This window comes from Marinobacterium sp. BA1 (assembly GCF_041155135.1).
Lineage (GTDB): Bacteria > Pseudomonadota > Gammaproteobacteria > Pseudomonadales > Balneatricaceae > Marinobacterium > Marinobacterium iners.
The window spans coordinates 749,363-806,157 of record NZ_BAAFHC010000001.1 but is presented as its reverse complement, the minus strand read 5'-3'; the positions used below and the strand labels follow the sequence as shown (position 1 = coordinate 806,157).

At 55.9% G+C, this 56,795-nt stretch carries 57 protein-coding genes and 1 pseudogene (2 of these 58 running past the window's edge); 16 read left to right on the top strand and 42 right to left on the bottom strand.

What is annotated here, in order from left to right; translation table 11 throughout:
- From ACAM29_RS03940 to ACAM29_RS03910, 7 genes are all read right to left on the bottom strand, one after another.
- On the bottom strand, positions 1-269 hold the start of the coding sequence (locus ACAM29_RS03940; RefSeq protein ID WP_369623254.1) for a tRNA-(ms[2]io[6]A)-hydroxylase. Its footprint begins 361 nt before the window's first position; the window shows 269 of its 630 coding nt (coding positions 1-269); it begins with the start codon at positions 267-269; its stop codon lies beyond the left edge, outside the window.
- Between the two features lie 74 nt (positions 270-343).
- Positions 344-1,090: a phosphate/phosphite/phosphonate ABC transporter substrate-binding protein gene (locus tag ACAM29_RS03935; protein ID WP_369623253.1), complete on the bottom strand. Its 747-nt coding sequence runs from the start codon at positions 1,088-1,090 to the stop codon at positions 344-346.
- Positions 1,091-1,102: 12 nt separating this feature from the next.
- Positions 1,103-1,564, bottom strand: a complete 462-nt coding sequence (locus ACAM29_RS03930; protein WP_091823048.1) for a PAS domain-containing protein — start codon at positions 1,562-1,564, stop codon at positions 1,103-1,105.
- 77 nt (positions 1,565-1,641) lie between these two features.
- On the bottom strand, positions 1,642-2,004 hold the full coding sequence (locus tag ACAM29_RS03925; RefSeq protein ID WP_091823051.1) for a roadblock/LC7 domain-containing protein: 363 nt from the start codon (positions 2,002-2,004) through the stop codon (positions 1,642-1,644).
- A gap of 64 nt (positions 2,005-2,068) precedes the next feature.
- The gene (locus tag ACAM29_RS03920; protein WP_242529955.1) at positions 2,069-2,701 is read right to left on the bottom strand and encodes a hypothetical protein; all 633 of its coding nucleotides are present in this window, start codon (positions 2,699-2,701) and stop codon (positions 2,069-2,071) included.
- Positions 2,702-2,745: 44 nt separating this feature from the next.
- Positions 2,746-4,017, bottom strand: a complete 1,272-nt coding sequence (locus ACAM29_RS03915; protein ID WP_091823054.1) for a hypothetical protein — start codon at positions 4,015-4,017, stop codon at positions 2,746-2,748.
- Between the two features lie 22 nt (positions 4,018-4,039).
- Positions 4,040-4,510, bottom strand: a complete 471-nt coding sequence (locus ACAM29_RS03910) for a hypothetical protein (protein WP_139253876.1) — start codon at positions 4,508-4,510, stop codon at positions 4,040-4,042.
- A gap of 404 nt (positions 4,511-4,914) precedes the next feature.
- Between ACAM29_RS03910 and ACAM29_RS03905 the strand changes: the two genes are divergently transcribed.
- From ACAM29_RS03905 to ACAM29_RS03895, 3 genes are all read left to right on the top strand, one after another.
- Positions 4,915-5,145 carry a hypothetical protein gene (locus ACAM29_RS03905; RefSeq protein WP_091823061.1) on the top strand — a complete coding sequence of 77 codons (231 nt, stop codon included), beginning with the start codon at positions 4,915-4,917 and terminating at the stop codon, positions 5,143-5,145.
- Positions 5,146-5,398: 253 nt separating this feature from the next.
- A complete protein-coding gene (acnB, locus tag ACAM29_RS03900) occupies positions 5,399-7,996 on the top strand; it encodes a bifunctional aconitate hydratase 2/2-methylisocitrate dehydratase (RefSeq protein ID WP_091823800.1) in 2,598 nt (865 codons plus the stop codon).
- Between the two features lie 165 nt (positions 7,997-8,161).
- Complete coding sequence (locus ACAM29_RS03895; protein WP_091823064.1) at positions 8,162-8,584, top strand: DUF2185 domain-containing protein; 423 nt, start codon at positions 8,162-8,164, stop codon at positions 8,582-8,584.
- Here ACAM29_RS03895 and amrA read toward each other — a convergent pair whose 3' ends face one another.
- Both amrA and amrB read right to left on the bottom strand, forming a co-directional pair.
- Entirely contained in the window at positions 8,585-9,184 is a 600-nt protein-coding gene (amrA, locus tag ACAM29_RS03890; protein ID WP_369623252.1) for an AmmeMemoRadiSam system protein A, read from the bottom strand.
- Positions 9,171-9,971, bottom strand: coding sequence for an AmmeMemoRadiSam system protein B (gene amrB, locus ACAM29_RS03885; RefSeq protein ID WP_369623251.1), 801 nt, complete (start codon positions 9,969-9,971; stop codon positions 9,171-9,173). The genes amrA and amrB overlap by 14 nt, the downstream gene beginning before the upstream one ends.
- A gap of 64 nt (positions 9,972-10,035) precedes the next feature.
- Between amrB and amrS the strand changes: the two genes are divergently transcribed.
- On the top strand, positions 10,036-11,124 hold the full coding sequence (gene amrS, locus ACAM29_RS03880) for an AmmeMemoRadiSam system radical SAM enzyme (RefSeq protein ID WP_369623250.1): 1,089 nt from the start codon (positions 10,036-10,038) through the stop codon (positions 11,122-11,124).
- Here amrS and ACAM29_RS03875 read toward each other — a convergent pair.
- From ACAM29_RS03875 to leuC, 15 genes are all read right to left on the bottom strand, one after another.
- Entirely contained in the window at positions 11,092-12,063 is a 972-nt protein-coding gene (locus tag ACAM29_RS03875) for a tRNA-dihydrouridine synthase (protein ID WP_091823074.1), read from the bottom strand. The two genes, amrS and ACAM29_RS03875, sit on opposite strands and share 33 nt — an antisense overlap.
- Positions 12,064-12,117: 54 nt before the next feature.
- The gene (locus ACAM29_RS03870) at positions 12,118-13,341 is read right to left on the bottom strand and encodes an O-succinylhomoserine sulfhydrylase (protein ID WP_369623249.1); all 1,224 of its coding nucleotides are present in this window, start codon (positions 13,339-13,341) and stop codon (positions 12,118-12,120) included.
- A 9-nt stretch (positions 13,342-13,350) separates the two neighbouring features.
- Complete coding sequence (gene purF, locus ACAM29_RS03865) at positions 13,351-14,874, bottom strand: amidophosphoribosyltransferase (RefSeq protein WP_091823079.1); 1,524 nt, start codon at positions 14,872-14,874, stop codon at positions 13,351-13,353.
- Positions 14,875-14,924: 50 nt separating this feature from the next.
- Entirely contained in the window at positions 14,925-15,419 is a 495-nt protein-coding gene (locus ACAM29_RS03860) for a CvpA family protein (protein ID WP_091823082.1), read from the bottom strand.
- Between the two features lie 67 nt (positions 15,420-15,486).
- The gene (locus ACAM29_RS03855; protein ID WP_354406081.1) at positions 15,487-16,038 is read right to left on the bottom strand and encodes an SPOR domain-containing protein; all 552 of its coding nucleotides are present in this window, start codon (positions 16,036-16,038) and stop codon (positions 15,487-15,489) included.
- A 5-nt stretch (positions 16,039-16,043) separates the two neighbouring features.
- Positions 16,044-17,330 (bottom strand): bifunctional tetrahydrofolate synthase/dihydrofolate synthase, encoded by a 1,287-nt coding sequence (folC, locus tag ACAM29_RS03850; RefSeq protein WP_369623248.1) that lies wholly within the window; start codon positions 17,328-17,330, stop codon positions 16,044-16,046.
- A complete protein-coding gene (accD, locus tag ACAM29_RS03845; RefSeq protein ID WP_242529958.1) occupies positions 17,296-18,216 on the bottom strand; it encodes an acetyl-CoA carboxylase, carboxyltransferase subunit beta in 921 nt (306 codons plus the stop codon). The genes folC and accD overlap by 35 nt, the downstream gene beginning before the upstream one ends.
- Positions 18,217-18,307: 91 nt before the next feature.
- Positions 18,308-18,928 carry a phosphoribosylanthranilate isomerase gene (locus ACAM29_RS03840; protein ID WP_369623247.1) on the bottom strand — a complete coding sequence of 207 codons (621 nt, stop codon included), beginning with the start codon at positions 18,926-18,928 and terminating at the stop codon, positions 18,308-18,310.
- Between the two features lie 63 nt (positions 18,929-18,991).
- Complete coding sequence (truA, locus tag ACAM29_RS03835) at positions 18,992-19,822, bottom strand: tRNA pseudouridine(38-40) synthase TruA (protein ID WP_091823093.1); 831 nt, start codon at positions 19,820-19,822, stop codon at positions 18,992-18,994.
- 12 nt (positions 19,823-19,834) lie between these two features.
- Positions 19,835-22,576 (bottom strand): FimV/HubP family polar landmark protein, encoded by a 2,742-nt coding sequence (locus ACAM29_RS03830; RefSeq protein ID WP_369623246.1) that lies wholly within the window; start codon positions 22,574-22,576, stop codon positions 19,835-19,837.
- A gap of 133 nt (positions 22,577-22,709) precedes the next feature.
- Positions 22,710-23,714 (bottom strand): Asd/ArgC dimerization domain-containing protein, encoded by a 1,005-nt coding sequence (locus ACAM29_RS03825; RefSeq protein ID WP_369623245.1) that lies wholly within the window; start codon positions 23,712-23,714, stop codon positions 22,710-22,712.
- 123 nt (positions 23,715-23,837) lie between these two features.
- Positions 23,838-24,953, bottom strand: coding sequence for an aspartate-semialdehyde dehydrogenase (gene asd, locus ACAM29_RS03820; protein ID WP_369623244.1), 1,116 nt, complete (start codon positions 24,951-24,953; stop codon positions 23,838-23,840).
- A gap of 102 nt (positions 24,954-25,055) precedes the next feature.
- Positions 25,056-26,138, bottom strand: coding sequence for a 3-isopropylmalate dehydrogenase (leuB, locus tag ACAM29_RS03815; RefSeq protein ID WP_369623243.1), 1,083 nt, complete (start codon positions 26,136-26,138; stop codon positions 25,056-25,058).
- 30 nt (positions 26,139-26,168) lie between these two features.
- Complete coding sequence (gene leuD / locus ACAM29_RS03810) at positions 26,169-26,816, bottom strand: 3-isopropylmalate dehydratase small subunit (RefSeq protein ID WP_369623242.1); 648 nt, start codon at positions 26,814-26,816, stop codon at positions 26,169-26,171.
- A 14-nt stretch (positions 26,817-26,830) separates the two neighbouring features.
- Positions 26,831-28,249, bottom strand: coding sequence for a 3-isopropylmalate dehydratase large subunit (leuC, locus tag ACAM29_RS03805; protein ID WP_369623241.1), 1,419 nt, complete (start codon positions 28,247-28,249; stop codon positions 26,831-26,833).
- A gap of 152 nt (positions 28,250-28,401) precedes the next feature.
- On the opposite strand from leuC, the gene ACAM29_RS03800 reads away from it, so the two are divergent.
- The 3 genes from ACAM29_RS03800 to ACAM29_RS03790 are packed head-to-tail and all read left to right on the top strand — an operon-like array spanning position 28,402 to position 31,280.
- A complete protein-coding gene (locus ACAM29_RS03800; protein ID WP_091823115.1) occupies positions 28,402-29,271 on the top strand; it encodes a LysR family transcriptional regulator in 870 nt (289 codons plus the stop codon).
- 58 nt (positions 29,272-29,329) lie between these two features.
- Entirely contained in the window at positions 29,330-30,229 is a 900-nt protein-coding gene (locus ACAM29_RS03795; protein ID WP_369623240.1) for a poly(R)-hydroxyalkanoic acid synthase subunit PhaE, read from the top strand.
- Positions 30,210-31,280 carry an alpha/beta fold hydrolase gene (locus tag ACAM29_RS03790; protein ID WP_369623239.1) on the top strand — a complete coding sequence of 357 codons (1,071 nt, stop codon included), beginning with the start codon at positions 30,210-30,212 and terminating at the stop codon, positions 31,278-31,280. The genes ACAM29_RS03795 and ACAM29_RS03790 overlap by 20 nt, the downstream gene beginning before the upstream one ends.
- Before the next feature lie 53 nt (positions 31,281-31,333).
- Here ACAM29_RS03790 and phaR read toward each other — a convergent pair whose 3' ends face one another.
- The 7 genes from phaR to prmB all read right to left on the bottom strand — a co-directional run bounded on the left by phaR (position 31,334) and on the right by prmB (position 37,103).
- Positions 31,334-31,909, bottom strand: a complete 576-nt coding sequence (gene phaR, locus ACAM29_RS03785; RefSeq protein WP_369623238.1) for a polyhydroxyalkanoate synthesis repressor PhaR — start codon at positions 31,907-31,909, stop codon at positions 31,334-31,336.
- A 13-nt stretch (positions 31,910-31,922) separates the two neighbouring features.
- Positions 31,923-32,177 (bottom strand): DUF6489 family protein, encoded by a 255-nt coding sequence (locus ACAM29_RS03780; RefSeq protein WP_369623237.1) that lies wholly within the window; start codon positions 32,175-32,177, stop codon positions 31,923-31,925.
- A gap of 66 nt (positions 32,178-32,243) precedes the next feature.
- A complete protein-coding gene (locus ACAM29_RS03775) occupies positions 32,244-33,398 on the bottom strand; it encodes an MFS transporter (protein ID WP_369623236.1) in 1,155 nt (384 codons plus the stop codon).
- Positions 33,399-33,461: 63 nt separating this feature from the next.
- On the bottom strand, positions 33,462-34,319 hold the full coding sequence (gene speE, locus ACAM29_RS03770) for a polyamine aminopropyltransferase (protein ID WP_369623235.1): 858 nt from the start codon (positions 34,317-34,319) through the stop codon (positions 33,462-33,464).
- Positions 34,297-34,794 carry an adenosylmethionine decarboxylase gene (speD, locus tag ACAM29_RS03765; RefSeq protein WP_175527570.1) on the bottom strand — a complete coding sequence of 166 codons (498 nt, stop codon included), beginning with the start codon at positions 34,792-34,794 and terminating at the stop codon, positions 34,297-34,299. Before speD ends, speE begins: the two co-directional genes overlap by 23 nt.
- Positions 34,795-35,076: 282 nt before the next feature.
- Positions 35,077-36,168, bottom strand: coding sequence for a chorismate synthase (gene aroC, locus ACAM29_RS03760; protein ID WP_206834379.1), 1,092 nt, complete (start codon positions 36,166-36,168; stop codon positions 35,077-35,079).
- Between the two features lie 17 nt (positions 36,169-36,185).
- On the bottom strand, positions 36,186-37,103 hold the full coding sequence (prmB, locus tag ACAM29_RS03755; RefSeq protein WP_369623234.1) for a 50S ribosomal protein L3 N(5)-glutamine methyltransferase: 918 nt from the start codon (positions 37,101-37,103) through the stop codon (positions 36,186-36,188).
- A 70-nt stretch (positions 37,104-37,173) separates the two neighbouring features.
- Here prmB and ACAM29_RS03750 point away from each other — a divergent pair, with 70 nt between their 5' ends.
- The 3 genes from ACAM29_RS03750 (at position 37,174) to folE (ending at position 39,574) form a co-directional block, all read left to right on the top strand.
- Positions 37,174-37,749: a Smr/MutS family protein gene (locus tag ACAM29_RS03750; protein ID WP_369623233.1), complete on the top strand. Its 576-nt coding sequence runs from the start codon at positions 37,174-37,176 to the stop codon at positions 37,747-37,749.
- Between the two features lie 100 nt (positions 37,750-37,849).
- Positions 37,850-38,935, top strand: a complete 1,086-nt coding sequence (locus ACAM29_RS03745) for a PilT/PilU family type 4a pilus ATPase (RefSeq protein ID WP_369623232.1) — start codon at positions 37,850-37,852, stop codon at positions 38,933-38,935.
- Positions 38,936-39,034: 99 nt separating this feature from the next.
- A complete protein-coding gene (gene folE / locus ACAM29_RS03740; RefSeq protein ID WP_369623231.1) occupies positions 39,035-39,574 on the top strand; it encodes a GTP cyclohydrolase I FolE in 540 nt (179 codons plus the stop codon).
- Between the two features lie 28 nt (positions 39,575-39,602).
- Here the strand turns inward: folE and ACAM29_RS03735 are convergent, their stop codons facing one another.
- The 7 genes and pseudogenes from ACAM29_RS03735 to dinG form a co-directional block, all read right to left on the bottom strand.
- Positions 39,603-40,460 (bottom strand): DUF4892 domain-containing protein, encoded by an 858-nt coding sequence (locus ACAM29_RS03735; RefSeq protein ID WP_369623230.1) that lies wholly within the window; start codon positions 40,458-40,460, stop codon positions 39,603-39,605.
- Between the two features lie 31 nt (positions 40,461-40,491).
- Positions 40,492-41,340, bottom strand: coding sequence for an alpha/beta fold hydrolase (locus ACAM29_RS03730; RefSeq protein ID WP_369623229.1), 849 nt, complete (start codon positions 41,338-41,340; stop codon positions 40,492-40,494).
- Positions 41,327-41,812 carry a histidine phosphatase family protein gene (locus ACAM29_RS03725; RefSeq protein ID WP_091823147.1) on the bottom strand — a complete coding sequence of 162 codons (486 nt, stop codon included), beginning with the start codon at positions 41,810-41,812 and terminating at the stop codon, positions 41,327-41,329. The genes ACAM29_RS03730 and ACAM29_RS03725 overlap by 14 nt, the downstream gene beginning before the upstream one ends.
- Positions 41,809-42,840, bottom strand: coding sequence for an NAD(P)H-dependent glycerol-3-phosphate dehydrogenase (locus ACAM29_RS03720; RefSeq protein WP_091823150.1), 1,032 nt, complete (start codon positions 42,838-42,840; stop codon positions 41,809-41,811). Before ACAM29_RS03720 ends, ACAM29_RS03725 begins: the two co-directional genes overlap by 4 nt.
- Before the next feature lie 45 nt (positions 42,841-42,885).
- A complete protein-coding gene (locus ACAM29_RS03715) occupies positions 42,886-43,098 on the bottom strand; it encodes a hypothetical protein (RefSeq protein WP_091823153.1) in 213 nt (70 codons plus the stop codon).
- Between the two features lie 287 nt (positions 43,099-43,385).
- Positions 43,386-44,708: pseudogene (gene rhlB, locus ACAM29_RS03710) on the bottom strand (ATP-dependent RNA helicase RhlB); the annotation flags it as partial.
- 8 nt (positions 44,709-44,716) lie between these two features.
- Entirely contained in the window at positions 44,717-46,828 is a 2,112-nt protein-coding gene (dinG, locus tag ACAM29_RS03705; protein WP_369623228.1) for an ATP-dependent DNA helicase DinG, read from the bottom strand.
- 122 nt (positions 46,829-46,950) lie between these two features.
- On the opposite strand from dinG, the gene lexA reads away from it, so the two are divergent.
- Together lexA and ACAM29_RS03695 are read left to right on the top strand one after the other, a co-directional pair.
- On the top strand, positions 46,951-47,559 hold the full coding sequence (gene lexA / locus ACAM29_RS03700) for a transcriptional repressor LexA (protein ID WP_206834385.1): 609 nt from the start codon (positions 46,951-46,953) through the stop codon (positions 47,557-47,559).
- Between the two features lie 15 nt (positions 47,560-47,574).
- Positions 47,575-47,982 (top strand): SulA-like leucine-rich domain-containing protein, encoded by a 408-nt coding sequence (locus ACAM29_RS03695; RefSeq protein WP_091823165.1) that lies wholly within the window; start codon positions 47,575-47,577, stop codon positions 47,980-47,982.
- On the opposite strand, the gene ACAM29_RS03690 is transcribed toward ACAM29_RS03695, so the two are convergent.
- Positions 47,983-48,510: a DUF6586 family protein gene (locus ACAM29_RS03690; protein ID WP_091823168.1), complete on the bottom strand. Its 528-nt coding sequence runs from the start codon at positions 48,508-48,510 to the stop codon at positions 47,983-47,985.
- A gap of 43 nt (positions 48,511-48,553) precedes the next feature.
- Positions 48,554-51,187: a type I DNA topoisomerase gene (gene topA, locus ACAM29_RS03685; protein WP_369623227.1), complete on the bottom strand. Its 2,634-nt coding sequence runs from the start codon at positions 51,185-51,187 to the stop codon at positions 48,554-48,556.
- 176 nt (positions 51,188-51,363) lie between these two features.
- Between topA and ACAM29_RS03680 the strand changes: the two genes are divergently transcribed.
- Positions 51,364-52,083 (top strand): DNA topoisomerase I, encoded by a 720-nt coding sequence (locus ACAM29_RS03680; RefSeq protein WP_369623226.1) that lies wholly within the window; start codon positions 51,364-51,366, stop codon positions 52,081-52,083.
- A gap of 41 nt (positions 52,084-52,124) precedes the next feature.
- Here ACAM29_RS03680 and ACAM29_RS03675 read toward each other — a convergent pair whose 3' ends face one another.
- A complete protein-coding gene (locus ACAM29_RS03675) occupies positions 52,125-52,631 on the bottom strand; it encodes a hypothetical protein (protein WP_091823178.1) in 507 nt (168 codons plus the stop codon).
- 195 nt (positions 52,632-52,826) lie between these two features.
- On the opposite strand from ACAM29_RS03675, the gene pgi reads away from it, so the two are divergent.
- The 3 genes from pgi (at position 52,827) to ACAM29_RS03660 (ending at position 56,225) form a co-directional block, all read left to right on the top strand.
- A complete protein-coding gene (gene pgi / locus ACAM29_RS03670) occupies positions 52,827-54,464 on the top strand; it encodes a glucose-6-phosphate isomerase (protein WP_254774960.1) in 1,638 nt (545 codons plus the stop codon).
- On the top strand, positions 54,458-55,705 hold the full coding sequence (locus ACAM29_RS03665; protein ID WP_369623225.1) for a UDP binding domain-containing protein: 1,248 nt from the start codon (positions 54,458-54,460) through the stop codon (positions 55,703-55,705). Before pgi ends, ACAM29_RS03665 begins: the two co-directional genes overlap by 7 nt.
- Positions 55,706-55,784: 79 nt before the next feature.
- Positions 55,785-56,225 carry a universal stress protein gene (locus ACAM29_RS03660; protein ID WP_091823188.1) on the top strand — a complete coding sequence of 147 codons (441 nt, stop codon included), beginning with the start codon at positions 55,785-55,787 and terminating at the stop codon, positions 56,223-56,225.
- Here the strand turns inward: ACAM29_RS03660 and ACAM29_RS03655 are convergent.
- A protein-coding gene (locus tag ACAM29_RS03655) for an ATP-binding cassette domain-containing protein (RefSeq protein WP_369623224.1) crosses the window boundary here: on the bottom strand, positions 56,222-56,795 show its final stretch. Its footprint extends 1,301 nt past the window's final position; 574 of the gene's 1,875 nt are visible here — the last part of the coding sequence; the start codon falls outside the window, past its right edge; the stop codon is at positions 56,222-56,224. The two genes, ACAM29_RS03660 and ACAM29_RS03655, sit on opposite strands and share 4 nt — an antisense overlap.

The following is a 56,795-nucleotide window of genomic DNA, read 5'->3' as shown; positions in this document are numbered from 1 at the left end:
TCATAACGATGACCCCGAGCCTCCATCAACGCCAATACCTGCTCAAAATGGATCAGCTCTTCCCGTGCCAGCCGTGACATCTTGTTCAGCAGATCAGAGCGATCCACGTAACGGAACATCAATGTCATTGCAGTAGAAGCGGCTTTTTTCTCGCAATGAGCGTGATCGGTGAGCAGAATCAGCTGGGATTCGGGCTTCGCAGCCAGTTCAAGCCACTCCTGCGGAGTTTCACAGCCAAGAAAGTCTTTGATTTCGCTCAGGGCGTCCATCCAGCATTACCTGTTTCTGCAAATAAAAACGGGGCGCATTATAACAGCACCCCGCTCTCTCGACAGCCGATGGATCAGTCAATCAGCGTATCAATGAGATCAATCATGAACTCTGTCTGTTCTTCATGCATCTGATCCCATCCATCCAGCCCCATGCTTTTGAGCACATCCTGACCCTTTGGATCATGTTCCATGTTGGTCAAACGCTCAAGCAACAACGGGATATGCTGCTCCATTCGGGGACCGGCCACCAGTGTATGATGCACCACACTGATCTGACTGTTAACCAAAGGCTTCATCTGCTTTCGGATCAGCTCAGAGAGTTCGTCATACCCCGCCTGCAGAAAAAAGCCGACATCAGCATTGCCGTTCAACAGTGCTTTTGCCACCAAAACATAACTGTCCAGCTCAAGGAAAGTAACATTACTGCCATCAAGATCTGCCGACTCGAGCATGATCATACCCATTGTATGCACATCAGGGTCAGCAGTGGTTGCAACGGTAATACCCGACTCCAGGTCTTCGACCGTTTCTCGAGGGTCTGATGCCAGCGTGGCTATCAGCGTTTCATCAGAGAGATTGCGCGGTCGCACCAACACTTTAAAGCCCAGCTCACGCACCAGCATTGACGCATCGTAGGGGTTGGCATAGATCAGATCAATTTTGCCACTACGAATGTCTTCACGCTGCGCTTCGAAGCTGTCATATAGCTCAAGATGCACACCCGCACCCAACTGACGCTGCAGCCAGGTGTTGAAAATAAACCAGCCCGACAGATGTGACGGCGGAAAGTCAGGACTGACCGATAAATTAAGAGTCATCGCAGCACCCCATTACCTAAGCGTCGCGTAGAGGGCTTCGCTTTCTTTGATTTTGCTGCGTGATGGCTTGCGTCGGACCGAAGTATAGCCAACCAGCTCGCCATTACGGATATTCGGGATGACCGTCGCCTTCACCCAGTAATACGCGCCATCTTTACGCAGATTTTTCACATAACCCTGCCACTTCTTACCTTGGGCAACGGTATCCCAAAGGTCCTTGAATGCCACAGCGGGCATGTCTGGATGGCGCAGAATATAGTGATTGGTTCCCAGCAGCTCTTCACGGGTGTAACCCGACATTTCAATAAATGCACGGTTAGCGTGAGTAATGATGCCTTGGGGGTCAGTACGGGACACGATCAATTTGCCATCCGGATAGGGCACCTCGCGATCCACGATCTTCGCCAGCCGTTCAGTGCCATCAAAATATTTGAGCAGCACCTCTGTGGTGGCACCGGTATCTTGTTCGGACATAGACACTCCAGGCCGATAGAAAAGCGTGCATATCAGTTAACTGATGTTTCCATGCACGCCCAGCACTTTGACAAGGTTCAGAGAATCTTACCGATAGCCTCTGCAGCGCGCTTGACATCAAGGAAGATCAGACCCAATCGCGCATTGGTCTTGGCAACAACAGTCAGCACCGATTCAGGGTTTGCATGAGTCATCAGGATATAGCCTTCTTTACCCTTGACGAGCACCTGCTCAAGCTCACCACGGGCCAGTTCCTGAGAGGTACGTTCGCCGAGCGACAGCATGGCTGCACTCATTGCACCAACTCGGTCTTCATCCATACCGGCAGGCAGGAGAGCATCAATAACGAGACCGTCTGTAGAAATCACAGCAGACGCTTCAATTTCTGCAGATGTTCCGTTGAGATCGTTGAGAATGGAAGTCAACATTTCTGAGCGCATGGTAGTCTCCTTTTAGGCCATTAGCGCTGGTTTTAATCCTGTATAAAACGGCCAGTCCGTTTTATCAGTAATCCAGGTAGCGTCGGATCAGCACCGACATCAAGTCCACAAAAGGCTGCCGATTCAAATGAGGCATCCCTTCCAGAATTAGCAGGAATTTCTGTTCACCTACGTGAAGCGTCCAAAAACCCAGCTCACTTTGTCCTACAGCATCCACAAGCGCCCAGGACGAACCATCGAAACCAAGGTGTCTGCCAAGCAGCGCCTGATGGCGCTCATGCATGGAGACCAAGTCTGCTGCCATCCCCGCTACCGCTTCAGCTTCTTCTGCACCGAAGCCCGACTGCCCCAGACAGAAACCCTGATCATCTGCCAACAGCACACGACCATCGGCAAGTTGCGGTAAATATTCAGGCAACAGATGTTCAATAGTGCCAGCAGCGATAGGCTCAGGGTTTTGCGGTAGATCAACAAAGCCGTGTTGCACAGCCTTATCGAGCAATGTCTGTGCTTCTGCCTCGCCCATCCCCGTCAGTTTTTGCAGCAGTGAGCTGAGATACGGAATATGGGTATCTGCACTCAACAACTGCAACAACAAGGCACGCAGTGCTTCTGGCTCGGTGTTCAGTGTCGCGTAGTAAGCGCCACTGGGCGTCACCTGAAAATACCGCGGGGTATCATTCTGTTCTTGATTCACGGTTTAACTCCGAAAGATCCATGGTGTGATACACACTTTTCCGGTCATTGACAGTACAGACCGATGGCGTCCGCTGCCACAAGGAACGAAAACACAAAGCGCTGAGGCACACCTAACATTGAGGCAATATTCTGGGCTGACAATCTTTGGCTCTGCCAAAGCTCAGCAATGCTCCGGGCATGAGGCGTCTCCAGCAGGCGTTCAAAGTCAGGAATTGAATTAAGCAACCGCGGCTCTTCCGCGGACAGCGTGTCAGGCAGACGACCACGAGCGGTAAACAATGCCAACTGCCAAAGCAGCTCGTCAGAGGCTACCCGCCGACCCTTGGGAAGTTCGGCATCCGGCTCCCGCTCGAGCAGTGAAATCTCTTCAAAACCAAATCGAGTCCTGGTCAACTGCAGCAGCAGATCAGCGTCCAGCGTGACCAAAAACTCCTTATCCGCAGGCAGGTAAAACAGTGCACCCGGAACACCGACTACCTGTTGTGGCTTCCCTGATGCGTTGCCCGCCTCAATACACCGCATGATCCAGGGCAATAAAAGCCCATCAAGGCTGAAATACACACGCCGACGTTCAGTTGCAGAGTCAAGATTCACGTCCGGCAGATTACCGCAACACTGTTGAATCATCTCGGCCGATATGCGCGGTGTCTGCAGCTCATCAGACAACAGGGATTCTGTTTCCTGTGACTCCGCTTCCATAGACAAAGCCGAGGATCTGGAGTCATTTGCCTGCGAATGCTGCTGCCTGAGCTGATTTTGTGCATCCAGAATCAGACTGTTTAACTCATTCCGCTCAAGACTGAAACGGCTGCGAAGCGCTTCAGTCTGGCGCTGACTGTTGCCGCCTTTCCAGGCACTCAGTGCCTGACTGCTTCGTTCCTTGCGCGCCTGCCACTCTGCAAAGGCGACTGTACGCTGATCCCGCAGGCTCTCCAGCGGATGCTCAGGCGATGCTGCCTGAACTGCAGGCGAAGTAGACATCGCGTCGAGCTGCAGTCGCAGATCAGCCAGCGCCTGCTGCAAGGTTCCCATACTCAAGGGACGAGTCAAGCGAATGCTTTTGCCATTAACTTTTTCGGCCGTACCAGGGTCTACAACGGCAATGAAAGGACGATTGCCATTTTGACGCAACCACCCCTCTACTTGCTTCCGGCTACTGGCATCACTGATCCCAATCAGCAACGACTCCGCACTCTCAGCTGGCACGAGGTGGAAACCCTTGGCCTTGTTGCCGTTAAAAAATATCTCAAGCATTGCAGCCTCGTTGGCCGCAAAACCGATAATGCCTATTGAATGCTTACCACTGACCGGCATTGCACATTCCTTCTAAAACTGCTCAGTGAAGTTTCTGCCTGGAGAATTGCATGCAGCGTCCATTACTGAGGACAGCATGCTCCAGTGGAAGCTCTGCCAAACGAGAGAGGTCACGAGTATCGACGGCCTTGTTCATTGCAATCCGGCATTCCGACTTCAGCAATGGGCCAGCCTGTTGAATCAGGCGATTGACAAGAAATTGCCCTCTGCCACGCAGAACCAGCAACAAGTCGATCAATGCACCGGTAACGCTATCGCTGTCAGCACACTGAATGGCAAGATAGATCCGTCGGATATGGTTTCGCAGGGTGCGAGGACGTGCGGCGACTAGCCGCGTGAGATAACGCAGTGCAACAGTTGGCTGGGTACCGGCATAGATCAGTCGCTTGTCGACCTGTAAATTAAACATGATTTGCAGTTTGCTTAACTGCAAATCAGCATTTACCGGACGCTCTTCCTGTGCGACTTCAGCCTGACTGACTGCCGAGTTCATCAAGGCTACCTCCTGCCTGAGATAATGTATCAGAGTGTTATACTTAGCTTTCGAGATGATTTCAAACCCGCTTTCACTATTATTGACCGGCATCAACAGCATCGAATCAGCTTTTCAATGCACAGGGCTACCCGATATCGCCACCTGCACCCTCTTTACCGCCATCACAGGGCTTGAATGCAATCAATCGTTTAAAAATGGTGTCTTTTTTAGGTCACATTTTATTAATACTCTTGTTTGATTCGCGGTTTAAACTGAATCAAAAATACCCAAGATGAATAAAATACTGTCCTCTTTAATTTGCCCATATTGATTATGTGGTCTACGGTTAAATGCACTCGTGCTATCCATGCACCGAGCCTCAGTCTCAGCAACCTCCCAATAACAAGAATTGGTATTTTCAGATGCGCAAGTATTACGACAGCAGCTTTCCCACCCACGGTGAAGATGGTCGGTTTGTCATGCTGGTGATGCGGCAACATTACCGAGCCCCCTGGAGCCTTAAAAAAAGAACTGAATGGGAACAGGAGCTTCCGGAGTACCTCACTCAGGATGGTCGCCAGGTCAACGTTCTGGATAACAAAAAAGGCGAGTTTCAGGTATCGGGCGAGGACGAGATCCTAAGGTTGGGCTAACGCCTCACCTGCCAAACCTAACAAGTTTGCCGGACATCAGTGCTGGCAGCAGGACTGCAATGGCTTTACGGCCTGAACCCTTCAGGCCATGTGCTCTTATACTTTGGTAAGACGATTGTCGACACATCTTAACTTTGTCACCCCCTTCCGCTAGAATTCGCTCGCCAATCACCATTCGATACCTAGTCGATACGCCGTCGGTGGAGTAGTACCACTCCGGCGTCCGGCGGTGAAAACAGATGAGGGCCATATCGTGCTTGAAGCTTATCGTAAACATGTAGAAGAACGCGCTGCAGAAGGCGTACCGCCGAAGCCGCTTGATCCCGAACAGACCGCTGCCCTGGTCGAGCTGCTGAAAAACCCGCCTGCAGGCGAAGAAGAGTTCCTGCTTGACCTGATCACCAACCGCGTTCCGGCGGGGGTTGACCAGGCTGCATACGTCAAGGCTGGCTTCCTGGCTGCGATTGCCAAGGGTGAAGCGACCTCCCCTCTGATCGACAAGGTAAAAGCCGTTGAGCTGCTGGGCACTATGCTCGGCGGTTACAATATCGCACCGCTGGTTGAGTGCCTGGACATTGATGCACTGGCCCCGACCGCAGCCAAGGCGCTGTCTCACACCCTGCTGATGTTTGATGCCTTCCACGATGTTCAGGAAAAGGCTGAAGCAGGTAACGCGCACGCCAAGCAGGTAATGCAGTCCTGGGCCGACGGCGAGTGGTTCACCTCCAAGCCTGAAGTTGCCAAGAAAATCACCGTAACCGTATTCAAGGTGCCAGGCGAAACCAACACTGACGACCTGTCTCCGGCTCCGGATGCCTGGTCACGTCCTGACATCCCGCTGCATGCCAATGCCATGCTGAAGATGGAACGCGACGGCATCAACCCGGAAGAACCCGGCGTGAAAGGCCCGTTGGCCCAGATCGAAGAAGTAAAAGCCAAAGGCTTCCCTGTTGCCTACGTGGGTGACGTTGTGGGTACCGGTTCTTCCCGTAAGTCTGCTACCAACTCCGTGCTGTGGTTCTTCGGCGACGACATCCCGTTCGTGCCGAACAAACGTGCCGGTGGCTACTGCTTCGGTAACAAGATCGCCCCGATCTTCTACAACACTATGGAAGATGCCGGCGCTCTGCCGATCGAAATGCCGGTTGAAAACCTGAACATGGGTGACGTGATCGACGTGTACCCATACGAAGGCAAAGTATGCAAGCACGGTACCGATGAAGTCATCTGCACTTTCAGCCTGAAGACTCAAGTGCTGCTGGACGAAGTACGTGCCGGCGGTCGTATCCCGCTGATCATCGGTCGCGGCCTGACCGAAAAAGCACGCGCCGCACTGGGCCTGGAAGGCTTTGACCTGTTCCGCAAGCCGGAACAGCCAGCTGACACAGGCAAGGGCTTTACTCTGGCTCAGAAAATGGTCGGCAAGGCCTGCGGCATGGACGGCGTACGTCCGGGCATGTATTGCGAGCCGAAAATGACCACCGTTGGCTCTCAGGACACCACCGGTCCAATGACCCGTGACGAACTGAAAGACCTGGCATGCCTGGGCTTCTCAGCCGACCTGACCATGCAGTCTTTCTGCCACACCGCAGCCTATCCGAAGCCGGTTGACGTGAATACCCACCACACCCTGCCGGACTTCATCATGAACCGTGGCGGTGTATCGCTGCGTCCGGGTGACGGCGTTATCCACTCCTGGCTGAACCGCATGCTGCTGCCGGATACCGTGGGTACCGGTGGTGATTCCCATACCCGTTTCCCGCTGGGCATCTCCTTCCCGGCCGGTTCAGGTCTGGTCGCCTTCGCAGCTGCCACCGGTGTCATGCCGCTGGATATGCCGGAGTCAATCCTGGTTCGCTTCAAGGGCAAGCGTAACGCCGGCATCACTCTGCGTGACCTGGTACACGCCATTCCTTACTACGCCATCAAGCAGGGTCTGCTGACCGTAGAAAAGGCTGGCAAGAAGAACGCTTTCTCTGGTCGCGTACTGGAGATCGAAGGCCTGGAAGAACTGACTGTTGAGCAGGCGTTCGAGCTGTCTGATGCGTCCGCAGAGCGTTCTGCTGCAGGCTGCACCATCACTCTGTCTGAAGACTCTGTTGCCGAGTACTTGCGCTCTAACATCGTCATGCTGAAGTGGATGATCGCTGAAGGCTACGGCGATGTACGTACTATTGAGCGTCGCATCAAGGGCATGGAAGAGTGGCTGGCGAACCCGAGTCTGATGCGTGCAGACGCTGATGCCGAGTACGCTGAAGTGATCGAGATCGATCTGTCCGAAATCAAGGAGCCGATCCTGTGTGCTCCGAACGATCCGGATGACGCTCGCCTGCTGTCTGAAGTGGCTGGCCAGAGCATCGATGAAGTGTTCATCGGTTCCTGCATGACCAACATCGGTCACTTCCGTGCCGCCGGTAAACTGCTGGAGTCCTCCGGCAAGTCGATCCCGACTCGCATGTGGATCGCCCCGCCGACCAAAATGGACCAGGCCCAGCTGAGCGACGAAGGCTACTACAACATCTTCGGCAAGGCCGGCGCGCGCATGGAAATGCCGGGCTGCTCACTGTGCATGGGTAACCAGGCGCGTGTTGCTGCGAAGAGCACCGTAGTGTCCACTTCTACGCGTAACTTCCCGAACCGTCTGGGTGATGGCGCCAACGTCTACCTGGCATCTGCCGAGCTGGCTGCCGTTGCGGCACTGGAAGGCAAACTGCCGACCGTTGACGAGTACATGGCCTACGCCAACAAGATCGACAGCATGGCGGGTGAAATCTACCGCTACCTGAACTTCGATCAGATGGAAAACTACGTAGCCAAGGCCGCTACTGTCATCCCGACCGTTGAAGCCTGATTGCGCCGACCGGGGTGATGTAAGTCACCCCTGAAGCGACCCCAGACCCCCCGTCCCAGTGACGGGGGTTTTCGTTTGTCTCGTCGGCTGATTTCCGACAGGCGCAGGCGAACTGTTATACTCCGCACTGCGTAAGCTACCCGAAACAGCGTAAGGCCCATACCGATGAAATCACCCAATCCCGATCAACCACTGAGCCAGGCCGATGAAACAGCCCAGACCAAGAACGGCTATCTTGCACTGGTCTCGCGTCTGCTGCTGGAGGAAAAGCTGCCGATCCGGTTCATGTACAAGACCGTGCCAGAACATCTGAACGATACTGGCTGGCGCATGTTCACCGGGTATGAAACTGAAGAATTTCTGGAAAATGAACAGATCAACCTGATCCCGATCCCGCTGGAAAGAGTATGTGAAATTGACCCTTCCCTGACTGAGCTGGTCGAGTACAACGCCGGTACAGTATGGGAGCGCGCGCCGGACGCTGATGGCTGGGAGCGAGTGTACGATTTCCGCATCCCCGCACCCAAAGTGGATGTCAGCATTACCAACGATGTGGATCAGTTCGCGACCAAACGCAGCGAGTCCTGATCAGCGGGTGCCGGTTTCCACAACCGGCATCTCCCCCTCCTCACCGAAGCTGTCAGTATGATAGCGCCAAATACGTACATTGTCGGACCAGTAATCCCCCGGCAGCCCCGCCTTGCGTTTCAACTCCGATATGAATGCCTCGGGCGTTGAGAGGCTTTGCCATACCACCGGCAAAAAAGTCGCACGGTGCTCACCCGCCTCCAGGACCACCCCATCCACCTCTGGCTGCAGCACCGCCACCAGCTCGGCTTCACTTGATACCGACAGTGGCGTCAGAGGCGACAGCACAGATAGACTGACCCTTATGAGCTCACCCCGCTGCAAAGGGTCAAAGCGATAGTCTCGCGTTGCCGCGCTGACAGCATTCAGTATGATGTCCTGTCCAAGAGGTCTGTGCGGCTCCAGAGTACCGATACATCCCCGCAGGCGATCATGACTTTCCAGCGTGACAAAGCAGGCCCGTATGGGTTTTAGCCAGTCAGGCAAGGCATCGACTGACGGCAGGTCTGGCCGCTCTGCATTCAGCACAGCTGTGATGGCATTGCGTGCCATCGCCAGCATCTGTGAACGCTGCGTGGTTGTAAATTCAAAAACAGACATAAGCTCCATAGCCAACAACCTGCGTCTTGTCACCGGCCGTATCACCGGAGGTGCATTGACCAAGACATCTCAGTTCCAGTTTTTCCTGCCGTGCCGCCAGCAACAGACCGTTCAGCGCATGACAACCGCAGGCCTGCTCGGACCCCAGTTGCGGCTCTCTGGCCAGAATCATCTCAGTGGTTAGCTCATCCAGCCGCCATGCTTCCTGCCAGGAATGATAGTGACTCAAATCCGAGCTGATCAGTACCAGCGTATGGGGATCCTGCCACAGGTATTGAACTAGTCGTGCGACCCAATCAGCCTCTGTCTGCCCAACCAGTATTGGCACCAGCTTCAGCCCAGCCGCTACCCTCTGCAGGAACGGAAGCTGGACCTCAAGTGAATGCTCCGGCAGATGGACATCAGACCGCATTGCGAGGTCGAATGTCTGCTGCAACTTCTGCATGAACGGAACATCCAAAGGCGTATCGCCCAGCGGGGTATGCCAACCCTCCTCTTCAGGCAACGCCATGCCACGCAAAGGCAATCGATGGTTGGGCCCGAGCAGCACCACGCGCCGCCATTGTGTCCGTGGTAACTCACGCTGTAACAGACGATATGCCAGTGCTGCTATCGGCCCGGAGTAAACCAGACCTGCATGCGGTACCACCAGCGCTCGTGGCTGCCGCGGCAACTGCTCGGGTTCCTTTGCACGTTCCAGCAGATCATCCACTAACATACTGAGCGCCGGCGCACTTGCAGGGTAAAACATTCCAGCAACCGCTGCCGGGCGTATCGCTGCAGTCATCAGCTCTCTCCACAAATGCTTTGCTATGCTCAAAGTATAGTCATAAAGAGTGAATTCGCAGATCATGAAGCCTGAAACCAGTGTTCCAACACAGTATTGGCACCGTCTGGACAACGGCAAGGTGCAGTGCGACCTTTGTCCCCGCTTCTGCCAGCTCAATGAAGGCCAACGCGGACTCTGCTTTGTTCGTGGCCGTGAGCAGGGTGAGATCCGTCTATTCAGTTATGGCCGCTCCAGCGGTTTCTGTATCGACCCGATCGAGAAAAAGCCACTGAACCACTTCCTGCCTGGCACCCCCGTACTCTCATTTGGAACCGCCGGTTGCAATCTCGCCTGCAAGTTCTGCCAGAACTGGGACATTTCGCGCTCACGGGAAACCGACCGGCTGTGCGATCAGGCCTCACCCTCAGACCTTGCAGCGGCGGCCGTCCAGCACGGTTGTCGCAGTATTGCCTTCACCTACAATGACCCGGTTATCTTTCACGAATACGCGATTGATATCGCCAGGGCCTGTCATGAACAGAGCATTCGCTCAGTCGCCGTCACTGCGGGCTATGTTTGCCCAGAGCCACGGAAGGAGTTCTATACCGTGATGGATGCCGCCAACCTGGATCTGAAGGCGTTCAGCGAACGCTTTTATGAAAAAATATGTGGTGGCCAACTACAGCCGGTTCTGGACACACTGGAATACATCTACCATGAAACCAGCACCTGGCTTGAAATCACGACCCTGCTGATACCGGGTGAGAATGACAGTGACTCGGAACTGGAGGCGCTAAGCCACTGGATATGCACCCACCTAGGGGCTGATGTACCGCTGCACTTCACAGCCTTTCACCCCGACTGGAAGATGCTGGATTACCCGGCAACACCCATCGAAACACTGCGGCGCGCTCGTCAGATCGCACTTGAGCAGGGCCTGCACTTTGTCTATACCGGCAACCTGCCCGACCCCGAAGGCAATACGACCTGGTGCCCACAATGCGCCAGCGCCGTGATTTGTCGTGATGGCTATCGTATTACCGAATGGAATTTGACGGCTGACGGCTGCTGTACTCAATGCCAGTACCGCATTCCGGGTGTATTCGAGGCTGATCATGGCCACTGGGGCTCACGCCGGTTACCGATCCGGATTGATACCGAGGCGGTCTGATTCTCGGACAAGCAGGCATTCAATGGCCTGCGCATCACGCTCGGTACGCAGTTGGGTAAACAGAAGCTCAGCTTCGGGGTAGTATCGCTTCATCATCTGCAGCCACTGCTTGGTGCGACCATGGACATGGCGGGGCTGTATCCGCTGCATGACCAGTCGGTGGTACTCAAGTACCAGCCACAGGACTTCAGGCCAGCACCGATCATGTGCTTCGTGCCCCCTTAGTCCCTTGATCTGCAACGCCAGGAAAGGGTTCGCTATCAGGCCACGACCGATCATCACATCCTCACAGCCGCTGACCTCGCGGCAGCGCCGGTGATCATCCACCGTCCATACCTCACCATTGGCAATCACCGGAATGGAAACGGATTCACGAATACGGGCGATCCACTCCCAGTGTGCCGGAGGGCGATAGCCCTCTACCTTGGTCCGCGCATGGACCACAATCTGACGCGCGCCCGCCGCTTCCAACGCCTGCGCATTCTCCAGTGCCAGCAGCTTGTCATAAAAACCGAGCCGCATTTTTGCGGTTAGAGGCACACGATCGTGCAGCGCCCGGCTCACGCCAGCCGTGATTGAATATACCTCTTCAGGGTCTTTCAACAGAATGGCGCCGCCACGACTTTTATTAACGGTCTTCGCCGGGCAGCCGAAATTCAGGTCGATGCCGGGAGCCCCCATATCAACCGCCCGCACGGCATTTTCACCCAGCGCCACCGGATCATTACCCAGCAACTGAACGATCACCGGAGTGCCCGAAGGGGTTACACTCCCCTCGCCCAGCTCAGGCGCCAGACGGTGAAACACGGATTGCGGCAATAACTGGTCGGTCACACGGATGAATTCGGTGACACACAGGTCAATGCCGCCAACACGCGTCAGGATATCTCGCAGGGTATGATCGAGAACGCCCTCCATCGGGGCCAGCAGGATTTTCATCAAGTACGATATCAGGAAACGGGCCGCGGACAGAACGCCCGCAGCCGGAGGTATTTAATTACGCAGCGCGTCAAGGCCAAGCTGCATGTCGGCCTTGATGTCATCCAGAGACTCCAGTCCTACCGACAGACGGATAAGGCCTTCACGCACACCGGCCGCTTCCCGCTCTTCGACGCTCATGCGCCCATGTGTTGTGGTTGCCGGATGTGTGATGGTAGTTTTGACGTCGCCCAGGTTGCCGGTAATCGAAACCATGCGCGTGGCATCGATAAAACGCCAGGCCTCTTCACGCTCGCCTTCAACCTCGAACGAAAGTACACCGCCGAAAGCTGATTGCTGTTGACAGGCCAGCTCATGCTGCGGATGTGATGGCAACCCCGAATAGTAGACCTTGCGAATACCCGGTTGCTGCTGCAGCCAGCTCGCCATTTCCAGCGCGCTCTCGGAATGTGCACGCATCCGCAGCGGCAGGGTTTCAAGCCCCTTGAGAAATACCCAGGCATTGAACGGGCTCATGCAGGCGCCACCGGTACGGATCAGGCCAAACACCTCTTCCATCTCTTTATCGCGTCCCACCAGTACACCACCGACACAACGACCCTGGCCATCCAGATACTTGGTTGCGGAGTGCATGACGATATCGGCACCCAGCAGCAACGGCCGCTGCAATGCCGGCGTCAGGAAACAGTTGTCAACGGCCAGCAGCGCATCATTGCGATGAGCAATCTCGGCTACAGCGGCAATGTCTGTCAGCTCTGCAAGCGGATTGGACGGTGTCTCCATGAACAGCAGGCGTGTCGTCGGAGTAATCGCCGCTTCCCAGGCTGATACATCGGTCGGATCAACAAACGTTGTGCTGATGCCGGCGCGGCTGATGTATTTGTTGAACAGGGATACCGTCGAACCGAATACGCTGCGCGAGCAGACAACATGATCCCCCTGTTTCAGCAGTGCCAGTACCAAGCTTTGGATCGCTGCCATGCCTGACGCCGTTGCAACTGCCCGCTCTCCTCCTTCCAGCGCCGCAATTCGCTCTTCGAACGCCTGTACCGTTGGGTTGGTGAAACGGGAATAGATATTGCCGTCCTCGTCACCACCAAAACGGGCGGCCGCCTCACGGGCACTTGAGAAAACAAAACTGGAGGTGGTGAAAATCGGATCACCATGTTCACCCTCGGCGGTACGGTGCTGACCGGCACGCACGGACAACGTATCCAGCTCATACCCTTCAGGGCTGAACTGGATGCGCGCTTCACGCTCGAATCTAGACTGGCTCATTCCCGTCCCTCAGTCGATTTTGCTGTGCAGATCAGCCGACTCGTTACTGTCTTCCACCGAAGGGTCAGACGCCGACATGGCACCATCGTTTCGCTTCGCATCCACGCGCGCGAGATAGTCCTCGTCCACCGTACCGGTGACATAGCGCCCATCAAACACACAGGTATCAAACTCGGTGATTTCCGGGTTGAAGCAGGTAACGGACTTCTTGAGGTCATCCAGATCCTGATACAGCATCCAGTCACAGCCGATATACTCGCCAACTTCATCGGCAGTACGGCCATGGGCGATCAGTTCACTGGCGGAAGGCATATCGATACCATACACATTCGGGAAGCGCACTTCAGGAGCAGCCGAGGCAAAATAGACCTTACGGGCACCGGCATCTCGTGCCATCTGAACGATCTGCTTTGAGGTTGTACCACGCACGATAGAGTCATCTACCAGCATTACGACCTTGTCTCGGAATTCAGCCATGATCGGGTTCAGCTTCTGACGCACGGATTTCTTGCGCAGAGTTTGCCCCGGCATGATAAAGGTACGGCCGATATAGCGGTTCTTGATAAAGCCTTCACGGAACTTGACGCCAAGCGTATTGGCCATTTCCAGTGCCGCTGTACGACTGGTGTCAGGAATCGGAATGACCACATCTATGTCATGATCCGGGCGTTCGCGCATCACTTTTTCCGCCAGCTTGACGCCCATTTCCATACGGGAATGGTGCACGGAAACACCGTCAATAATCGAGTCAGGACGTGCCAGATAGACAAATTCGAACAGACATGGTGCGACACGGCTTACCTGTGCGCACTGACGTGTGGAAACCTGTCCCTGAGTATCGATGAAGATCGCTTCACCCGGTGCCAAATCACGCACCAGCGTGTAGCCGGACGTGTCCAGCGCCACACTCTCGGATGCAACCATGTACTCTTCGCCCTTGTCAGTTACGCGCTGGCCATACACCAGCGGGCGAATGCCACAGGGGTCACGAAATGCAACGATACCGTACCCGGTGATCATTGCCACCACCGCATAACCACCCTGACAGCGCGCATGCACTTTTTCAACCGCATTGAAGATATCATCGGCCGTAGGCTGAAGCTTGCCAATCTGCTGCAGCTCATGGGCAAAAATGTTCAGCAGCACTTCGGAATCTGAGGTGGTATTAATATGACGCAGATCGGAACGGAAAATCTCATCCGCCAGTTTGTCAGCGTTGGTCAGATTGCCGTTGTGCGCCAGTGCAATCCCGTAGGGGGAGTTGACATAGAACGGCTGCGCCTCAGCTGAACTGTTGCTGCCGGCTGTCGGGTAGCGCACATGACCGATCCCCATGTTGCCGTTGAGCTTTTTCATGTGACGGGTGCGGAACACCTCGTTCACCAGCCCGTTATCCTTGCGCAGAAAAAAACGATCACCTTCACAGGTAACCATGCCGGCCGCGTCCTGACCGCGGTGCTGAAGCACCGTCAGTGCATCAAAAATAGTCTGGTTAACAAACGACTTGGCAACTACGCCGACGATACCGCACATTCAATCCACCTCAGAAGGATGTAGCTTTAGGATGGTGCTGACTTCCAGACTCAGCGACCAATATTCCAGATTACCTGCCCAACGTCGCTGGCGACCTCTTTGGTCCAGCTTTCGAGCAGTACAAAATGGGGAATCAGTTGGGACCCCTGCCACCATTGATCCTGCACTGCAGGCGTCATGCCCAGCAATGCGACGATCACGACCACGACCAACCCGCCACGAACTGCACCAAACCCCATGCCCAACACTCGGTCTGATGCCGTAAGCCCCGTGGCCTGCACCAATGCAGTAAACAGGGCACCCACCAGTGCACCGGCAATCAGTGTGACGATAAACAGAATAGCAAAGGCGGCAGCAAAGCGCAGTGAGGGCGTCTGAACGTAAGCCTCAAGCAGATGACTCAGAGAGCCGGCAAAAAGACGTGCAACTACGAACGCCGTCACCCAGGTCAGCAGAGAGATCGCCTCTCGTACGAAGCCGCGCTTGAGGCTCATCAGAGTCGAGATCGCTATGATGGCAAGAATGGTCCAGTCAGCCCAGTTCATCGTCAGTCGCCAGTCCTGAAAACAGCGCGCATTCTATCAGAGGCAGCAGCCCAACCCAATGACCAATTCACTGTGTCGTGAAGCGCACGATCATGCCATCGAGCGCATAATCCGACTTGAGCCGTGCCTGCAGTGCTTCCAGACGTGAGCGCTGCAGATCAGGACCAACAAAAACACGCACCAGATCAGGCCCATGCCGGATGTAGACCTTGTAGCCGGCATCCACCAGCTCACTGCGCAGGGAGCGAGCATTGGCCTCGTCCTTAAAACTGGCCAACTGCAGAGTCCAGGCCACCGGAACCTGTTGCTCATCCAACACCGGCGTGTCTTGATGAGCATTGATCTGAGGCTTCTGAGCATCAACGGCATCCGCCAGTTCAGGTACCGGCACACTCACCACCGCTGGCTCTCGCAGCGCTGCGGGCTCAGATTCACGTTCGGGAATCGATTCTACCGGCTCAATATCCACCCTGTCAGGCAGTTCGGGCGCTTCGGGGATGCGCTCTTGCAGATGGCGCTCACGATAGCCAGAGCCATCCAGCAACAGTGGGAACAGTATCAGGGCGGACACAAGCAGTGCAGCGGCACCCACCAGTTGCTTTTTCTGTTGCTCGGTCATGGCCGTTATTCCTGTTCCGCCAGTTCCAGTGCCTGTGCGACTGTAAAGAATGAGCCCGCCAGCAGCAGTTGGTCTGCAGCCGGCATCGACTGCAGCTGATTAACAGCCACGGCAACACTGTCAGCCCCTCGAATACGGTCTCGGGACACACCAGCTCCCAGTAGTGCGGCCTCCAGCCGTTCCCGCGGCGCACCTCGTGGGACATCCAGTGACACCGGGTGCCAGACATCAACCACAGGGGTCAACGCCTGCACGACGGATTCAATATCCTTGTCTGCCAGCATTCCCAATATCAGGTGAACCTGCCCACCACAAGGTCTTTGCGACAGCCAGTGAGCCAGATATCCTGCCGCCTCGGGGTTGTGTGCTACATCCACGGTAGCCCTTATTTGCCCAAGCTGCACAGGCTGCAGACGCCCCTTCAGGCATGCGTGTACCAAACCTTCTCGAATTGCCTGCTCAGAAACAGGGTGGGGAAAATGCTGCAGCGCAGCCAGTACCAGCGCTGCATTGGGCAGCGGCAGCGCTGGTACTGGCAGCGCATCAAGATGCCTGCCATCACTCTGCCAGGACCACTGATCGGTCTTGAGCTCATAACTGAAATCAACACCCTGAAGCTGAAGCGGCGCTCCCAGTGTGCGAGCATAGTCAACCAAAGTTGCCGGTGGCTTCGGGTCACCGCAAAGAGCGGGCTTGCCGGCACGGAATATACCCGCCTTCTCACGTCCGATGGATTCTCGGTCCGGGCCCAGCCAATCGGTATGGTCCAGTGCAACGGTGGTGACCAGTGCAATATCGGCATCCACGATATTGACCGCATCCAGCCGCCCCCCAAGCCCTACTTCCAGCAGCGCCACATCAACTTGACGCTGACTGAAAATCAGCAGCGCAGCCAGCGTACCGTATTCGAAATAGGTCAGCGAGGTCTCACCTCGTGCCTGCTCAATCAACGTGAAGGCTTCGCAGAGGGCGGCATCATCTACAGGCTTGCCCGAGACACAGACACGCTCGTTGTAGCGCAGAAAATGCGGAGACGTGTAGCTGCCGGTTGTATAACCGGCGCGACTGAGAATGGCATCCAGCATGGCAAGCGTTGAGCCCTTGCCGTTGGTGCCTGCTATTACGATCTTGCAGACAGACTCCAGGTCGATTGGCAGGCGCTGTGCAACCTGCTGCAGCCGATCAAGTCCAAGCTCAATTTCAGCCGGGTGACAGGCTTCGATGCGCGCCAGCCAGCCCGAAAGATCCAGCGGCCGCTCAGCTGTCATCGCGGACCACTTCACTGTCTTCATCAACACTCTCGTCATCGTCGGCAACACCACACATGGGGCGCAGCGTCAGTTTGCAGAGAATGGACGCGAGGCGTGTACGCATTTCATTACGGCTGATGATCATGTCGACCTGACCATGTTCCAGCAGAAATTCGCTGCGCTGGAAGCCTTCCGGCAACTTCTCGCGTACGGTCTGCTCAATGACACGGGGACCGGCAAAGCCGATCAGTGCATTGGGCTCAGCCACGTTCAGGTCACCCAGCATCGCCAATGATGCAGAAACACCACCATAGACGGGATCGGTCAGTACGGAAATATACGGAATCCCCGCCTGCTTGAGCTTTTCAAGCGCAGCGCTTGTCTTGGCCATCTGCATCAGGGAGATCAGAGCCTCCTGCATGCGCGCGCCACCTGAAGCCGAGAAACAGATCAGCGGGATACCCTCTTCCAGCGCAACATTGGCAGCACGCACGAAGCGCTCACCGACGACCGCCCCCATAGAGCCACCCATAAAGCTGAACTCGAACGCAACCGCAACAACCGGCAACCCTTCGAGCGTACCGCGCATGGCAATGAGGGCATCCTTTTCACCGGTTTCCTTCTGTGCCGCGGACAGGCGATCCTTGTACTTTTTGGAGTCACGGAACTTGAGACGGTCAACCGGCGTTACATCAGCCCCGATCTCCTCACGTGAACCATCATCCAGAAACAACTCTAGGCGGCGACGTGCATGCACCCGCATATGATGATCGCACTTGGGGCAAACATTGAGATTTTTCTCAAGCTCTGGGCGATAGAGTATGGAGTCACACTTGGGACACTTTTTCCAAAGGCCTTCAGGAATATTGGTACGCTTTTTTTCGTTGCGGACCAGCGAAGGTACAATCTTTTCCAGCCAGTTACTCATCTCTTACTATCCTATCGGCGGCCAGCCGGTCCTTTCGGCACCCACTGGCGATATGAATTCGTTAAGCCTGCACCCACAGCGCGACCGAAACTCAACTCTGGGCCCTGACTGCAGCGGCAAAGGCGCACATTTTTGCCGTATCCTTCCGCCCCGGTGCCGCTTCAACCCCGCCCGAGACATCAACGGCATAAGGTTTTACCTGAGTGATCGCCGCTGCCACGTTAGCGGGATTCAAACCACCCGCCAGGGTAATATTCCCCGCAAGCGCCTGAGGAATCAGCTCCCAGTCAAACACCTCGCCCGTTCCACCCGGGACTCCTGGACGATAGGCATCGAGCAGCAACCCCCGAGCAGTATGGTAGGCTACAGCCGCAGATTCGACATCGAGCCCCGGGCGCACACGCAGCGCCTTAATATAGGGGCGACTGAAGCGACTGCACTGCTGCTCGGTTTCATTTCCATGAAACTGCAGCAGATCCAACCCTGCCAAATCAATGACATGCTGAACCTGTTCCTGAGAGGCATCGACAAACAGCCCCACACTGGTAACAAACGGCGGCAGTGTGCTGATGATATCAGCCGCTACGACAGGATCAACATAACGTGAACTGGGTTCATAGAACACAAATCCAAGCGCATCCGCCCCTGCCGCTACTGCAGCGGCCGCATCATTACGGCAGGTAATACCGCATATCTTGATTCGAGTGGTCATTGCATTCTCATCTCGGAGGCAAGCGCATAATATTAGCAAAGCCGCGGCGAGGCGTCAGTTTCCTCATGACAGAAAATAAGGGCCCGGATCTGACGGCGGCAATCTGAATATGTCCGGATAGCGCACATCCACGAAATAAAGACCATCCGGCGGCGCGGTAACGCCCCCCTGGCGCCGATCTCGGGCCTGTAATACTTCAAGCGCCCAATCAGGTGATCGATCTCCGGCACCTACTGCCATCAGCACGCCGGCAATATTGCGTACCATATGATGCAGGAATGCGTTGGCACTGACATCAATCACAACCAAACGTCCACTCTGGTACACGCTCAACTTGCGTATTTCCCGTACCGGGCTGCGTGCCTGACACCCGACAGCTCGATAAGAGGTAAAGTCATGTTCGCCCAACAGGTGCTCGGCAGCCTCTTGCATACGTTCGGTATTCAGCGTGCGATGCGTCCAGGTTACCCCCCCTGCCAACACTGCCGGGCGTGAGGGCGACGTGTAGATCAGGTAACGGTAGCGTCGTTCCCGCGCTGAAAAGCGGGCATGAAAGCATCCAGGTACGACAGTGGCCCATTTAATCGAGATATCGTCCGGCAGATGGCAATTGGTACCCAGCACCCAGGCACGCTCATCACGCTCGGCCCAACTGTCAAAATGAATCACCTGATGACTGGCATTGACGCCAGCATCAGTACGACCGGCACATACAACCTGAACAGGATGATTGGCCACTACCGACAGGGCCCGCTCTACCTCAGCCTGAATGGTGGGAACCTTGTCATGTGCCTGCAACTGCCAGCCACGATAGGCGGCTCCTACATACTCAACAGCGAGAGCATAACGAAAAGGGGCGATCGAAATCGCCCCGGAAGAGTTCTGTTTACTCATTGAATGTCTTTATCAGAGTGAGTCCAGCAGCTTCTGCGCTTCCTGGCGCTGCTCATCCGAACCTTCACTGGTGATCTCATTGAGGATATCGCGTGCACCATCCTTATCATCCATTTCCATGTAGGCGCGCGCCAGATCCAGTTTGGTTTCAGTCTCATCGGTACCACTGAGCAGATTCATCTTATCAAGGACATCAACTGCTTCATCGTTGCGCTGCTCTTCCAGAGCGATTTCGTCATCGGTACTGTTCAACAGCTCATCAACTGCGGAGTCAAGATCCATCTCCAGATCATGCGAAATGTTTGCAGTCAGCTCTTCTTCAACCTGCTCACCGGTACGAGCCGGCGCGACTGCGCTGGAAACATCATTCTCAGGGTCAAAAGACGCCAATAAACTGTCCAGATCCTCATCTGCGCTATCACCAGCTGAAGTCTCTGCTTTCTGTTCATCAGGCTCGTCAGCACTTCCCTGCAACATCGCTTCCAGATCATGGTCGATTTCATAATCGTCTGTATTCAATGCAGAGACAGTTTCATGCAGGCTATTGTCGCTTGCCGGCTCGTCGGCTTCCAGCTCGCCGAACAAGTCATCATCAAGGCTAACATCATCAGTGGTTGCAACTGCATCATCCGCAAGACTGAAACCGTTATCTTCCTTCAGAGCATCTTCAAGCAGCGATTCGTCATCGCTTACCGCCTGCGCGGTGTCATCATCATTGTCTTCTGCGCCATTAAGCAAGAAATCAAGGTCATCGGAGCTCTCGTCATCTCCGAGCATACCATCCAACTCGGATGGCTCTTCTTCCGGTTCCTGAGGCTTGACACTGAACTCGAGCTCATCACCAGCAGACAGAGGCTCTGGCCCTGATTTATCCTCTTCGGCAGGCCCTTCTGCCCCAGCCAGCGGCGCCAACTCGGCTAGCGGCTCGTCTTCAGCTCCGAGATCAAACTCAGTGGCATCAATACGCTCATCACTGCCTGCAAGCTGCTCGACATCATCATCGACCTGGTCAAGATCAGATTCGTCATCAATATCGAGATCGTTAAGATCCAGATCCATATCCAGATCAAGGCTTTGTAAATCCTGCTCCAGATCGTCGCTGCCGGCATCAGGCTCATCTGGCGCCAGGTTTTGCATCGGCGGACGCGAAAACTCATCTCCTTCGCCTGACAAGGGCGCTAGTGGCGCTGGTCGTTCAGTTTCATCATCATCGGCTGCTACAGCCGCCGCTACCGCTGCTGCACCGCCGGCAACAGCCGCTGATGTAGCCGCATCTCGCCCGTCGGCAGGGGAATCGGCATCATCATCGCCGTCACGCAGATCGCTCGGCACATTGACCAGCTCGCGTTTTTTGTCCGGTGCAGATGAACCACGACGACGCAGCATCAGCCAAAGCCCTGCCAAAATCGCCACAGCGCCGGCACCTATGCCACCAAGCACGGCGGGGCTTTGCAACAGACTCTTGTCATCTTGCGCGCCGGACTCAACAGCGGAAGGCGCTGCATTACGGCTCAACTCGGTCTGGAGGGTGGCCATCTGCTGAGATTGAAGCTCCAGCAGGCGACTTTGAGCTTCCAGCTGTTCCAGAACAGAATTGAGCTTGTCGTTAAGGTCGGTATTTTCACGCTCCAGGCGATCGATCTTCTCTTGCGCAATCAGAACGTCATTTTCGAGATTTTCCTGAGCAGCCGAGACTACAGATGGATCCTGCTGCGGCGCGCCCGCCTCTTCGGTAGTAACCGTTTCACTGCCCGCTTCGGCATCGTCCTGTGCGTCTGCTTCAGACTCTTCCTGAGGCGCCACGATCTTCAGCTGCCCTTCGTCAACGGGGGCGGTTGCATCCTGCGCCGACTCGGTAGGCTTGTCAGCCGGCGCAGTGGCCGCACCTTCATCGGTTGACGCCTGATCGCCCTGCTGTCGGCTCACGTCCACTGGAGCCTTGGGTTCTTCTGCCTGTTGACGCGAGGTGCGCCCTTCTCGCCACATCTGCGTTTGCCGTGCGACTTCAGCAACCGCTTCACGATGCGTCAAGCGAGTTACTTCATCCTGCGTTGGCAGATTCAAGACCACACCGGCTCGCATGGAATTGATATTACCTGAGGGGAAAGCCGCTGGGTTCTTGCGGAACAAAGCCAGCATCATTTGATGCTCGCTGATATTGGCAGGCTTGTGCCGCGCCGAAATTTCCCACAGGGTTTCATCAACCCCGACATAAACTTGACTCTCGCTGTTCATGCGAGTGCGGATGTTTGAAGTCGTCCCTGTCACCTGACGCTGCTGGTTTGCAGCAGGCTCCGCTACTGCAGGCTGCTGCACCTGTGCCGGCTGCACGGTGCGCTGCACGGGCGTTGGATCGAACACGGGAGGGTCAAGCAGCAGGGTGTACTCTCGCACCATGCGACCGCTGGGCCAGTTCACCTCAACCATGAAGTTCAGGAACGGCTCCTGAATCGGTTCGTTGGAGCGTAGTCGGATACTGCCAGCCCCATCGGGAGTCAGCAGCACCTGAAACTGGATATCGCGCAGGTAGCGCCCCTGGCTGACGCCACCTGACAGGGAGTATTCATCCACCGCTGCCATTCGTGGCTGAATCTGCAACGGAGAGAGGTCACGAACCTGCGTCAGTTTGATTTCTGCATCGAGCGGCTCATTCAGAGCTGAATTGACTTGAATCTCTCCCAGGCCGAGGGCGTGTGCCTGTGACACCCCCAGAGCTGCAGAGACCGCAAGGCTTAAAGCTAGTTTACGCAGCATCGGTTACTCCCTTTGATATCGTGTGCCCGTCTCTCGTCCCTTTCCGAAGAATCAGAGAGTTACGGCTCCATAGTCGTTGCAAGTATTATGTATTATGGCGCTGGCGGTCAAGACAACCACCTTCGACCGTTTGCTACCCTTCCGTCACCAGGCGCATGGCGGCCCCAAGAGCTGTCAAGGCACTGCCCCGCCCAAGGTCATCAATCATGGCATGCAGAGCAAATCCGGCTTCGCCTTCAGCCCCCGGACGTAGCCGCGCCACAACCACTTGTTGCTGACCGATTGCATCTTTGATGAGACTCGGAACCTGTTTGGCATGTTGATCAAAACACACACCTGGAGCCTTATCCATCAACTGCTGAACCTCATCCATATTCAGCGGCTGGTGCGTTTCAGCCTGAATTACCACCATGTCGCCATAAAATACCGGCACTTGAACGGCACTGACTTCCAGCTCCAGCCCCTCATCATCCAGTACAAGCGGCAACTGGGTACGCACAGCCGCTTCGATGTCGGTGTAACCGCTGTCAAGCAGAGTACCAACCTGCGGTATCAGGTTAAACGCAATCTGCTGGCCGAAATGACCTGACTCAGGGTCTCGTCCATTCAACAGCCGTGCCGTCTCGGATGCCAAGGCTTCGACACCGGGATGCCCTGCTGAAGAAACCGGGCTCAACAACACGAGATTCGCTTTCAGAATCTCGCAAGCACGATGCAAAGGAGCCAGCGCCAGCGCGGCTGCAATGGTAGCCGAATTCGGGATACCGATAACACGACCTGGATCAAGCGAAGCAAGCTCATCACCATTCAGTTCGGGAACGGTCAGAAATACCTGATCCGCCTCGTATCGCTGAGGGTACAGGTCGATGACCCGGCCCGGAGCCGCAAGCAGAGCCTGCTTCAGCTCGGGGCCAAGTTCGGCCTCACAGACAAACGTGAGCTGCGGTAACGACGAATCGAAAGCATCCAGAGGGCGGGTTCGATGCGCATGCCCTCTGAACATCAGGCTGCGCCCAGCCTGCTCTTCAGGTTCAAACAGGGTGAGAGTGTCGACTTCGAAGGTCGACTCATCCAGCAGTTCGAGCAGTTTCTCACCGGCCAGCGTGGCAGGCCCCAGCAGTGCAATCTTCAACGGCATATTGGTCAGTTTCTCTCACAGGCCTTCAGAACAGTCAGCGATCTGCGGCACATTTACTTCAGTGTATAAGCAAAACAGCCCGGACGTACGCCGGGCTGTTGAAAAAGCTATTGCTGAACGCTATCAGCGCTCGATCAGAATGCGCAGGATACGGCGCAGCGGTTCGGCCGCACCCCAGAGCAGCTGGTCACCCACACTGAACGCATTGAGGAAGGTCGGCCCCATCTTCATTTTGCGCAGACGCCCAACAGGCACATTCAGCGTACCGGTCACCTTGGTCGGCGACAGATCACGCATGGTGATTTCACGCTCGTTCGGTACCACGCTGACCCAGTCGTTGGCTTCGGCGATCATCTGCTCGATCTCGTCCAGCGGCAGATCCTGCTTCAGCTTCACGGTGAACGCCTGGCTGTGACAACGCATGGCGCCGATGCGCACACAGGTACCATCGATGGGAATCGGGCTGTCGGACAGGCCGAGGATTTTGTTGGTTTCAACAAAACCTTTCCACTCTTCCTTGCTCTGACCGTCTTCCACCGCCTTGTCGATCCAGGGGATCAAAGAGCCAGCCAGAGGCACATCGAAGTTATCGGTGGCAAAGGCATCACCGCGCATGGTGTCGACGACCTGACGGTCGATATCCAGGATGGCAGAAGCAGGGTCAGCCAATAGCGCTTCGGAACCGGCGTGGATCTGGCCCATCTGGGTGATCAGTTCACGCATGTTCTTGGCACCGGCACCGGACGCTGCCTGGTAGGTCATGGAAGAGATCCATTCGATATAACCGGCCTTGAACAGACCACCCAAACCCATCAGCATCAGAGAAACGGTGCAGTTGCCGCCAACAAAGTTCTTGATACCGGCGTCGATGCCACGGTCGATCACGTCACGATTGACCGGATCCAGCACGATCAGGCTGTCATCGGCCATGCGCAGAGTAGAGGCCGCATCGATCCAGTAGCCATTCCAGCCAGATTCACGCAGCTTCTGGAACACTTCAGTCGTGTAGTCACCGCCCTGACAGGAAACAATGGCGTCCATCTGTTTCAGCTCGTTGATATCACGCGCATCCTTCAGCGCCGGGATATCCTTGCCGATGTCGGGACCTGCCGCTCCGGTCTGAGAAGTGGTGAAGAAAACCGGCTCCGCAATATGGTTGAAGTCGTTCTCTTCCAGCATGCGCTGCATCAGAACCGAGCCGACCATACCACGCCAGCCTACAAAACCTACACGCTTCATTCGTGCCCCCAAATATAATTAGCTTTAAAACGAATCCCGAATACGAAACACCGGGCAACGGCAGTTCATGGCTGCTCAGTTACCCGGCGGAGATAGACGAAATCAGGCGTTCAGTGCGGCAACAACCGCATCACCCATTTCGGTGGTGCTGACCGCGCGCATACCTTCGGACATGATATCCGGCGTACGCAGATTCTGATCCAGCACCTTGCTCACGGCGGCTTCAATCTGATCGGCCGCTTCGCCCGCATTCAGGGAATAACGCAACATCATAGCGACTGAGAGGATGGTTGCCAACGGATTCGCCTTGCCCTGACCGGCAATATCCGGTGCAGAACCGTGGCAGGGCTCGTACATGCCCTTGCCGTTTTCATCCAGTGACGCGGACGGCAACATGCCGATGGAACCAGTCAGCATGGCGGCCGCGTCAGACAGAATATCACCGAACATGTTGCCGGTTACGACCACATCAAACTGCTTCGGCGCACGCACCAGCTGCATGGCGGCGTTGTCCACGTACATGTGGCTCAGTTCCACATCCGGGTATTCGCTTTTCAGCTCTTCCATGATTTCGCGCCAAAGCACAGTCACTTCCAGCACGTTGGCCTTGTCGACAGAGCACAGACGCTTGTTGCGCGCACGGGCCGCTTCAAACGCGACACGGCCGATACGGCGAATTTCATTTTCATCGTATACATAGGTATTGAAGCCTTCGCGGATGCCGCCTTCCTTCTCGCGGATGCCACGCGGCTGGCCGAAGTAGATGCCGCCGGTCAGTTCACGCACGATCAGGATATCCAGACCGGAAACGATTTCCGGCTTCAAGGTCGAGGCGTGCGCCAGCTGCGGATAGAGGATCGCCGGGCGCAGGTTGCCGAACAGCTGCAGCTGAGAGCGGATGCCCAGCAGGCCTTTCTCGGGACGAATGGCGAAATCGGGGTTGGTGTCCCACTTGGGACCACCCACGGCACCCAGCAGAATCGCATCGGCCTGTTTGCAGGCGGCCAGCGTCTCATCCGGCAGCGGTAAGCCGGTGGCGTCGATGGCAGCACCGCCGACCAGTGCTTCGCTGATCTCCAGCCCCAGCTCAAAACGTGCGTTGACCACATCCAGCACCTTGCGAGCTTCGGTTACGATCTCGGGACCAATGCCGTCACCCGGCAGTACCAATATTTTCTTGCCCATCTGGGTTCTTCCTCAAAAATTCAGTTCAGTTTACTTGATCGCATCAAACAGCCAGGGCGCTTCCTGACGACGGCGCGCTTCATACGCCTTGATCTCGTCCGCGTGCTGCAGGGTCAGGCCGATATCATCCAGACCGTTGAGCAGACAGTGTTTGCGGAAATTGTCGACCTCAAAGGCAAACTCTTCGCCGCACGGGGTGACCACTACCTGACGCTCCAGATCCACGGTCAGCTGATAGCCTTCAGTCGCTTCAACCTCTTTGAACAGCTGGTCCACCTGTGCCTCGGGCAGCACGATCGGCAGCAGGCCGTTCTTGAAGCAGTTGTTGTAGAAGATATCGGCAAAGCTCGGCGCAATGATGGCACGAATACCGAAATCATCCAGCGCCCAGGGCGCGTGTTCACGACTGGAGCCGCAGCCGAAGTTTTCCCGCGCCAGCAGCACACTGGTGCCCTGGTAGCGTGACTGGTTAAGCACGAAATCCGGGTTCAGCGGACGACCGGCGCAATCCTGATCCGGCTGACCTTCATCCAGATAACGCAGCTCGTCGAACAGGTTCGGGCCAAAACCGGCACGCTTGATCGATTTCAGAAACTGCTTGGGAATGATCATGTCGGTATCGACGTTGGCACGATCCAGCGGCGCAGCAATACCGGTGTGTTGGGTAAATTGTCTCATTTCGCTCTCCCGTCTTACTGCATCAGCTCACGTACATCGATGAAATGGCCAGTCACTGCAGCGGCAGCAGCCATGGCAGGGCTGACCAAGTGAGTACGACCACCAAAGCCCTGACGCCCTTCGAAGTTACGGTTGGAAGTGGACGCACAGTGTTCGCCCTGCCCCAGCTTGTCCGGGTTCATCGCCAGACACATGGAGCAACCCGGCTCGCGCCATTCAAGACCGGCTTCGATAAAGATCCTGTCCAGCCCTTCAGCTTCGGCCTGCGCCTTCACCAGACCGGAGCCCGGCACCACCAGCGCCTGCTTGATATTCGCCGCTACCTTACGACCTTTCACCACCTCGGCGGCAGCACGCAGGTCCTCGATGCGAGAGTTGGTGCAGGAGCCGATAAATACACGATCCAATTGAATATCGGTGATCTTCTGATCGGCCTTCAGTCCCATGTACTTGAGCGCACGGCGAATGCCATCCGCCTTGACCGGATCGGATTCCGCTTCCGGGTTCGGCACTAACGCACTAACCGGCGCCACCATTTCAGGCGAGGTACCCCAGGTCACCTGCGGCTGAATATCCTCAGCCTTGATCTCGACAACGGTATCAAACCGGGCATCTTCATCGGAGACCAGACCTTTCCAGGCAGCCACGGCGGCATCCCACTGATCCGCCGTGGGCGAGAACGGGCGGCCCCGGAAATATTCAATCGTGGTGTCATCAACGGCCACCAGACCGACGCGGGCACCGGCTTCGATCGCCATGTTGCAGATGGTCATACGCCCTTCCATGGATATTGAACGGATGGCACTCCCGCCGAATTCAACGGCATAGCCGGTGCCACCGGCGGTACCGATCACGCCAATAATGTGCAGTACCACATCCTTGGCGGTAACACCGGCACCCAGTTCTCCATCCACGCGCACCAGCATGTTTTTCATTTTTTTGGCGATCAGGCACTGGGTTGCCAGCACATGCTCAACCTCGGAAGTACCAATACCGTGAGCCAGTGCGCCAAAGGCACCATGGGTGGAGGTATGGGAGTCACCGCAGACCACAGTAGTGCCCGGCAGCGTCATGCCCTGCTCGGGGCCGACCACATGCACGATGCCCTGACGCTGATCGTTCATCTTGAATTCGGTAATGCCGAACTCGTCGCAGTTGGCATCGAGGGTTTTCACCTGAATTCGGGAGACCGGGTCCACAATCTGATCCACACCGCCGTCACGTTGAGTGGTCGGCACGTTGTGGTCAGGGGTGGCCAGGTTGGCATCGATACGCCAAGGCTTGCGGCCAGCCAGACGCAGGCCTTCGAAGGCCTGCGGCGAGGTCACTTCGTGCAAAATCTGACGATCGATGTAGATCAACGCGCTGCCGTCTTCGTTCTGGCGCACCAGATGGGCGTCCCAGAGCTTGTCGTATAAGGTTTTTCCGGCCATGTTATCTCCCCTCATGTTGTCCGGTCTCATGGCAATAGGTGATCATCCTAGTGCAGCCTTGCCCAACACACAAATTCATAATTTTTATGATTTGAATTCCGAAAAGGAATAGATAGACTAAGCCATATCTCTTCACCGGAATCAGCGATTGCATGGATACTGCCGGACTGCATGCCTTTGTCACCGTGGCCGACTGCGGCTCTTTCTCCCAAGCCGCCCAACTTCTGTTTCTGACCCAGTCCGCGGTGAGCAAACGCATCGCCCTGCTGGAAAGCCAGCTCGATTGCCGCCTGTTTGACCGCATCGGCCGCCAGGTGATGCTGACCGAAGCCGGTTTGGCGCTGCTGCCGCGCGCACGCCAGATTCTACTGTCGATTGAGGATGCCGAACGCATGTTGGGCAATCTGTCCGGCATGATCGGCGGGCGACTGGCACTGGCCACCAGCCATCACATCAGCCTGCATCGCCTGCCGCCGATTCTCAAAACCTTTGTCGATCGTTTCCCTGAGGTTGAGCTGGATCTGCAGTTTGCTGCCTCGGAGGTCGCCTATGAAGGCGTCCTCAAGGGCGAGCTGGAATTGGCGCTGATTACACTGGCACCGGAACAGGACGACCGTATTTGTGCACGTACCGTATGGCATGATCGGCTGCAATATATGGTGGCGCGTAATCATCCACTGGCACAACTAAACCGCCCCTCACTCACCGAACTGAACCGCTACCCGGCCATTCTGCCCGGTGCCGATACCTTTACCCACCAACGCGTGAGGCAGCAACTGGCGCTGCAGGGACTGGAACCAAATCTTGGCATGAGCACCGATTATCTGGATACCATACGCATGATGGTAAGCATTGGCCTTGGCTGGAGTCTGCTGCCAGAGACCATGATTGATGACCAGCTGGTACGACTGAATACCGGCACCGAACCGATCGTGCGCCCGCTGGGCTATATCCACCACCGTGACCGCACCCTGAGCAATGCGGCGCGGGAACTGGTCAAGCTGCTTGAACCCGGCGTTTAATCTGCACCGCGCATGGTTTAAGATCAAAACCCCTCCAGCCCACGCGGAGTCCTGACAGGTGAGCGAGCAACTATTGAACATCATGCGCCAGTGGCTCGATCAACTGGAGCAACACACCACCGGCGAGCAACCAGGCTGGGAACAACTGCAGCAGCTGCTGAACAAGGTCAATGACCGGCAACTGCCCGAGGAACACGCCGAACTGTTGCTGAAACTGACCCGCCAGAGCGCCGGTTTCAATCGCTTCGCCACCGAACTTCTGCAACAGGCCGAACAGGGCAGCATCGACTCTGAACAGTTGCTTGAGCACTTCAAGCAACATCTGGATGAGCTGACGCGTGACTGGGTGTTGCACAGCTGGCAGCTGCCGGAACAGCTCGGCATGCTGCTGGGCCTGTTCAATCTGCAGCAGGCACCATGGCAGGACAGCCTGAACCAGTTTACCCAACTGCTGACAGGACTGCTGGCCAATCTGCAACCGCTTACCCGGCCCGACCTGATCAGTCAGCTGCGGGAGTCCATCAGCCTGCTGGAGCGCTTTCAGCAGGCACGTACCGCCTACATGGCTCAACTGAGCGCTATCAATACCCTTGCTCTGGAGCGGATGAGCGAACAGCTTGAGCGGGATGCCGTTACCGATATCGACCATCTGCACCAACTCTGGATCGAATGCTATGAGTCGGTGTACCAACAACGAATTGCCAGCGAAGAGTACAGCCTGGCCCTGGGTGAAATCAGCAACGCCGCCATGGCGCTGCGCCAGGGCTGGCAGCAGCAGCGCGACCGCTTCTGTTCGGCCCTGGGGCTGGTAACCGACACCCGCCATGACGAACTGGCCCTGCGCCATCATCAGCTGCGCCGTCGGGTACGCACGCTTGAGCGCGAGCTGCAGCAGTTGCGCGCAGTGCACGCCCCCGCTTCCGATCACAAGGACACCCATGCCCAAGATCAGTCTTGATGCCGAGCGTGCCCGCCAACAACTGGCCGCACAAACACAACATCTGAATGACAGCATCAGCAACCTCAGTCAGCTGGACAGCCGCCACCAGAGCGCCGAACGGAATGAAATTTTCAGCGCCGATGGCGTGCGTCTTTACCACTATCCCCCCACAACACGCTCGCGCACTCAGACCCCGCTGCTGATCTGTTATGCGCTGGTCAATCGTCCCTGGGTGCTGGATCTCAGCCCCGAGCGCTCGTTTATTCGCCGCCTGTTGGATGAAGGCATTCCCGTCTACCTGATCGACTGGGGTTATCCGAGTCGCAGCGACCGTTTTCTGCAGCTCGAAGACTATCTTGAGGACTATCTGGACCGCTGCGTGGACCGGGTGTTGCAGCACAGCGCCGGAGAAAAACTGAATCTGGCCGGCATCTGTCAAGGGGGGGTATTAAGCCTCTGTTATACAGCCTTGCATCCCGATAAGGTTCGCAACTTGATTACGCTGGTAACACCTGTCGACAGCGCCCAACCGAGCTTCAGACTTGGACGGCTGACCGCCCATATCGACCTGGAGCTGGCAGGCGCTGCCTACGGCAATCTGCCAGGGCCGTTGCTCAACGAGATTTATCAGGCACTCAAACCGATGCGACTGGGGCTGGAAAAGCGGCTTCGAGCGGGCAAGGAGCTGAGCGGCGATTCTGAGCGCGCACTGAACTATCTGCTGATGGAGCGCTGGCTCAATGATTGCCCGGATCTTGCCAGTGCGGCGCTGCAGGAGTTTGTACAGCTGTTTTTCAGGGACAACGCCCTGCTGAAACCGGAAGGATTTGAACTGGCTGGTGAAACTCTGAGGATGCAGGCGCTGACACAACCCCTGCTCAATATCTTCGGTCTGTCAGACCATTTGGTACCGCCGGAAACCGCTTCTGCACTAAAACAGATCACCGGCAGTGGCGACTACACTGAACTTACGGTCAAGGCGGGCCATATCGGCACCCTGACCGGACGCAAGGCACTGGAGCAGGTCCCAACCGCCATTGCACAATGGCTCAGGCAGCGGGACTTTTAATCAGTAACTGGTAAGCTGGCAACCGGTAAGCAGGTAACAGGCCGAAAGCGGTTTTACGCCTTGCTTGATTTGCTGCTGGACGCAGCCTTTGTGCTATCGCCGGTTTTGGCTGTTTCCTGCGTCGCTTCAGTCTTGGCTGATGCGTCCGCGGTTTGCTCTTCTTCAGTGGCTTCAGAGCCTCGAGGGGCAAACATGTTCCACACCGCCATATTCTGATCGGCAAAGCGCCCCATCATGGTCAGCGGGTTGGCTGCGCCCATCATGGTCTGCATCTGCTCACGGATCCGATCCTGATGCTCGAGGAAGGCGGCAATACTCTGCTCCAGATACTGACTCATCATCCCCTGCATGCTGTCGCCATAGAAGCGGATCAGCTGCTGCAGGACCTGATTGGTCAGCAGGGTGCCATGCCCTTCCGCTTCCTGCTCACTGATGATCTGCAGCAGAATGTTGCGGGTCAGGTCGTTGCCGGTCTTGGAGTCCTGAACCTGAAATTTCTCGCCACTGAGTACCAGCTGCTTCACGTCCTCAAGGGTGACGTAACAACTGCGCGATGTATCGTACAGGCGTCGATTGGTGTATTTACGCAGAATCCGCACTGCCGCTTCTCCTGTTCCACTCTGACTCATCCGTCACTTCCGTTCAGTCGGTATCGCGCTTGCTGCTTCCATACTGGTTCATCATGCTGAACAGCAGCTTCTGGAAAGCCTCCATCGAGCCGATACCGTTATTAAGATAGGGCTTGAGCAGAGTGAGCGGGTCATAACCATCCGCCCCCGCTTCCATCTGCTCACGCACCTTGGCAATCATCTCCTGCTGCAGGCTCGCCACATCGGGTAACCCCAGGGCTCGACGCAGCTCCTCCGGTGTCATCTCAATATCAATTCTGAAGTTCATGTTTACTCCGACCGATCTGACCCGTAATTAAGGTTCATACTATAGCAACTGCAGTGCAAAACAACTTCAGCTCGCACTTTGCTGCGCTTTTTCCGGATATATCCAGATCAATGTCAACACAATAGCCACCGCAGCCGCTGCTGCTGCCAGCAGAAAACTCCACTGCCCCAAGCTGCTCCAAAGCTGCCCGGAAAGAATCGCACCCGCCGCACCACCAGCGCCAAAGCCAAGAGATGAAAACAGCGCCTGTCCACGCCCCTGAGTTGCAGTCCCGAAGTAATGCTGCACCAATGCAATCCCCACCGCATGCAGACTGCCAAAGGTCGCCGCATGCAGCAGCTGCGCAAACAGCATGACCGGCAGCAAGTCCGGCAGCATGGCGGTCAGACTCCAGCGCAGCACGCACATCAGCAAACTGACCAGCATGATGTGACGCAGACTGAATTGTCGCAACAAACGCGGCATAAGGATAAACAACAGAATCTCGGCCACCACCCCCAGCGCCCAAAGCAAACCGATCTCGCTGCGCGTATACCCAAGGTCCTGCATCATCACACTGTAGAAGGTGTAGTAAGGCCCGTGACTGAGCTGCACCAGAAAGCAGATGGCAAAAAAAGCGATCACCTGCGGCTGGCGCAAGATGGCACCGATTGCAGCACCGCCATCATCCGTAGGAGCCGTTCGTTCGGAGCGGGCAGGAATGATCAGCGTATTAAGCCATATCAATATCATCAACCCCAGAACGATCCAGGGCAGCACTGCAATACCAATGAGATCCAGCAACCATCCGATCAGTACAACTGCAAGTACGAAGCCCACCGAGCCCCAGACACGAATGCGACTGTAGCGGGCTTTTTCCTTACCCAGATAGCCCAGGGTTATCACTTCAAATTGGGGCAACACCGCGTTCCAGAAAAAGCTGAAGCCCGCCATCACCAGCGCTATGCCCAGTGCACTGGTCTGCCAGAATACAAGGATGAAGATCAGCCAGGTTGCCAATGCTCCGAAGCGAACAATTCGCACCCGCTGTCCGGTTCTGTCCGCAAGCCAGCCCCACAGGTTGGGCGCTATGACTCGCGACACATGGAGTATGCCCATCAGCCAGCCGATCGCAGTGGCGCCAAAACTCAGCGACTGCAACCACAGGGTCCAATAGGGGACCAGCGTGCCCAACAGGGCAAAATAGAAAAAATAGAAGCCGGACAGGCGGACATGAGGCATAGGTCAAAATCACGAAAAAGCCGGCACTGTGGCCGGCTTGGAAGATCGAGTCTGACGCGAGCGTCAGAGTGAATCCAGTGCGGTCACAACATACTGCGGCAGTGCAAAACTGGCAACATGCAACGCCGGATTGTAGTAACGGGTGTAAATCTCGCTGGCCTCATAGCGCATCTGAACAGTGTTCAGATCAAGCTGACGCAACGCCGGATTATCCGTCGCCCAGGCAAAAGTCATCACACCGCCCGCATAGGTGGGCACTGCCGCATTGTAGAAGGTCTGATCGGCAAAATAGGGGCCCAGACGCCGGCGGGTTGTGAGAATTTCATCCGGTTGCATGAACGGCACACCGTTTTGCGCCACAAATACACCGCCTTCATTCAGGCAATGCTTGCAGCCTTCATAGAAGCGACTGGAGAACAACACCTCACCCGGCCCAACCGGATCGGTACAGTCAGAGATGATCACGTCGAATGTTTCCTGACATTCGCTCACGAACTCAACGCCGTCCGCAATCACGATATTGGCGCGTGGATCATCGAAAGCGCCTGCGGAATGATTGGGCAGGTACTGACGACACATATCGATCACGGCTTGATCAATTTCGACCTGAGTGACATGCTCAACACTGGCATGCTTGAGCACCTCGCGCAGAATACCGCCGTCTCCACCGCCAATGATCAGGACACGCCTGGCATCGCCGTGCGCCAGCAGTGGCACGTGAGTCATCATCTCATGGTAAATGAACTCATCACGCTCCGTGGTCTGAATAATGCCATCAAGCGCCATCACCGTACCGAACTCCCGGTTACGGAAGATGATCAACTCCTGATGTTCGGTTCGGTGTTCAAACAACACCTGATCCAGCGTAAAGCTCTGACCGTAACCTGCGTACAACTTCTCAACGTAGGTAGTCGTCGTCATCAATGCTCACCTTGCCTCGGAGGATCTCTTCAACTTCAACCTTTGACGGGGCAAAGGCTGCTTCCAGTACCGGAATGGCTTTGGCCGGCTCCGATTCGCCACACATGAACACATCGAATGCCGCAAAGTTACGCTCCGGCCAGGTGTGTACACTGATATGGGATTCTGCCAACACCGCCACACCCGAGATACCGCCATTGGGGGTAAAGTGATGCAGGTGAATGTGCAGCAGTGTTGCCTTGGCAGCCTTTACGGATTCACGCAGTGCCTTTTCCATCACTTCAAGATCATCCAGGCGGGAAGCGCCGCGCAGATCGATGATCAGATGAGTACCGGCATAGCGGTGTCCGTCGCGTTCAATGAAAAAGTCCAGACGCTCTTCATCGTCGCCCTGTGTGTAGGCTGGCCAATCAGCAACACTGCCTTCAACCTCTTGGTCGTTGACTTCTGACGCCAGGTCAATCGCTTCTTGCATGGGGAGTGACTCCAGACAAGCCTGTGCTTGCGCACAGATAAAAAACAAAAACCCAACCTCTCAGGTTGCGCTGAACCCTGCAGCAGCGCTAGTAAAAGTCGAAGGGCGTATATTCAGACACCTTCTCAGCGCGTTACAGATTTCGCACACCCCAAAGGGTTGGGACGTAGGGAATTTCTGCCGCATTTATACCGCGTTATGCTTAAATTTCAAGCAAAAAACGGCTTACAGTCAGAAAAAATTAATATTGCTCCATTAAACTCAAAGGGTTACAAACCTGACTCAGCTCAGCACCGGAAGGTTTGTCTCAACATCTCCATTCTGACCACGATCACGCAGAAGGTGATCCAGTAGTACTATGGCCATCATCGCCTCGGCAATGGGGGTTGCGCGGATGCCGACGCAAGGGTCATGCCGTCCCTTGGTCACCACCTCAATCGCTTCGCCAGAAGCGTTGATGCTTCGACCCGGCAAACGCAGACTGGAGGTTGGCTTAAGCGCGATATGCGCCTCAATGGCCTGCCCCGTCGAAATGCCACCCAGAATGCCGCCAGCATGATTGGAAAGAAATCCCTCAGGCGTCATCTCATCACGGTGCTCGGTACCCTTCTGATTTACCACGGCAAAACCGTCACCAATCTCGACACCTTTGACCGCATTAATGCTCATCAAGGCATGTGCCAGATCGGCATCCAGTCTATCAAAGATCGGCTCCCCGAGCCCGACCGGCACACCGGAGGCCTGCACGGAGATACGCGCACCGATGGAGTTACCCTCCTTGCGCAGCTCATCCATGTAGACTTCCATCTGTGCAGCCGCGTCTGCATCTGGCGAGAAGAAGGGGTTATTATCCACCTCGTTCCAGTCGAAGCGACTCATGTCGATCGCGATCGGCCCAAGCTGGGACAGATAGCCACGCACCTGCACACCTTTCTGAGCCAGCACTTTCTTGGCGATGGCGCCTGCAGCAACACGCATGGCGGTTTCCCGTGCCGAAGAACGACCACCGCCACGGTAATCACGAAAACCATACTTGTGCGAATACACATAATCTGCGTGTGCCGGGCGGAAGGTCTCGGCAATATTGGAATAGTCCTTTGAGCGCTGATCAGTATTTTCGATCAACAATCCAATCGGAGTGCCTGTGGTCTTGCCCTCGAACACACCGGACAGGATTCGCACCTGATCCGGCTCACGACGCTGAGTAGTGTGGCGTGATGTACCCGGCTTGCGGCGATCCAGGTCCGCCTGCAGATCCGCTTCACTCAGCTCAATCCCCGGAGGACAGCCATCCACTATGCAGCCCAGTGCCGGCCCATGGCTTTCGCCGAAAGTAGTGACAGTAAAGAGTTTGCCAAAGCTGTTACCCGACATACGCTATCTCTGTAGGTTCATAAAAGCGCCGCATGAGCCCGCAGCTCTGCCGCTGTAATGGTAAATACGCCGTTGCCACCGGCATCCAATTCGACCCAAATCAACGGCAGCTCGGGATAGGCCTGCATCAGATGCACCTCTGAGTTGCCGACCTCAACCACCAGCAGGCCTTCATCGGTCATGTGGTCGGCCGCTTCGCGCAAAATACGGCGGGTGATATCAAGCCCATCATCACCAGAGCCCAGCGCCAGACCCGGCTCATGTTGATACTCGGCCGGCATACTGGCCAGGTCATCTGCATCCACATACGGAGGGTTACTCACGATTAGATCGTATCGCTCACCCTGCAGGTTCTCGAACAGATCACCCTGGCGGGCCGACACCCTATCACCCAATTGATGACGTTCGATATTGCGCTGAGCCACTTCAAGCGCATCGGTGGAGATGTCAGCAAGGTCAACCTCAGCCTCCTCAAAGGCATAGGCACAGGCGATACCGATACAGCCACTGCCGGTGCAGAGATCCAGAATCCGGTTAACCGACCCGGGGCGCAGCCAGGGTTCAAAACCGGTCTCAATCAACTGAGCAATGGGTGAGCGCGGGATCAACACACGCTCGTCCACATGAAACGGCAACCCCATGAACCAGGCTTCACCCGTGATGTAAGGCAGAGGGCGCCGCAGCTCCACTCGCTGGTGCAGATAATCCAGTACGCGTTCTTTTTCGGTTTGGGTCAGGCGCGCATCGAGCACGGCAGGATCGGTATCCCAGGGAAGATGCACCGCATTGAGCACCAGTTGACTGGCTTCGTCCCAGGCGGTCACATGACCGTGCCCAAACCAGACTTGATGCTGATGGAAAGCCGATACCGACCAGCGGATATAATCACGCAGGGTATGCAGTTCGGAAGTAATCGCCACTTGATCCGGATTCATCTCTCGCCCGATAATGCGGAATTATGTTGATTCAGGCCGGTTATGTTAATGAAATCCCCCGTTGAACGCCATGTCTTATCCTTCTGACCAGGAGCAGGACGACGATCTCGACTTCGACTCTGCCATGCAGGGCGTTACACGGATACGTCACGATCGCCATGTAGACCCCGATGCGGGCAAGCTGAAGCTGCGACGCAAACAGGACAGCGCCACTCGCTTTCGCCGGCAGGCCGCTGAACAGGAGGTTGAACAGGTGATTGATGGCCTGTCGTCTGAAGCTTCCCAGATCGTCGATTCTGCCGATGAGCTGCTTTTTGCGGCTCCCGGCGTTCAGCTGCGGCTGCTTAAACGCCTGCGACTTGGCCACCTGCCCTGGGAGGCCGGGCTTGACCTGCACGGCTATACGGTCGAGTCGGCCCGGGATGAACTCAGCGGATTCATTCGAGACGCATCGCGTCAACAGCTGCGCTGCGTACTAATTATCCATGGCAAAGCCTACACTCAGCCCGGCCAGCCAGCCCTGCTCAAGTCATGCGTCAACGACTGGCTGCGCCAGTTGCACGATGTACTGGCTTTCAGCTCTGCCCAGCCACGGGATGGAGGTACCGGCGCGGTTTATGTACTGCTCCGCAAGAAGGGGAGCTGAGCTTTTCCTCCGTTTCCGGACAAGCTCTGCTATGATGCAGATGTTGTGAATCTGACCTCTTATTTCCGGCCACCCCGCCTTCAGGGCATGCAGGCCGGTAATGCTGATGCTGGGACCTGCGATGATCGATCTTCACAAATATCTTAACCTGATGGCCGATACCAGTGCATCAGATCTGTTCCTGAGTACCCACACCCCGATCCAGATCAAGGTTGAAGGCAGTATGCGTGAGGTTGATACAACCCCACTGCCCCCCGGCTCCACTGAAGAACTGTCCAACCACTTGATGACCAACCATCAGCAGGAACAGTTCAAACGTGAGCTGGAAATGAATTTTGCCTATGAAGTACCCGATATCGGTCGTTTCAGGGTGAACGTCTACCGACAGCGCGGTGATGTTGCACTGGTGATTCGCATGATTCGCCACAAGATTCCATCCATTGAAGAACTGAATCTGCCCTCGATTCTGAAAAGTCTGGTGATGTTGCGCAGCGGACTGGTGCTGCTGGTCGGCTCAACCGGCTCGGGCAAGTCAACCTCACTGGCCTCGATGATTGAATATCGTAACCAGCGCGCTACCGGCCACATCCTCACCATCGAGGACCCGATCGAATTTTTGCACACCAACCGAAAATCCCTGATCAATCAACGCGAAGTGGGTGTCGATACCCTGTCCTACAGCAATGCCCTGAAGAATGCCCTGCGCGAAGCCCCGGATGTAATCCTGATTGGCGAGATCCGTGATCGAGAAACCATGGAACAGGCGATTCGCTACTCTGAAACCGGCCATCTGTGCATCTCAACTCTGCATGCCAACAACAGCGTTCAGGCTGTGGAGCATATCGTCAATTTCTTCCATGAAGCAGAAATGCACAAGATCAACACGGACTTGTCACTCAATCTGAAGGGGATCGTGGCCCAGCGGCTGATCCGGGATGTAAACGAGCGCTACATCCCAGCCACTGAAGTGATGATCAACACCCCCTATATCGCCAAACTGATTGCCCGTGGAGAGTATTCTCGCATCCGAGAAGCCATTGATCAGAGCAGCAACAGCGCCGCACACACCTTTGACGCCAACCTGCTGCATCTATATCAGGACGGCAAAATCACGCTCGAAGAGGCACTGCACAACGCCGATTCACGCAACAATGTGTCACTGAGACTCAAGCTGCTGGGAGGCTGATCCCCAACTCACAGCGCAACGGCCTTTACCCTAGTGCTCTGTTCGGGTATTTTACCCGGTTTTCACCCAAGCCAGCCCCACTCCTGAGGAATGCAGCAGATGGAAGCAGAATACGCCAGCATCATAGAACAGCTCGGAGAAGATATTGGCCGCGACGGTTTGCGTGACACGCCGGCACGTGCTGCCAAGGCGATGCGCTTTCTGACACGCGGTTACAACCAGAGCCTGGATGAGGTCGTCAATGGCGCCCTGTTTTCCTCAGATAACAGCGAAATGGTGTTAGTACGGGATATAGAGCTGTATTCCATGTGCGAACATCACCTGCTGCCGTTTATTGGCAAGGCGCACGTTGCCTATATCCCTCAGGGCAAGGTAGTAGGCCTGTCCAAAATCGCCCGCATTGTTGACATGTATGCACGCCGACTGCAGATCCAGGAAAACATGACCAAAGAAATTGCCGAAGCCATTCAGCAAGTTACGGAGGCAGCGGGCGTTGGGGTTGTGATTGAGGCACAGCATATGTGCATGATGATGCGCGGCGTGGAAAAGCAAAACGCCATGATGAAAACCTCAATGATGCTGGGCTCTTTCCGAGAAAACCCGGCAACCCGTACCGAGTTTCTGTCGTTGATTCGCTGACCCTAAAAACCAGGGGTGGCCGCCCATATCAGCGGCCACTCCCCCTTCGCATTACCACGATCGCAACCTGTCGCCGACTGCCCAGCACACTGGGCACGAGACTGCCAACACCTCTGGCCTTGAGCTGGCGCACATCGCCCCCCTTCTCCACCACCTGTCGCAACAAACGGTCGGCGGCCTCTTGAGACTGGCGCAGAGTCAATTCCAGGTCCTGACCCTGCCAGTGAACAACCAGCCACAACTCCTGCCCCGGCATGCCCTGCATCATATCCAGCAAGGAAGCGACGGTTCGATCCGACGACTCAGGCCAGTTCTGCAGCTCAACATAACCCTGCTGTGCCAACACAGCTAAAGGGTCGCTGATGGTCTGACTTTCATTTTCGAGCACATCCATGTGAAGAAAAACCCGGCCATTTCCTCTGCGTACGGCATAGAGTGCCACGTGAGCCTGGTCCAGCCGCATGGCCACATAAGACTGTGTATTGTCGATCCCGTACAAGCGTGACTGACCAAAGACGTCATTTGCCCAGATACTGCTCGGACCACACTGGCGACCGGAACATTCAAACATCACCTGAGCCCCTCTGTCGTCAAGCTGGGCACGCAAGAAGCTGAACCCTGACTGAGGATCATAACCATCCGGCAGCTGCCAAGTCATACGTGACAGACTGGCCTGAAGCCTCTGATCACGGTCCGTACGAATCCGGCCGTTAATTTTCATGATGCCACTGAGCATCAAGCGATAGTCTGGCTCCTGTCGCTGCTCTGAGCTGATCAGCTGAGATTGCGGAAAAGGATTCAGCTGCAGAGGAATCTCAAACTCGGCTGCCTGCAGCGCGGGGGTAACCAGCAATAATAGCGCTAGCGTCTTCAGATACTGTTTCATGCCTGGCTCCTTCCTCTGCGCCGCGCGGGGTTCAGAGCGCTGCGTAAAAACGGTTGATGGCCTGTGCTATTGTCTCGCTTACACCCTGCTCCAGGTGCAGATGATGCCCTCCTTCAAGGGTCAGCCGTTGCAACGCCTGGATGCAGGAGGCTCTTGTCTGGGTCAACTCGGTTGCCACCCCTCTGGTGCCCAGCACCAACAGTGACGGGCAACTGATACGCAGCAGGAACGCTCTTACCTGCTCCTCACTCATCCGTAATACGGAGGGCAGGTTAAGGGCTGGATCACTGCGCCAACGAAATCCCCTTGCAGTATGGACTATGGAACGTTCGACCAGCCAGCGCGCTGCCTGTTCCCCAACCGGAAAGCGACCGTTGATCCGAGCAGCCACGGCTTCTTCAATACTGGCATAGAACCGAGGTGTACGATTGCGACGACTGCGCCTGCGGATTGCCTGCGCCATCTGCTCCGGAAGCTCTGCGGGTGCATCCACCAGAGGCCCCAGCCCCTCAAGCAAAATCAGACTCTCGACCCGCTCAGGCATGGCGCCGGCGAGAAGACTGCTGATACTGGCCCCCATGGAGTGCCCCAGCAGGTGAAACCGCTGCCAGTTGAGCTCGTCGGCAACCGCCACCACATCTGACAGGTTATCCCAGATGTAGTAAGGCATGCTGGCGGGCCGATGGTCGGAAAAACCGTGTCCCATCAGGTCCAGCGCCACCAGTCGCACACCCTCAAGCGCCGGCTCAAGCGCCTTGAAAGTAGCTGCATTATCCAGCCATCCATGCAGCGCCAAAACAGGCAGCCCGTCTTCAGGGCCGGTTGCCCGTGCCGCTATCAGATGGCCGTTCACTTCAAATCTGAGTTCATCTGCCTGCATGATCATCTCCCTGCACGGCACCATCACACCCGTTCAGCAGCCTTGCCATACCCCGAGCCGGCCAATCAAGCTCCAGCAGCGCACCGCTGCAGGGTGATACCACCTGCCCATACAGATTTCCGTCCGTAAGCCAGCTGATCAACTGACCACAAAGCGGCTGATGGGTGACCACAATGAGTGACCCTTGATCCGAGAAATACGGTTCAAGGGCTGTCGCAGCTACAGGAGCATTACCCTTGGCTGTCAGCGAATCATTCAGTACCAACCGAGCACCCAGCCCTTGAGCCATGATTTCAGCGGTTTGTTGCGCACGTCGCCATGGACTGGTAACGATACAGGCTCCAGGCAGCATATTGACAACCCGAGAAGCCATGGCAGCCGCCTGTCGCTCACCTACGGGCGTTAGCACCCGGTCAGGATCAAGATCTCCACCGGCTACCGCTTGTGCATGTCGCAGCAAAAGCAGCTTCATCCCTGCTCCTGTCGCGGCAATACAAACTCCACATCGGTGCTCTGTACATTCAACATCATGCCCCGCGCGACCTCTTTCACCGGTGCCGCATTGAATACCACCTCATAGAGGCCACTGACCAGCGGCATATAGATTTCCAGCTCTTCCGCTTTTTCCTTGACAATCCGCAGGGTATTGACACCCTCTGCAACTTCACCAAGAGACTCGACCGCCTGCTCCAGGCTTTTGCCCTCGCCCAGTGCGTAGCCCACTCGATAGTTGCGACTCAGGGGTGACATACAGGTAACAATCAGGTCACCAACCCCCGCCAGACCCAGAAAGGTAAACGGATTGGCTCCAAGACTTACAGCAAATCGGCTCATTTCGGCCAAACTGCGCGTCATCAACATGCTTTTGGTGTTTTCACCCATACCCAAGGCCGCACTAAGGCCTGCCGCGATGGCATAGATGTTTTTCAAAGTGCCACCAAGCTCAACACCGTAGGTATCGGTACTGGCGTACACACGGAAAAAGGATGTATGGAGCAGAGCCTGCACCCGCTCGCGAAGCAGGCCATCTGTGCTGGCAATGACTGTTGCGGTCAATTGCTTGCGGGCGACCTCCTTAGCCAGATTGGGACCACTGAGCACCCCCACTCGGGCACCCGGAAACTCCTGTTCAATGATTTGACTCATCAAACAGAAGGTCACTGACTCAACCCCCTTGGTAGTACTGACCAGAAGCTGCTCCGGCCGCAAAAATGGCACAGCCTGGCGCACTACTGTTCTGAAAGCACTACTCGGGATGGCAATAAATATCGCTTCGGTTCCGCTCAACGCCTCCTGCAGGTCGGTGGTCGCTCTGAGCCCTGGCGCCAGATCAACTCCTGGCAGGTAACGACTGTTGCGATGATGCGCATTGACTTCGTCAACCGCCTGTTCATTACGCATCCAGAGCCTGACATCAAGCCCCTTTTCAGCCATCAGGTTTGCCAGCACTGTGCCGAAGCTGCCGCCACCAAGAACGGCAACAGGTGACTGATTCTGCATGCTATCTCCTAGAAGAGGAGTGGCTACACTCCCCGGTCGATCCAATCAAGAAGGGTCCAGCTTGTCGAGCAGTCGGCCTATACCGAAGAACAACAGCTTGACCACCGCATACGCGAGCCCTGCAAGCAACAGAAACAGAAACAGCTGCAGGAGGTCACCGGTTCGCTGGTAGCCCGCCACCGCAATAGCGGCAAAAAAGGCGCTGAGCACAATACCCAGCACCGAACTGATTCGTTTCAGGTTGTGTCTGTCACTCATGACCCGGTCCGTTTTCAGTGTTTCTGCTCTTCGGCTTCGCTGTCCGCTACAGATTCAGATTCAGATTCTGCTTCAGCGACATCGGTAGCATCGACCTGCGCACTCGCATCAGACTGGCGATCATCTGCAGCTATACTCTGCGGCTGAGCCGCCTCTTGCTCCGAATCAGCAGCGGTTTCAGCGACTACATCAGCTGGCGTCTCCTGTATTTCTGCCTGAGCATTTTCCGGCTCCGGCGAGGGTACAGCCTTGTCAGCAATATCTCGATCTACTTCCGCCAGTGGTTTCAACAGTTCGGCATCAGGATGTATACACTCGAGCTTGACGCCGGTTTCTCGCTCGATATCGGGGATCAGAAATGAGTCATCTTCACAGGCAAAGCAGATTGATGTTCCACTCAGACCGGCACGACCAGTTCGGCCAATACGGTGCACATAATCATCGGCATCTTCGGGCAGCTGGTAGTTGATTACGTGGGTAACGCCATCGATATGGATACCCCGCCCCGCTACATCGGTCGCCACCAATACTTCGATCTTGCCACTGCGGAAATCTTCCAATGTCCGCAGACGCTTGTTCTGAGGAATTTCGCCCGACATCAAGGCTGCCTTGATACCGTCCTTACAAAGCCGGTCTGCCAGCGCACGGGTTTCATGACGGCGGTTGCCAAAAACGATCGCACGATCAATGCCATTGACGCGCAGATAGTTACGCAGCAGCTGGTATTTTTCATGACTGGATACCAAAAATACCTTCTGTGCCACATTATCAGTGGTTTTGCGCTCGTTTTCGATCTCGATGGTGACCGGATTGTGCGTCCACTGCTCTGCCAGTCGCATTACATCGTCGGTAAAGGTCGCGCTGTACAGCAACGTTTGCCGCTCTTCACCCTTACGCGGCGTACTGCGAATAATGGTTCTGACATCCGGGATAAAACCCATGCTGAGCATGCGATCCGCTTCATCCAGTACCAGCACTTCCACATTGAACAGATCAACTTCGCGGGAGCGCACGAAATCGATCAAGCGCCCCGGTGTCGCCACCAGAATGTCGACCGGTCTGGCGGCCAGATCCTTACGCTGCTTCTCGTAATCCATGCCACCAACTAGCGACACAGTGGACAGATCAGTATACTTGCCCAGAGCCTCGGCATCGGAGGCGATCTGAAGTGCCAACTCTCGAGTAGGCGCAATGATCAGAACACGTGGCTCACCCAGCTTCCGATTGCTTTCCAGCGGGTAGTCCAACAGGTCGGTCATAATGCCGATCAGGAACGCCGCTGTTTTGCCGGTACCCGTTTGCGCCTTGCCGATCAAGTCTCGACCGTTAAGCGCATGCGGGATCGTAGCTGCCTGAATCGGCGTGCAGTATTGAAATTCCAAGTCGGCAATCGCACGCATTAAGACGTCCGGCAAGCCGAAATCATGGAAGCGGCGCTTGCCTTCAGCAACAGGAACATTGAACTTGACCGGGCTCCAGCCGGACTGGCGACCTGTATCGCGCGGCTTGCGCGAACGACGGCGCCGACGTGGGCGATTGCTGTTATTTTTGGGCTCTGAGGTTGCCGTGGCTGTACTCTGTTTCTCTTCAGTACTCAAAATCGGATCCATTCAGATTGTCAGTTGATTTCGCGCCGGAAAGGAGGCAAGGAATCCAGCAGTTGTCGACCGTAACGGCGCGTTACTACACGCCGGTCCAGCAGTACCACCCGCCCTCGATCCTGTTCCGTTCTCAGCAGGCGCCCTACGGCCTGCGTCAGTCGCATCGAGGCAGCCGGCACTGTCCAGTCGGTGAAGGCATTACCACCACGCTGCTCTATCCATTCCGCCATGGTAGCATCTACCGGATCATCCGGGACACTGAACGGCAGCTTGGTGATAAAAACATCGGTTAGATACCGCCCCGGCAGATCGACCCCCTCCGCAAAGGAGGCAAGGCCGAAGATGATACTGCGTTTGTCTTCATCCACGCGCTCGCGGTGCAGGCGCAGCGTTTCCTGCTTGCTGTACTGCCCTTGTGCCAGCACACTATTTTTAATGGATTCATCGAGTTGATCAAGCACCGAGCGCATTTGGCGCCATGAACTGAACAGCACCAGCGCCGCGGCAACCGACTTTAACTCGGTATTGAGATATTCCAGTACCTCATCGGTATGTGCATCAGGCTGACCCGGATCGGTTCGCATCGCCGGCACCTGCAACACACCACAATTGGCGTAATCAAACGGGCTGTTCAGACGCAGTGCCGATGTTTGTGGCGACAGCCCCAACGCTGAAAACAGCTGATCGAAGCGACCCAATGCCGTCAATGTTGCAGAGGTTATCACGGCAGCATGACAGACTTTCCAGAGGTGTTCCGAGAGGGTATCAGCCGCAGAAACAGGTGCACTTCTAAGCTCAAGGTCTTCACCGGCAGGACTCTCGATCCGATTGATCCATCGTGCAGTGGGCGAGCTACCTTCAGGGTCCGGCCGCGCATAGGCATGTGCCAGCCACGCTATCTGCTGCACACGCCCCAACAAACTGCCAATCTGGGGAAACCATCGCTCGGCAACTGCACGGGGGATATCGGCAATACCACCTTCCATCGCCTCCTTGAGCAAATCGACGACCTGCTCAAGATGCTGCTGCGCTCGGTCGGCCGCCTGACCAAGGCTGAAGCAGGGCTCCAGCAGTGGGTCGGGTACCCGCCCTTGTGCAAAGCGATAGCGGTCTTTGACGCTCTCGGCAAACAGTGGCCGCAGCAGCAGCTCAAGCTGCTCAAGCGCAAGCCCCATCTCTTCAAAAGGACGATGCAGTCGCTCTACCGGATCTGCCAATTGCACCGGTGAACCGGTCTCTGTCACCAACTGAGTCAGCTGCTTTTGTGCAGATTTCAGTAATCGACGACTGCCCTCAAGCCTTGCACCAAAAGCAAAGTGACCACTCGCCTTGTCAGCCAGGTGATGTCCTTCATCGAAGATATAGATGGTTTTTTCTGGCTCGGGCAGGATGGCTCCGCCACCAAGCGCAAGATCGGCCAGCACCAGGTCGTGGTTGGCAACAATCACGTCTGCCTCTTCCAACCGGTCACGAGCCCGGTAGAAAGGACAGGCACTGAAATTCAGACAACGGCGGTTGCTGCACTGCATGTGATCACTGGTCAATGGCCGCCAGATGGCATCATCCACTTCATCTGCAAGTGCATCACGATCCCCGTCCCACTGACCTGAGGCATAGCTGTCCATCAACTGCTGATACAGTTGCAGCACATCATCGGGCAGCTTTTCAGCTGCCTCATCTTCATATAACGCCATCTGGCCTAGCAGGCCCTGCTGTTCAAGATGGCCTTCCACCTTGTTCAGGCAAAGGTAACGCCCTCGCCCTTTCGCGAGCCGGTAGCGCATTGGCAGGCCTGTATGCGTTTCAACTTCGGGCAGATCCTTGTTGATGAGCTGTTCCTGCAGCGCCACGGTTGCCGTAGACAGCACCAACCTGCACTCCTGAGCCCGAGCCAAGGGGATGGCCGCCAACAGATAGGCGATCGTCTTGCCGGTACCGGTTCCGGCTTCAACAACACCCACGGCGGGGTGCAGATCATCCGTTTCACTGCGTGGAACAGCAGCCGCTGCAAGGGTTCGCGCCACGGCTGCGATCATCTGCTTCTGTGCCGGTCGTGCAGTCAGGCCACGACTCTTCAGGAAGCGACTGTAGGCCTCCTGGATCTCTTTTTTTTGCGCCTCGCTCAGCACGCTCAATCCTCATCCGATCTGTGTGGCGATTCTAGCAAGATACTGGATATATAAACAGAAAAATGCTTGACCCTGCTCATTCACTGTATAGAATCACAGTAACCGGATAGGGAACAGATGCCATGAAATTGACCAATCGCCAGACTGAAGTACTGGAATGCATTCGCAAACATATCGAAACAACAGGCTACCCGCCCACCCGAGCCGATATTGCACGCGAACTGGGATTCAAGTCAGCCAATGCGGCTGAAGAACACTTGAAGGCACTGGCCCGCAAAGGCGCCATCGAACTGACCAAGGGCACATCAAGAGGCATTCGCTTGCCGGAAGCCGAGCAACCGGATACCGAAGGCCTGCCCGTTATTGGTCAAGTGGCAGCAGGTGAACCCATCCTGGCACAGGAGCATGTCGAGGACCACTGCACCATCTCGGCAGACTTCTTCCGCCCCCGCGCTGACTACCTGCTGCGGGTCAAGGGGATGAGCATGAAAAACATCGGAATCATGGATGGCGACCTGCTCGCCGTACATCAAACCCGAGAGGCCCGGGACGGGCAGGTTGTGGTCGCACGGATCGGCGACGAAGTAACGGTCAAGCGCTTTAAGCGTGATGGCCGCAAAGTCTTTCTTATTGCCGAAAACGAAGACTTCAGCCCGATCGAGGTAGACCTGAGTGAACAGGAACTGATCATCGAAGGACTGGGTGTTGGCGTTATCCGGCAAGGCAACTGACAGAGGTCACTCGCCATGTCTGCAATTCATGCAACAGCAACGAACTCGAACCCTCACAGCAAACGTGAATGCGTTGAAAGCCGGGTCACCGAGATTTTGCTGCATAACAGCTCAGTTTGCCTGCAGCCCTTGCTGCTGCCCATGATCGCAGGCTTGAGTCGTGAAGACCGCTGGCTGGTCCTGATTAACCCGCCACATGATATCACCCGCAAGGCACTGGAGCAGGCCGGCGCCTGTACACGTCACATCCTGGTCTTGAATACCTGCAGTCTCGATCAAACCGAGCTGCTATGCGGACGGGCACTGGCTGCCGGCACATGCCACACAGTCATCGCCTGGTGCAGCGGTGCTGCACCATCGCTCGATCAACTCAATCAGTCAGCAAGCCAGGGGGATGCACTGGGCATTCTGGTGCGGACCTGATTACCACTCCTGCATGCCAGCACGCAGGCGTTCTATCAGTTCACGGAACGCCTGTAACCAAGCCTTGTATTCAGCCAACACATCCTTGTCTTCCGAATGGTCCGGGTTGATCTGCAATACATGAATTTCGGAAATGCTGCTGTCTACCTCGGTTTTTGCCTGGTGGTAGTCTGACGCCTGCCAGCAGGCCTCATAAGCAGACAGCATTTTGTGCAGCCAACTTCCTCTGTCCCGCTCCAACTGTTCAAGCTCAGTTACTTCGGGGGATTCCTGACCAGTTACTTCAAGCTGCTCAGACAGATCAGTGAAGCGATGGATCCGATCCACATCGAGATTGTAGTTTTCTGCAATCTCGCGCAACAGCGCCGAGTATCCACTTGCCATGAAGAACAGGATCGACTCATGATAGGACTCGATTCTGGCATGCTTGCTCCACTGTGAGGCCTCTTCCGCCTGCTCCAGCGCCTTGATATGCAGGCGCGCAAAATTCAGCTTCTGATTGGTACGAACCGCATAGATATCACTCATTACCTGTACTCCATTGAATGCGCCGACGGTCTCGGTCTCACGCTCAGCGCTTACGTCCCTGTTCTTCCTGCCAGCGCCCGTCACGGTAGAACGCTTTCCAGCCGGTTGCCTTGCCCTCAACTTCCGTCATCACATACTGCTCTTTGGTTTTCCGACTGTAACGAATTACTGCCGGATTACCATCAGGGTCTTTCTGCGGCGCATCCATCAGATAGGCGTATTTGGGATCGATCTCATCACGGTGCGGCACCAGCTCAGCCACCAGCGGCGCACGCGTTTCCCGTTTTTTCGGAAACTGACTCGCCGCCAGGAACAGGCCGCTGGCACCATCACGCAGTACGTAGGTATCTTCAACCTTTTCGCACTGCAGTTCCGGCATTGGTACCGGATCCATTTTGGGAGGCGCCGGCTCACCGTTTTTCAGCAGTTTGCGCGTATTCTTGCACTCGCTATTGGTGCAGCCGAAAAACTTGCCGAAACGACCGGTCTTAAGCTGCATTTCGGAGCCACACTTGTCGCATTCGATACTGGGCCCATCATAGCCCTTGATCCTGAAGCTACCCTGTTCAACCTCGAAACCAGGACAGTCGGGATTGTTGCCGCACACGTGCAACTTGCGCTTCTCATCGATCAGGTAGGAGTCCATCGCCGCATCACACAGCTTGCAACGATGCTTGTTGCGCAAGATGCGGGACTCTTCTTCATCATCCCCATCCACACTGACCACTTCGTCGCCAGGTATCAGGTTGATGGTGCACTTACAGCGCTCCTTGGGCGGCAGGTTATAGCCAGAGCAGCCCAGGAACACGCCCGTACTTGCCGTTCTGATCATCATCTTGCGACCGCATTCGGGGCAATCAATATCTGTCGGCGTCGGGCTGTTCGGCCTCATACCGTGGTCAGCACTTTGTGCCTCCTGCAGCTTGTCGGTAAAGCCGCTGTAGAACTGATTCAACAGCTCCTTCCAGTTCACCTCACCCTGCGCCACGTCATCAAGACGCTGCTCCATACGCGCGGTGAAACTGTAATCCATCAGATCGGAGAAATTCTCGTTCAATCGCTCGGTGACAATGTCACCCATTTTGCAGGCATAGAAACGACGCCCCTGCACCTGTACATAGCCGCGATCCTGAATTGTTGAAATAATGGAGGCATACGTGGAAGGACGACCAATACCACGCTTTTCAAGCTCCTTGACCAGACTGGCTTCGCTATAGCGTGGTGCCGGCTTGGTAAAGTGCTGCTTCGGGTCCAGCGACTTGAGCTCCAGCACTTCGCCCTGCGCTACATCCGGCAGAATGACATCTTCGTCACTGCGCCCCTTGGCCGGCAACGCGCGAGTATAACCGTCAAAACGCAGAATACGACCTTTGGTAGTAAGCTCGTAATCACCACTTTCAACGGTAATACGGGTGCTCGTGTACAGTGCAGGCATCATCTGACAAGCCAGGAACTGACGCCGAATCAGGTCATACAGGCGCTGGGCATCCGGCTCCATGCCCTTGAGAGCATCAACCGTCAGATTCACATCAGAAGGCCGAATCGCTTCGTGCGCCTCCTGAGCCCCTTCCTTGCTTGAGTAGCTGACCGGCTCTTCCGGCAGGTACTCCTTGCCGTACTGTTCAGCAATAAACTCACGGCACGCTTCCACCGCTTCAGCGCTGAGGTTAGTCGAGTCGGTACGCATGTAGGTGATATAGCCCGCTTCATACAACCGCTGAGCCATCATCATGGTTTTCTTGACGCCAAAGCTCAGCCGCGTACTGGCAGCCTGTTGCAGTGTAGAGGTAATGAATGGCGCCGACGGCTTGCTGCTGGTGGGGCGGTCCTCGCGCGCACGTACAGCCAGTGCACCGTTGCGAAGACGCTCCAGATGGGTCTCGGTTTCGGCCTGACTCTCTGGACGGAATGTCTTGCCTGCATATTTGCTGACCTGAAGCCGCAACGCCTGCTGGGCCTGTGTTTCCGAGTCGGCATGCACTTCCCAGTATTCATCAGGTATGAAGGCACGGATTTCGCGTTCACGTTCGACGATCAGGCGCACGGCAACGGACTGTACCCGTCCGGCCGAGAGGCCACGGGCGATCTTCTCCCACAGCAGAGGTGACAGCATATAGCCCACAACACGGTCCAGAAAACGCCGTGCCTGCTGGGCGTTGACACGGTTAAGGTCCAGATCACTCGGCTGGGAAAACGCCTCCTGAATCGCCTTCTTGGTAATTTCGTTAAAAACTACGCGCCGGAATCGACTGTCATCACCGCCGATCGCCTCGCGCAAATGCCAAGCAATCGCCTCCCCTTCGCGGTCCAAGTCCGTTGCGAGGTAGATTTCATCAGCGTTTTTGGCGAGCTTGCGCAGCTCTTCAACGACCTTTTCCTTGCCGGGAAGAATTTCGTAGTGGGCTTCCCAGTCATGCTCGGGATCGACCCCCATACGCGCTACCAGTTGCTCCTGAGACTTGCGCTTTTTATAGATCGCCTTCTCATCCGGCGACATTTTGCGCGTCAAGGCTGCCTGACGCGCCCGTTCCTTGGGATCGCTCTTGCTGGCACTGCCGCTGGTTGGCAGGTCGCGAATATGACCCACACTCGATTTGACAACATACTGGCTGCCCAGATACTTGTTGATCGTTTTGGCCTTTGCCGGTGATTCGACAATGACTAGGGTTTTTCCCATGAGATACGGATCCTTTTTAGAACGGGCAACTCAGAAACTGCGAGCATATATAAGGGGTGGTGCTGCCAGCGTCAAGCAGTGTCTGAGACCGGCGATACCAGTCCGCACGCGGATGCCTTACAATTCATGTACACACCATCCTATAATTAACATCTCTTTTCAGAGTGCCAAACACCATGCTTGGAGACAACCTGTATCTTGTAATCCTCATCGCCGGAGTCGGTATTCTGGCGCTGGCGATCAACTATGTGGTCACCACGCGCGAACAGCAGACCGAAGCGCGCCGAGAAAGGCTGAGCTGGCTGCAAACACAGGCGGAGCACACCCTGCACGCCCTGGCCATTCTGAAAGAAAGCGGCTGCCGGCAGGATATTATCGACAAGCTCAACCAGCATGCGATGGCGCTTATCGAGGAGATCAGCCTGCTGGCACCGGACTCCGAACTGATGTCCGAAATCAGCAAACTGAAAGAAAGCAGTGACCGCAGCAAGCCTGACAGAAGCCGGTTCAACAGTGACCGAGCCGTCAAACGGGCCCAGATTTACATCAATTTTGCGGAAAAGCTGATCGTGCAGATGGCACAGGCCGGCAAGATGACCGGTCAGCTTGCCCGTACATATCAAACAGAGCTGTACTGGCTTAACGTATCGTTGGTGGCCGACGCCCACCAGTATCAGGCGTCCAGATTGATTGAATCCGGTGACAAGCTTGCGGCCCTTTCTCACCTGAAACACGCCAAGGCGGTTCTCGTTCGGGCTACCGCACCGCAACGACAGAAGCAGCCACGCCTGGATGAGCTACAAGCTGAAATCGACAGAATTCAGCCCAAACGCAACTGGGGAGCCGGCGCCCTTGCAGAGTCACTGGACGATTACCTGAATGAAAAACAGCCCTGAAGCCGCTTCTCGTTCAACCCCTCTACCCAGCGTCATCGCTATCAGATTTTCTGCTCCAACATTGGCTGAGCCAGGCGATACAATAGATCCAAACGTGTCTCGTCGCCACGCTCATCCCAGTAGAACGTTAAACTGAGCGGAGTTGACTCAACACCCAGCACGTCATCCGGCAGCTGCTCCAGCAGGCTGTTTAACCGCTCCAGCGCTTCCGGCTGCAGAGTTCCCTGTCCTTTGCTCCAGCTCCAGTTTTCAATCAGGCCAAGGTGATCCAGGGTATCAACGCGCAACACCTCCCAACCACTCCAGTTGTCGCGCTCACCTCGCTCCAGATTGGTTCTTGCAATGCGATAGGCCGGGATTGTACGTACTTCAGGTTCCATCTCGCCAAGCGCTCGCGGCAGGGATACCCGCGCCATCTGCACCTGAATGCCCAACTGACGTGCCTTGAGCCTGAGGTTTGCCTGATAGCGCTGTCGCGGGCTGGGCATCACCCACATGACCGAGCCTATCAGTGAGGCAACTACCAGTGAGATGATGAACCATTTCATTCGACAGACTCCAGGTCAGAGGTCAGGGACAGGCGCGAATAGTAACGCTAAGACCACATAAACGACAGTATGACGCACCGGCAGAACGCAACCGCCATGGACCAGTGCTTTAACTGAAAGCCGTTTCTGACTAAGATGCGCCTCAGGTTGGCAGCCGCTACCAACAACTCATTAGTAAAGATGCAAGGAGCCGCCTTGGACAAGCACAGGGTTTGGCAACAGCTGGAACAGCTCTGCGCCACTGAATCCTCTCTGCACCTGCGCGACCTGCTGCAGGTAAAGGACCGGTTTTCCCGGTTCAGTTTTCGTCAGGATGAGCTGCTGCTCGATCTGTCCCGACAACGGCTGACCACGAATACCCTGACCCAGTTGCTGCAACTCGCTGACAGCTGCGACTTGGCACAGTGGATCGAGTCCCTGTTCAAGGGCGATCGCATCAACCACACAGAAAACCGCGCCGCACTGCACACAGCCCTTCGGCTGCCCGCCGAAGCAACGCTTGAACATCAGGGGGAAGACCTTGTCACACTGGTGCAGGCTGATCTCCAGCGCATGCAGCACCTGGTGGAACAACTACATCAGGGCCAATGGCGCGGTTTTAGCGGCGAACCGATCGACACATTGGTCAATGTAGGAGTCGGCGGATCAGACTTGGGTCCAATGATGGTCTGCCGCGCACTGGACGGCTTTCAAGCACCGGAAGCACGCCAGATCACAACCCATTTCATATCGTCCATGGATGGCAGCCAGATTTCAGGCCTGCTGGACCAGCTTGATCCGGCCCGCACCCTGTTTGTTGTTTCATCCAAGTCATTTTCCACCGCCGACACCCTCGCCAACGCCGCGACGGCACTGGACTGGCTTATCCGTGCCAGCGGCCTCACCACTGAGCTGCTTGCTCGACGCCATTTCATTGCTGTAACCGCCAATGCGCCACGTGCAGAGGCCTGGGGCATTCCTGTTGAGAACCAGCTTCATTTTCGCGACTGGGTCGGAGGACGCTATTCGCTTTGGTCAACCATTGGCCTGGCGATCGCTGTCAGGATCGGTATGAGCGGTTTTCGAGCCCTGCTGGACGGGGCTCACCGCATGGACATGCATTTTCGACACACCCACTTCAGTCACAACTTGCCAGTCCTGTTGGCACTGGCCGAAGTCTGGAATATCAACTTCCTTGGCATCCATGCCCACGCCATTCTCCCCTACGATGGCCGACTGGCACACCTTCCCGCCTATCTTGAGCAGCTGGAGATGGAAAGCAACGGCAAGAGCGTCGACCGACAGGGAAATCGAATTGAACACCACACCTGTCCGGTGCTCTGGGGTGAAATCGGCCCCAACGCCCAGCACGCGTTTTACCAGTTACTGCATCAGGGAAGTGAAGCGGTCATGTGTGATTTTATTGTTCCGGCACGGCGCTACGCCGACCAGAGCGATGCCCTGCAATCTCAGCACCGTCTTACACTGGCAAACTGCCTGGCACAGGCACGAGTCCTGGCACTGGGCGATGCTGCGGTTGATCAATCCAATGCAACGCCCTGGCAGCGCTACCAGGGCAATCAGCCCAGTACACTTATCCTGCTGGACGAGCTGACACCCGCGTCACTGGGGGCTCTGATTGCCCTGTACGAACATAAGGTGTTTGTTCAGTCTGTCATCTGGAACATCAATCCCTTCGACCAATGGGGCGTCGAGCTTGGCAAGCAGGTGGCCAACAGCCTGCTGGATATAATCGGCACCCCGGCAACGACTGACCGGTTTGATATCGCGACCGAAGGCGTATTGAATCAGCTGCATGGTCAATGGAGCGACAGGGAGAGTACAGAATGTTGATTGCGATATGGGGGGACGAACTGGGTGCCTGGGTGGCAGCCGTCGAACTTGCTCGCACCGGGAACCACGTACTTCTGCAGCAAGCAGCTCCGGGTGAAAGCAGCCATCGCGCCGAACCCGGGCTGATGGACAGCCTTGCAGCAGGCATGACATCCGGCAACATCCGACTGTGCAGCCACCAGGAAGCACTGCAGGCCCCTTGGCATTGGCTTGCCTCCCACCCTTCCGATATCAGCCATGCCGAAAGCGTCTGTCGTGATCTCAGCCAGCAGGGCCCGGACAACCTGGTGCTGATCAATCAGAGCAACTTCGGCATTGGCGCCAGCGACCGGCTGCACTCCCTGCTTGATTCTGCCCGCCAGCAGTCATTGGTCTGCCTGCCAGATACTCTACAGCAGGGACAGGCACTGCAGCAGTTTGCAACTCCGGATACGCTGCTTGTAGGGTGCGAGGATGATGCTACTCGCCTGCGGCTACAGGCTCTGCTGCGACCGTTTTCTTCTCGCCTGCAGCAGATTCAGTGGATGAGTCGACGGGAAGCCGAATTCAGCAAGTTTGCCATCTCTGGGATGCTGGCCCTGCGCCTTGGGTACATCAATGAACTGGCCAACCTGGCGGACCGCCTTGACGTGGATATTGAAGTGGTACGACAGGGCATGAGCAGCGACAAGCGCATTGGACAACATTACCTGTCGCCTGGCTGCGGTTTTGGTGGCCACCATTTCACTCAGTATATTGAGGGACTGGCTGACATCCTGGCCGAAACCCACCATTCAACCCTGCTTAACACCGTGCTGAATGAAAATGAGCGCCAGAAAGAACTGCCTTTCCGCAAAGTCTGGCAGCACTATCGGTGTGATCTGCGCGGTCGACGCATCGCCATCTGGGGCTGCGCATTCAAGCCTGGGGTCGCCAGCGTGGATAACGCGCCGTCATTGCGGGTCATTCGTGCCCTACTGGCACAGGAAGCACAGGTTCAGGTGCATGATCCCGAAGCACTGAGTGCCCTTCAGAGCGAATTGGGGCAAAGCACCGGACTCACACTGCATCAAGACCCCTACACAGCAACACAGCAGGCCGATGCGCTGCTGCTGCTGACCGAATGGCCCCTGTACAGCTCTCCGGACTATGAGCGCCTGCTGCAGCTGATGCAAACACCGCTGATTGTTGATGGTCGCAACCTGTTCGAGCCGGACTACCTGCGCCAGCTTGGATTTACCTATTACGGCGTAGGACGCTGAAAAACGTCAAGCATCCGGAGTGTGCGCCGGGCACATGCAGTGCTATTCTAGAGGCACACTCAACTGGAAGGATGTAACGATGAGTATCTATTCCCGCATTCTGCTTGCGCTGGATCTGTCAGATGAATCGGAACAGCTGGCAATGAAAACGGCCGAGATGGCCAAAGCTTTCGGCGCCGAACTCAACCTGATTCACGTAGTGGAGCCTCTCAGCTTTGCCTATGGCGGCGATGTTCCCATGGACCTGACGACCATACAGGAGCAGCTTGACGAGCATGCACGCACCAAGCTGGACCTGTATGCAGAAAAGATTGGCTACCCTGTCAGTAACAAAATTATCGTGACAGGCCATACCGAGACGGAAATTCACCGTGCTGCCGAAGAGCACAACACCGACTTGGTAATCCTGGGCAGCCATGGCCGCCATGGGCTTGCCCTGCTGCTTGGTTCGACCGCCAATGGTGTCCTGCATGGCGCCAAATGTGATGTGCTGGCAATTCGGGTAAAAGAGGAGGACTAACCCCCCTCCTGCATTGACTCCAGCTCAACCCAGCGCTCCATCAACGCCTCGAGCTGCTGCTCCTGCTGTTGCAGCAACTCGAGCGTGTTGGCAATCTCGGTCTGATCACCGGCGTAAAATTCGGGTGATGCGGTGACAGCGTGCAACCGCTCCAGCTCAGCCTCTGTCGCCTCCATCTGCTGTGGCAACAGATCCAGTTCTCGCTGCAGCTTATAACTCAGCTTTTTGGCCGTCGGCTTTTTCGCGGCAACAGGCTTTGGCTTCTCGGCCTTGGCCGCTGCGACAGGCTGTGGCCGCTGCCGCAACCAGTCGGCATAGCCACCCACATACTCACGGACCACACCCTGCCCTTCAAACACCACCGAGCTGGTGACCACATTATCGAGGAAACGACGGTCATGACTGACAAGAAGAATGGTGCCATCAAAGTTGAGTAGAATTTCTTCCAGCAGCTCCAGCGTTTCCACATCAAGGTCGTTAGTTGGCTCGTCCAGTACCAGAACATTGGCCGGCTGACTGAACAGACGCGCCAACAGCAGTCGGTTGCACTCCCCACCGGAAAGCGCCTTG

Coding starts and splice junctions, on each gene's coding strand:
- ACAM29_RS03935 (WP_369623253.1), bottom strand. CDS start 1,090: ATGACTCTTAATTTATCGGTCAGTCCTGACTTTCCGCCGTCACATCTG.
- ACAM29_RS03930 (WP_091823048.1), bottom strand. CDS start 1,564: ATGTCCGAACAAGATACCGGTGCCACCACAGAGGTGCTGCTCAAATAT.
- ACAM29_RS03925 (WP_091823051.1), bottom strand. CDS start 2,004: ATGCGCTCAGAAATGTTGACTTCCATTCTCAACGATCTCAACGGAACA.
- ACAM29_RS03915 (WP_091823054.1), bottom strand. CDS start 4,017: ATGCCGGTCAGTGGTAAGCATTCAATAGGCATTATCGGTTTTGCGGCC.
- ACAM29_RS03910 (WP_139253876.1), bottom strand. CDS start 4,510: ATGAACTCGGCAGTCAGTCAGGCTGAAGTCGCACAGGAAGAGCGTCCG.
- ACAM29_RS03905 (WP_091823061.1), top strand. CDS start 4,915: ATGCGCAAGTATTACGACAGCAGCTTTCCCACCCACGGTGAAGATGGT.
- ACAM29_RS03895 (WP_091823064.1), top strand. CDS start 8,162: ATGAAATCACCCAATCCCGATCAACCACTGAGCCAGGCCGATGAAACA.
- amrA (WP_369623252.1), bottom strand. CDS start 9,184: ATGTCTGTTTTTGAATTTACAACCACGCAGCGTTCACAGATGCTGGCG.
- amrB (WP_369623251.1), bottom strand. CDS start 9,971: ATGACTGCAGCGATACGCCCGGCAGCGGTTGCTGGAATGTTTTACCCT.
- amrS (WP_369623250.1), top strand. CDS start 10,036: ATGAAGCCTGAAACCAGTGTTCCAACACAGTATTGGCACCGTCTGGAC.
- ACAM29_RS03875 (WP_091823074.1), bottom strand. CDS start 12,063: ATGAAAATCCTGCTGGCCCCGATGGAGGGCGTTCTCGATCATACCCTG.
- ACAM29_RS03870 (WP_369623249.1), bottom strand. CDS start 13,341: ATGAGCCAGTCTAGATTCGAGCGTGAAGCGCGCATCCAGTTCAGCCCT.
- purF (WP_091823079.1), bottom strand. CDS start 14,874: ATGTGCGGTATCGTCGGCGTAGTTGCCAAGTCGTTTGTTAACCAGACT.
- ACAM29_RS03860 (WP_091823082.1), bottom strand. CDS start 15,419: ATGAACTGGGCTGACTGGACCATTCTTGCCATCATAGCGATCTCGACT.
- ACAM29_RS03855 (WP_354406081.1), bottom strand. CDS start 16,038: ATGACCGAGCAACAGAAAAAGCAACTGGTGGGTGCCGCTGCACTGCTT.
- folC (WP_369623248.1), bottom strand. CDS start 17,330: ATGAAGACAGTGAAGTGGTCCGCGATGACAGCTGAGCGGCCGCTGGAT.
- accD (WP_242529958.1), bottom strand. CDS start 18,216: ATGAGTAACTGGCTGGAAAAGATTGTACCTTCGCTGGTCCGCAACGAA.
- ACAM29_RS03840 (WP_369623247.1), bottom strand. CDS start 18,928: ATGACCACTCGAATCAAGATATGCGGTATTACCTGCCGTAATGATGCG.
- truA (WP_091823093.1), bottom strand. CDS start 19,822: ATGAGTAAACAGAACTCTTCCGGGGCGATTTCGATCGCCCCTTTTCGT.
- ACAM29_RS03830 (WP_369623246.1), bottom strand. CDS start 22,576: ATGCTGCGTAAACTAGCTTTAAGCCTTGCGGTCTCTGCAGCTCTGGGG.
- ACAM29_RS03825 (WP_369623245.1), bottom strand. CDS start 23,714: ATGCCGTTGAAGATTGCACTGCTGGGGCCTGCCACGCTGGCCGGTGAG.
- asd (WP_369623244.1), bottom strand. CDS start 24,953: ATGAAGCGTGTAGGTTTTGTAGGCTGGCGTGGTATGGTCGGCTCGGTT.
- leuB (WP_369623243.1), bottom strand. CDS start 26,138: ATGGGCAAGAAAATATTGGTACTGCCGGGTGACGGCATTGGTCCCGAG.
- leuD (WP_369623242.1), bottom strand. CDS start 26,816: ATGAGACAATTTACCCAACACACCGGTATTGCTGCGCCGCTGGATCGT.
- leuC (WP_369623241.1), bottom strand. CDS start 28,249: ATGGCCGGAAAAACCTTATACGACAAGCTCTGGGACGCCCATCTGGTG.
- ACAM29_RS03800 (WP_091823115.1), top strand. CDS start 28,402: ATGGATACTGCCGGACTGCATGCCTTTGTCACCGTGGCCGACTGCGGC.
- ACAM29_RS03790 (WP_369623239.1), top strand. CDS start 30,210: ATGCCCAAGATCAGTCTTGATGCCGAGCGTGCCCGCCAACAACTGGCC.
- phaR (WP_369623238.1), bottom strand. CDS start 31,909: ATGAGTCAGAGTGGAACAGGAGAAGCGGCAGTGCGGATTCTGCGTAAA.
- ACAM29_RS03780 (WP_369623237.1), bottom strand. CDS start 32,177: ATGAACTTCAGAATTGATATTGAGATGACACCGGAGGAGCTGCGTCGA.
- ACAM29_RS03775 (WP_369623236.1), bottom strand. CDS start 33,398: ATGCCTCATGTCCGCCTGTCCGGCTTCTATTTTTTCTATTTTGCCCTG.
- speE (WP_369623235.1), bottom strand. CDS start 34,319: ATGACGACGACTACCTACGTTGAGAAGTTGTACGCAGGTTACGGTCAG.
- speD (WP_175527570.1), bottom strand. CDS start 34,794: ATGCAAGAAGCGATTGACCTGGCGTCAGAAGTCAACGACCAAGAGGTT.
- aroC (WP_206834379.1), bottom strand. CDS start 36,168: ATGTCGGGTAACAGCTTTGGCAAACTCTTTACTGTCACTACTTTCGGC.
- prmB (WP_369623234.1), bottom strand. CDS start 37,103: ATGAATCCGGATCAAGTGGCGATTACTTCCGAACTGCATACCCTGCGT.
- ACAM29_RS03750 (WP_369623233.1), top strand. CDS start 37,174: ATGTCTTATCCTTCTGACCAGGAGCAGGACGACGATCTCGACTTCGAC.
- ACAM29_RS03745 (WP_369623232.1), top strand. CDS start 37,850: ATGCTGATGCTGGGACCTGCGATGATCGATCTTCACAAATATCTTAAC.
- folE (WP_369623231.1), top strand. CDS start 39,035: ATGGAAGCAGAATACGCCAGCATCATAGAACAGCTCGGAGAAGATATT.
- ACAM29_RS03735 (WP_369623230.1), bottom strand. CDS start 40,460: ATGAAACAGTATCTGAAGACGCTAGCGCTATTATTGCTGGTTACCCCC.
- ACAM29_RS03730 (WP_369623229.1), bottom strand. CDS start 41,340: ATGCAGGCAGATGAACTCAGATTTGAAGTGAACGGCCATCTGATAGCG.
- ACAM29_RS03725 (WP_091823147.1), bottom strand. CDS start 41,812: ATGAAGCTGCTTTTGCTGCGACATGCACAAGCGGTAGCCGGTGGAGAT.
- ACAM29_RS03720 (WP_091823150.1), bottom strand. CDS start 42,840: ATGCAGAATCAGTCACCTGTTGCCGTTCTTGGTGGCGGCAGCTTCGGC.
- ACAM29_RS03715 (WP_091823153.1), bottom strand. CDS start 43,098: ATGAGTGACAGACACAACCTGAAACGAATCAGTTCGGTGCTGGGTATT.
- lexA (WP_206834385.1), top strand. CDS start 46,951: ATGAAATTGACCAATCGCCAGACTGAAGTACTGGAATGCATTCGCAAA.
- ACAM29_RS03695 (WP_091823165.1), top strand. CDS start 47,575: ATGTCTGCAATTCATGCAACAGCAACGAACTCGAACCCTCACAGCAAA.
- ACAM29_RS03690 (WP_091823168.1), bottom strand. CDS start 48,510: ATGAGTGATATCTATGCGGTTCGTACCAATCAGAAGCTGAATTTTGCG.
- topA (WP_369623227.1), bottom strand. CDS start 51,187: ATGGGAAAAACCCTAGTCATTGTCGAATCACCGGCAAAGGCCAAAACG.
- ACAM29_RS03680 (WP_369623226.1), top strand. CDS start 51,364: ATGCTTGGAGACAACCTGTATCTTGTAATCCTCATCGCCGGAGTCGGT.
- ACAM29_RS03675 (WP_091823178.1), bottom strand. CDS start 52,631: ATGAAATGGTTCATCATCTCACTGGTAGTTGCCTCACTGATAGGCTCG.
- ACAM29_RS03665 (WP_369623225.1), top strand. CDS start 54,458: ATGTTGATTGCGATATGGGGGGACGAACTGGGTGCCTGGGTGGCAGCC.
- ACAM29_RS03660 (WP_091823188.1), top strand. CDS start 55,785: ATGAGTATCTATTCCCGCATTCTGCTTGCGCTGGATCTGTCAGATGAA.